This window comes from Arthrobacter sp. OV608 (assembly GCA_900110595.1).
GTDB lineage: Bacteria > Actinomycetota > Actinomycetes > Actinomycetales > Micrococcaceae > Arthrobacter.
Genome location: FOEZ01000002.1, coordinates 113,539 through 169,785, shown reverse-complemented (window position 1 = coordinate 169,785; position 56,247 = coordinate 113,539). Strand labels below are relative to the sequence as shown.

At 64.9% G+C, this 56,247-nt stretch carries 54 protein-coding genes (2 of these 54 cut by a window edge); 27 read left to right on the top strand and 27 right to left on the bottom strand.

Annotated features, from left to right (window positions below; translation table 11 throughout):
• Positions 1–854, top strand: the 3' portion of a protein-coding gene (locus tag BMX78_RS03555; protein WP_285249828.1) for an acyltransferase family protein. It extends 346 nt beyond the left edge of the window; 854 of the gene's 1,200 nt are visible here — the last part of the coding sequence; the start codon falls outside the window, past its left edge; the stop codon is at positions 852–854.
• Positions 855–1,114: 260 nt separating this feature from the next.
• Here BMX78_RS03555 and BMX78_RS03550 read toward each other — a convergent pair whose 3' ends face one another.
• The 3 genes from BMX78_RS03550 to BMX78_RS03540 all read right to left on the bottom strand — a co-directional run bounded on the left by BMX78_RS03550 (position 1,115) and on the right by BMX78_RS03540 (position 3,421).
• Entirely contained in the window at positions 1,115–1,921 is an 807-nt protein-coding gene (locus BMX78_RS03550; protein ID WP_091416467.1) for a GAF and ANTAR domain-containing protein, read from the bottom strand.
• 211 nt (positions 1,922–2,132) lie between these two features.
• Positions 2,133–2,882 (bottom strand): SDR family oxidoreductase, encoded by a 750-nt coding sequence (locus BMX78_RS03545; RefSeq protein ID WP_091416464.1) that lies wholly within the window; start codon positions 2,880–2,882, stop codon positions 2,133–2,135.
• Positions 2,883–2,995: 113 nt separating this feature from the next.
• Entirely contained in the window at positions 2,996–3,421 is a 426-nt protein-coding gene (locus BMX78_RS03540) for an Hpt domain-containing protein (protein WP_091416462.1), read from the bottom strand.
• Positions 3,422–3,464: 43 nt separating this feature from the next.
• On the opposite strand from BMX78_RS03540, the gene BMX78_RS22680 reads away from it, so the two are divergent.
• The 3 genes from BMX78_RS22680 to BMX78_RS22995 all read left to right on the top strand — a co-directional run bounded on the left by BMX78_RS22680 (position 3,465) and on the right by BMX78_RS22995 (position 5,195).
• Positions 3,465–3,713: a hypothetical protein gene (locus BMX78_RS22680; protein ID WP_139204863.1), complete on the top strand. Its 249-nt coding sequence runs from the start codon at positions 3,465–3,467 to the stop codon at positions 3,711–3,713.
• 139 nt (positions 3,714–3,852) lie between these two features.
• A complete protein-coding gene (locus BMX78_RS03535; RefSeq protein WP_091416459.1) occupies positions 3,853–5,037 on the top strand; it encodes a glycosyltransferase family 2 protein in 1,185 nt (394 codons plus the stop codon).
• Between the two features lie 11 nt (positions 5,038–5,048).
• Positions 5,049–5,195 (top strand): hypothetical protein, encoded by a 147-nt coding sequence (locus BMX78_RS22995; RefSeq protein WP_170850671.1) that lies wholly within the window; start codon positions 5,049–5,051, stop codon positions 5,193–5,195.
• A gap of 13 nt (positions 5,196–5,208) precedes the next feature.
• Here the strand turns inward: BMX78_RS22995 and BMX78_RS03530 are convergent, their stop codons facing one another.
• Together BMX78_RS03530 and BMX78_RS03525 are read right to left on the bottom strand one after the other, a co-directional pair.
• On the bottom strand, positions 5,209–6,438 hold the full coding sequence (locus tag BMX78_RS03530) for a glycosyl hydrolase (RefSeq protein ID WP_502686269.1): 1,230 nt from the start codon (positions 6,436–6,438) through the stop codon (positions 5,209–5,211).
• Positions 6,439–6,624: 186 nt separating this feature from the next.
• Positions 6,625–7,023, bottom strand: coding sequence for an Hpt domain-containing protein (locus BMX78_RS03525; RefSeq protein ID WP_091416454.1), 399 nt, complete (start codon positions 7,021–7,023; stop codon positions 6,625–6,627).
• Positions 7,024–7,483: 460 nt separating this feature from the next.
• Here BMX78_RS03525 and BMX78_RS03520 point away from each other — a divergent pair, with 460 nt between their 5' ends.
• The 3 genes from BMX78_RS03520 to lepB all read left to right on the top strand — a co-directional run bounded on the left by BMX78_RS03520 (position 7,484) and on the right by lepB (position 10,290).
• Positions 7,484–7,996: a hypothetical protein gene (locus tag BMX78_RS03520; protein WP_139204862.1), complete on the top strand. Its 513-nt coding sequence runs from the start codon at positions 7,484–7,486 to the stop codon at positions 7,994–7,996.
• 126 nt (positions 7,997–8,122) lie between these two features.
• Complete coding sequence (locus BMX78_RS03515) at positions 8,123–9,733, top strand: multicopper oxidase family protein (protein ID WP_091416449.1); 1,611 nt, start codon at positions 8,123–8,125, stop codon at positions 9,731–9,733.
• A 50-nt stretch (positions 9,734–9,783) separates the two neighbouring features.
• Positions 9,784–10,290: a signal peptidase I gene (gene lepB / locus BMX78_RS03510; RefSeq protein ID WP_353615422.1), complete on the top strand. Its 507-nt coding sequence runs from the start codon at positions 9,784–9,786 to the stop codon at positions 10,288–10,290.
• A 44-nt stretch (positions 10,291–10,334) separates the two neighbouring features.
• On the opposite strand, the gene BMX78_RS03505 is transcribed toward lepB, so the two are convergent.
• Positions 10,335–11,363: a LacI family DNA-binding transcriptional regulator gene (locus tag BMX78_RS03505; protein WP_091416445.1), complete on the bottom strand. Its 1,029-nt coding sequence runs from the start codon at positions 11,361–11,363 to the stop codon at positions 10,335–10,337.
• A 166-nt stretch (positions 11,364–11,529) separates the two neighbouring features.
• Here BMX78_RS03505 and BMX78_RS03500 point away from each other — a divergent pair, with 166 nt between their 5' ends.
• On the top strand, positions 11,530–12,465 hold the full coding sequence (locus BMX78_RS03500) for a dihydrodipicolinate synthase family protein (protein WP_091416442.1): 936 nt from the start codon (positions 11,530–11,532) through the stop codon (positions 12,463–12,465).
• Positions 12,466–12,584: 119 nt separating this feature from the next.
• A complete protein-coding gene (locus tag BMX78_RS03495) occupies positions 12,585–13,883 on the top strand; it encodes an Nramp family divalent metal transporter (RefSeq protein ID WP_170850670.1) in 1,299 nt (432 codons plus the stop codon).
• Between the two features lie 100 nt (positions 13,884–13,983).
• Here BMX78_RS03495 and BMX78_RS03490 read toward each other — a convergent pair whose 3' ends face one another.
• The 6 genes from BMX78_RS03490 to BMX78_RS03465 all read right to left on the bottom strand — a co-directional run bounded on the left by BMX78_RS03490 (position 13,984) and on the right by BMX78_RS03465 (position 24,671).
• A complete protein-coding gene (locus BMX78_RS03490) occupies positions 13,984–15,966 on the bottom strand; it encodes a hypothetical protein (protein WP_091416440.1) in 1,983 nt (660 codons plus the stop codon).
• A 142-nt stretch (positions 15,967–16,108) separates the two neighbouring features.
• The gene (locus BMX78_RS03485; RefSeq protein WP_091416437.1) at positions 16,109–16,396 is read right to left on the bottom strand and encodes a hypothetical protein; all 288 of its coding nucleotides are present in this window, start codon (positions 16,394–16,396) and stop codon (positions 16,109–16,111) included.
• 192 nt (positions 16,397–16,588) lie between these two features.
• Positions 16,589–21,694 carry a peroxidase family protein gene (locus tag BMX78_RS03480; RefSeq protein ID WP_091416434.1) on the bottom strand — a complete coding sequence of 1,702 codons (5,106 nt, stop codon included), beginning with the start codon at positions 21,692–21,694 and terminating at the stop codon, positions 16,589–16,591.
• A gap of 150 nt (positions 21,695–21,844) precedes the next feature.
• Entirely contained in the window at positions 21,845–22,351 is a 507-nt protein-coding gene (locus tag BMX78_RS03475; protein WP_091416433.1) for a hypothetical protein, read from the bottom strand.
• Positions 22,352–22,446: 95 nt separating this feature from the next.
• A complete protein-coding gene (locus BMX78_RS03470) occupies positions 22,447–23,145 on the bottom strand; it encodes a response regulator transcription factor (RefSeq protein ID WP_091416430.1) in 699 nt (232 codons plus the stop codon).
• Positions 23,130–24,671: a sensor histidine kinase gene (locus BMX78_RS03465; protein ID WP_091416427.1), complete on the bottom strand. Its 1,542-nt coding sequence runs from the start codon at positions 24,669–24,671 to the stop codon at positions 23,130–23,132. The genes BMX78_RS03470 and BMX78_RS03465 overlap by 16 nt, the downstream gene beginning before the upstream one ends.
• 454 nt (positions 24,672–25,125) lie before the next feature.
• Here BMX78_RS03465 and BMX78_RS03460 point away from each other — a divergent pair, with 454 nt between their 5' ends.
• The gene (locus tag BMX78_RS03460) at positions 25,126–26,406 is read left to right on the top strand and encodes a BTAD domain-containing putative transcriptional regulator (RefSeq protein WP_091416424.1); all 1,281 of its coding nucleotides are present in this window, start codon (positions 25,126–25,128) and stop codon (positions 26,404–26,406) included.
• 15 nt (positions 26,407–26,421) lie between these two features.
• Positions 26,422–27,867, top strand: coding sequence for a sensor histidine kinase (locus BMX78_RS03455; RefSeq protein WP_091416422.1), 1,446 nt, complete (start codon positions 26,422–26,424; stop codon positions 27,865–27,867).
• Positions 27,868–27,908: 41 nt separating this feature from the next.
• On the opposite strand, the gene BMX78_RS03450 is transcribed toward BMX78_RS03455, so the two are convergent.
• Both BMX78_RS03450 and BMX78_RS03445 read right to left on the bottom strand, forming a co-directional pair.
• Positions 27,909–28,715: a GAF and ANTAR domain-containing protein gene (locus BMX78_RS03450; protein WP_091416420.1), complete on the bottom strand. Its 807-nt coding sequence runs from the start codon at positions 28,713–28,715 to the stop codon at positions 27,909–27,911.
• 145 nt (positions 28,716–28,860) lie between these two features.
• Entirely contained in the window at positions 28,861–30,111 is a 1,251-nt protein-coding gene (locus BMX78_RS03445; protein WP_091416417.1) for an Nramp family divalent metal transporter, read from the bottom strand.
• 157 nt (positions 30,112–30,268) lie between these two features.
• On the opposite strand from BMX78_RS03445, the gene BMX78_RS03440 reads away from it, so the two are divergent.
• From BMX78_RS03440 to BMX78_RS03425, 4 genes are read left to right on the top strand one after another with little or no spacing between them, the layout of a single operon-like run.
• Positions 30,269–30,595: an ArsR/SmtB family transcription factor gene (locus tag BMX78_RS03440; RefSeq protein ID WP_091417072.1), complete on the top strand. Its 327-nt coding sequence runs from the start codon at positions 30,269–30,271 to the stop codon at positions 30,593–30,595.
• A complete protein-coding gene (locus BMX78_RS03435; RefSeq protein ID WP_091416414.1) occupies positions 30,592–31,410 on the top strand; it encodes a cation diffusion facilitator family transporter in 819 nt (272 codons plus the stop codon). Before BMX78_RS03440 ends, BMX78_RS03435 begins: the two co-directional genes overlap by 4 nt.
• Positions 31,407–32,072, top strand: coding sequence for a DsbA family protein (locus BMX78_RS03430; protein WP_091416411.1), 666 nt, complete (start codon positions 31,407–31,409; stop codon positions 32,070–32,072). The genes BMX78_RS03435 and BMX78_RS03430 overlap by 4 nt, the downstream gene beginning before the upstream one ends.
• Positions 32,073–32,126: 54 nt before the next feature.
• Positions 32,127–32,465 (top strand): YnfA family protein, encoded by a 339-nt coding sequence (locus BMX78_RS03425; RefSeq protein ID WP_091416408.1) that lies wholly within the window; start codon positions 32,127–32,129, stop codon positions 32,463–32,465.
• Positions 32,466–32,499: 34 nt separating this feature from the next.
• Here the strand turns inward: BMX78_RS03425 and BMX78_RS03420 are convergent, their stop codons facing one another.
• Genes BMX78_RS03420 through BMX78_RS03410 form a run of 3 tightly spaced genes read right to left on the bottom strand, consistent with a single transcriptional unit; the run spans position 32,500 to position 34,163 of the window.
• On the bottom strand, positions 32,500–32,985 hold the full coding sequence (locus BMX78_RS03420) for a GNAT family N-acetyltransferase (protein WP_091417070.1): 486 nt from the start codon (positions 32,983–32,985) through the stop codon (positions 32,500–32,502).
• 32 nt (positions 32,986–33,017) lie between these two features.
• Positions 33,018–33,365 (bottom strand): ArsR/SmtB family transcription factor, encoded by a 348-nt coding sequence (locus BMX78_RS03415; RefSeq protein WP_091416405.1) that lies wholly within the window; start codon positions 33,363–33,365, stop codon positions 33,018–33,020.
• A 51-nt stretch (positions 33,366–33,416) separates the two neighbouring features.
• On the bottom strand, positions 33,417–34,163 hold the full coding sequence (locus BMX78_RS03410) for an aquaporin (RefSeq protein ID WP_091416401.1): 747 nt from the start codon (positions 34,161–34,163) through the stop codon (positions 33,417–33,419).
• 45 nt (positions 34,164–34,208) lie between these two features.
• Between BMX78_RS03410 and BMX78_RS03405 the strand changes: the two genes are divergently transcribed.
• The 4 genes from BMX78_RS03405 (at position 34,209) to BMX78_RS03390 (ending at position 37,527) form a co-directional block, all read left to right on the top strand.
• Positions 34,209–34,883: an arsenate reductase/protein-tyrosine-phosphatase family protein gene (locus tag BMX78_RS03405; RefSeq protein WP_091416397.1), complete on the top strand. Its 675-nt coding sequence runs from the start codon at positions 34,209–34,211 to the stop codon at positions 34,881–34,883.
• Between the two features lie 138 nt (positions 34,884–35,021).
• Complete coding sequence (locus BMX78_RS03400; protein ID WP_091416394.1) at positions 35,022–35,444, top strand: arsenate reductase ArsC; 423 nt, start codon at positions 35,022–35,024, stop codon at positions 35,442–35,444.
• Between the two features lie 243 nt (positions 35,445–35,687).
• Positions 35,688–37,073 (top strand): NAD(P)-binding domain-containing protein, encoded by a 1,386-nt coding sequence (locus BMX78_RS03395; RefSeq protein ID WP_091416391.1) that lies wholly within the window; start codon positions 35,688–35,690, stop codon positions 37,071–37,073.
• 34 nt (positions 37,074–37,107) lie between these two features.
• On the top strand, positions 37,108–37,527 hold the full coding sequence (locus BMX78_RS03390; protein WP_091416387.1) for an arsenate-mycothiol transferase ArsC: 420 nt from the start codon (positions 37,108–37,110) through the stop codon (positions 37,525–37,527).
• 297 nt (positions 37,528–37,824) lie between these two features.
• Here the strand turns inward: BMX78_RS03390 and BMX78_RS03385 are convergent, their stop codons facing one another.
• Positions 37,825–39,423, bottom strand: coding sequence for a sensor histidine kinase (locus BMX78_RS03385; RefSeq protein WP_286138787.1), 1,599 nt, complete (start codon positions 39,421–39,423; stop codon positions 37,825–37,827).
• Between the two features lie 322 nt (positions 39,424–39,745).
• On the opposite strand from BMX78_RS03385, the gene BMX78_RS03380 reads away from it, so the two are divergent.
• From BMX78_RS03380 to BMX78_RS03360, 5 genes are all read left to right on the top strand, one after another.
• Positions 39,746–42,235: a molybdopterin oxidoreductase family protein gene (locus BMX78_RS03380; RefSeq protein WP_091416381.1), complete on the top strand. Its 2,490-nt coding sequence runs from the start codon at positions 39,746–39,748 to the stop codon at positions 42,233–42,235.
• Positions 42,232–42,693, top strand: a complete 462-nt coding sequence (locus BMX78_RS03375) for a hypothetical protein (RefSeq protein ID WP_091416379.1) — start codon at positions 42,232–42,234, stop codon at positions 42,691–42,693. Before BMX78_RS03380 ends, BMX78_RS03375 begins: the two co-directional genes overlap by 4 nt.
• A gap of 43 nt (positions 42,694–42,736) precedes the next feature.
• Positions 42,737–43,261, top strand: coding sequence for an HPP family protein (locus BMX78_RS03370; protein WP_091416376.1), 525 nt, complete (start codon positions 42,737–42,739; stop codon positions 43,259–43,261).
• A 1-nt stretch (position 43,262) separates the two neighbouring features.
• The gene (locus BMX78_RS03365; RefSeq protein WP_091416375.1) at positions 43,263–43,682 is read left to right on the top strand and encodes a hypothetical protein; all 420 of its coding nucleotides are present in this window, start codon (positions 43,263–43,265) and stop codon (positions 43,680–43,682) included.
• Positions 43,683–43,777: 95 nt separating this feature from the next.
• The gene (locus BMX78_RS03360) at positions 43,778–44,452 is read left to right on the top strand and encodes a DUF6766 family protein (RefSeq protein WP_091416372.1); all 675 of its coding nucleotides are present in this window, start codon (positions 43,778–43,780) and stop codon (positions 44,450–44,452) included.
• A gap of 32 nt (positions 44,453–44,484) precedes the next feature.
• Here BMX78_RS03360 and BMX78_RS03355 read toward each other — a convergent pair whose 3' ends face one another.
• From BMX78_RS03355 to BMX78_RS03315, 9 genes are all read right to left on the bottom strand, one after another.
• Complete coding sequence (locus BMX78_RS03355; protein WP_091416369.1) at positions 44,485–45,342, bottom strand: aldo/keto reductase; 858 nt, start codon at positions 45,340–45,342, stop codon at positions 44,485–44,487.
• A gap of 25 nt (positions 45,343–45,367) precedes the next feature.
• Positions 45,368–46,198, bottom strand: a complete 831-nt coding sequence (locus BMX78_RS03350; RefSeq protein WP_091416366.1) for an oxidoreductase — start codon at positions 46,196–46,198, stop codon at positions 45,368–45,370.
• Positions 46,199–46,320: 122 nt separating this feature from the next.
• Positions 46,321–47,253, bottom strand: coding sequence for a carbohydrate kinase family protein (locus BMX78_RS03345; RefSeq protein WP_091416363.1), 933 nt, complete (start codon positions 47,251–47,253; stop codon positions 46,321–46,323).
• Between the two features lie 20 nt (positions 47,254–47,273).
• Positions 47,274–48,614, bottom strand: a complete 1,341-nt coding sequence (locus BMX78_RS03340) for a right-handed parallel beta-helix repeat-containing protein (RefSeq protein ID WP_091416361.1) — start codon at positions 48,612–48,614, stop codon at positions 47,274–47,276.
• Positions 48,615–48,636: 22 nt separating this feature from the next.
• Positions 48,637–50,220: a glycoside hydrolase family 32 protein gene (locus BMX78_RS03335; RefSeq protein WP_091416358.1), complete on the bottom strand. Its 1,584-nt coding sequence runs from the start codon at positions 50,218–50,220 to the stop codon at positions 48,637–48,639.
• Positions 50,221–50,284: 64 nt separating this feature from the next.
• On the bottom strand, positions 50,285–51,328 hold the full coding sequence (locus tag BMX78_RS03330; RefSeq protein ID WP_091416355.1) for a LacI family DNA-binding transcriptional regulator: 1,044 nt from the start codon (positions 51,326–51,328) through the stop codon (positions 50,285–50,287).
• A 69-nt stretch (positions 51,329–51,397) separates the two neighbouring features.
• A complete protein-coding gene (locus BMX78_RS03325; protein WP_091416351.1) occupies positions 51,398–52,351 on the bottom strand; it encodes a carbohydrate ABC transporter permease in 954 nt (317 codons plus the stop codon).
• Complete coding sequence (locus BMX78_RS03320; protein WP_091416348.1) at positions 52,351–53,238, bottom strand: carbohydrate ABC transporter permease; 888 nt, start codon at positions 53,236–53,238, stop codon at positions 52,351–52,353. Before BMX78_RS03320 ends, BMX78_RS03325 begins: the two co-directional genes overlap by 1 nt.
• A gap of 67 nt (positions 53,239–53,305) precedes the next feature.
• Positions 53,306–54,583, bottom strand: coding sequence for an ABC transporter substrate-binding protein (locus tag BMX78_RS03315; RefSeq protein ID WP_091416346.1), 1,278 nt, complete (start codon positions 54,581–54,583; stop codon positions 53,306–53,308).
• A 242-nt stretch (positions 54,584–54,825) separates the two neighbouring features.
• On the opposite strand from BMX78_RS03315, the gene BMX78_RS03310 reads away from it, so the two are divergent.
• The 3 genes from BMX78_RS03310 to BMX78_RS03300 form a co-directional block, all read left to right on the top strand.
• Positions 54,826–55,305 (top strand): DUF2975 domain-containing protein, encoded by a 480-nt coding sequence (locus BMX78_RS03310; RefSeq protein ID WP_091416343.1) that lies wholly within the window; start codon positions 54,826–54,828, stop codon positions 55,303–55,305.
• Positions 55,305–55,511: a helix-turn-helix domain-containing protein gene (locus BMX78_RS03305; protein ID WP_091416340.1), complete on the top strand. Its 207-nt coding sequence runs from the start codon at positions 55,305–55,307 to the stop codon at positions 55,509–55,511. The genes BMX78_RS03310 and BMX78_RS03305 overlap by 1 nt, the downstream gene beginning before the upstream one ends.
• A 162-nt stretch (positions 55,512–55,673) precedes the next feature.
• Positions 55,674–56,247 carry the 5' portion of an APC family permease gene (locus BMX78_RS03300; RefSeq protein WP_091416338.1) on the top strand. 1,409 nt of this gene lie beyond the right edge of the window, so 574 of the gene's 1,983 nt are visible here — the first part of the coding sequence; its start codon is at positions 55,674–55,676; its stop codon lies off the right edge, out of view.

Sequence of the window (56,247 nt, the reverse complement as noted above, 5' to 3'; positions counted from 1 at the left end):
GCTTCGTCCTGCCCGCCGCCGGATACGTGATGAACCTGGCGCATTTTGGGACGTTCGGCGGCTCCATCACCGGTGAAACCCTGGGCCCCACCTGGACTCTCGCCGTGGAGGAACAGTTCTACCTGGTATGGCCGTTGCTCCTTCTGGTCCTGCTGCGGTTCTGGAAGGTGCGGACGGTAGCCTGGATCACCGCCGGCCTGGCCGCGGCGTTCCTGCTGGAGCGGTTCTTTTTGGTCCTGGCCGGGGCGCCGCTGAACCGGCTCTACAACGGGCCGGACACCAGGGCCGATGAGCTGCTGATTGGCTGCACCCTGGCGCTGGTCCTCACGGTTGTCCGGCAGGGATCCCGGTCCCACGCGTCGCTGCTTGCCGCAGCGAGATGGGCCGGGCCGCCCGCATCCCTTGTCCTGCTGGCCGCCGTCTTCCTGCTGAAGGAACCGGAAACCCCCGGCCTCTGGTTCAGCATTTTTTGGACTGCCGGGCCCACCGCGCTGGCACTGCTGGCGGCACTGGCCACCGGCTGGCTGGTGCTGTCCCCGGCCGGCTTCACCGCACGGATATTGAGCCATCCCTGGCTTGCTGGCCCCGGGCGGGACCTCTCCTACGCCCTGTACCTCTGGCACATGCCCGTCTACCTGCTGCTGATGCCGCTGGTCCCGTCACTCTGGCTTCGCGTACCGCTGGCTGCAGCCGTCACGGTACTGCTCGCCTACGCATCCTTCCGCGTGGTGGAAACGCCCGTGCGCCGCTGGGCCAACAAAAGGCTCGATGCCGCCGTCGGCCGTTCCACTGCTGCACCCGAGCCGGAACGGAAGGTGGAACGGGAACTGGCAGCCGCGGCCGGACGGTCCTAGGCGGCCACCTCTGAGGACTCAGGGCACTCAGTGCACCGGGCATCGGCGATCAGGGCGCCGGTGGCTTCCTTCTGGAAATGTGTGACGTGTTTGGTGCTTCTGCCGCAGGCATTGCAGAACGACTGATGCTGTTTAGTCCACATGGATGAATAATACGGATGCCGGGCCAAAAGGGAACCTGGGAAGAGTAACTATGTGGTTTTCCGCAGATTCCGGGCCCAAAAAACAGAAACCCCTTGCGCTGCCGGGCAAAATCGGACTCAGAGTTCGAAGCGTGTCCCGGGGGTCCCGTTGGGGAGGTTCTTCAGGAGTCCCTCGGCCACTTCGCGGACCTGCTTGTTCCGGTGGCTGGACGCACTTGCCAGCATGCCGAAGGCGTCCGAATAGGAGCAGCGGTTGCGGCCCATAATCACGCCGCAGGCCACGTCGATGGACGTCCGGCTCTCCAGCAACGTTTTCAAATTATCTCCGGCCGAGCGGACGCTCCGGACCTCGAGGGCCAGTTTCAGGCTCTGTGACGCAACCCGGGCGAACCACCTGGCGTGGCTGACGGCATCGGCATCGAACCGCACGTCCAGCGGGGCGAAGAAGGCCAGGGCGGCGGTGGTGCCGGGGTCAATGCGCAAGGGAACGGCCACCACCTCACCGTAGCCGGCGTCAAGGAACCTGCGCTGGTAGGCCCGCCACCGCAGCGAGGCCGCGGCACCCTCCACCACCACCGGAGTGTCTGCCGCCGCAGCCTGGGCCAGGGGGCCGTCGTCGAGCTCCTGTTCCAGGTAGCCCAGGCCCGCGGCCCGGCCATTGTTCGCCGCGCGGATAGGAGCCCTGTGGCCCGCAACGAGCATTGCGGTGCAGTCCACCTGGACCCCCATGGCCTGTGTGAGCGCCACGGACGCTGCCACCGCCAGGCGCCTGAGGGATGCCGCTTCGGAATCGGTATCCGTGACCAGGTCCAAGAGGAAGCCGTACGGCTCAAAGGCCGGGCCGTTGGGGAAGCCAGCGGCTTCCTGGTTGCCATCGCCGGACTTGATCACTCTTCTGCTGGTGCCCTGCACCGGTGCTGTCATTGACGTTCCCCCTCATGAACGGCGCCCGCGCGGGTTCATCCGCGCGTTGCCCCTCGAACGTAACGGGGGAGCGGGGGCAGGGGCACGAGTAGCGTGTACTCGAATTTGGGCGCGTGGGAAACCAAGTAGTTGTGCCTTGGGCGGCCAGGGGCGCGGGTGATATGCCCTGATTGGCGGTGCCGGCCGGACGTTCCCCCTGGCTTTTCGCAGGCTACAGGCCTTCGCCGGCTTCCAGCCACTCCAGGAACGTCTGGCGTCCGACGGCGGCACCCGCCACCGGGATCAACGCACCCTTGCGCATCGCCCTCCCCATGGTGCCGGGAATGCGCAGCGGGACGATCCGCTTCTTTTGACTGGTTTTGGCGAGGTACGCCTCCACCATGGCTTTCAGCACTTCCGCCCGTGGGCCGCCCAGGTCCGGAAGGCGGCCCTTCGGCCCGGCTTCGGCCGCATCCACCAGGGCGACAGCTACTTCCCTTGCGGCCACCGGCTGGGTAAACATCCTGGGAACGAAAACCAGCGGGCCTGCAGAAGCGGCATTGACGGTCATGGGCACAAACTCGTGGAACTGGGTGGACCGCAGGAGGGTCCAGGGAATGCCACCGTGCCTGACTTCGTCCTCCTGCACCAGTTTTCCGGCGTAGAGGCCGGAATCGGCTTTGTCGATGCCCACGATGGACAGGGCAACATGGTGTTTGACGCCCGCCAGCTTCTCCGCCGCCAGCAGGTTCTGGGTGGCGTTGGTAAAGAAATCGACGGCCTTTTTGGTGGATATTGTCTGGAGGCCGGAAACGTCAATGACGGTGTCCACACCCTGCAGCGCCTGGACCAGGCCGCGGCCGTTGACCAGGTCCACCCCTTCTGAACGGCTGAGGCTGACCACGTCGTGGCCGCGCTCCCTCGCGACGGCCACGACGTGGCGCCCTGCAATTCCGGTTCCCCCTGCAACGGCAATCCTCATGGGGAAATCCTATGCCTGCCGGTAACTAGGATGGGATAGAACTGCAGGTCATTGGGGGAAGCCACACATTGGGAGGACTCTGGCGGCGTCAACAGCCACGGGTGGCCCGGGAGCTAACTTGTTGGCGCCAAGGAGTCCTCGGCGCCTGCGAGCAGCGCCGGAGTCCTGTTGACCAGGCAGAGGACGTTGATGGCGAGGGCCAGGGCGTTCTCGCGGGCCATAGGGAACTGTTCCCGGCGGATCAGCGCTTCAATGCCATGGCAGCAGTCCTCGACGTCGAATGCCCCGGCCATGGCGGAAGCGATTTTCAGGCTCAGGATGGCGTCCATGGATGTTTCCACGTCGCTTGCCTGCAGGCCCAGCAGTATCCGTTGCAACCGGGCGGGAAGCATGTCGAGGTAGTCGCTGAGGAACTGCAAGGCGATGCGGGAGCTGCCGGTCTCATCCGCGAGGTTCCGCGCAGCCTGCAGGATCAGGGCAGCCGGCGGCCATCCGTTATGGGAATCTGTACCCGGGGTGGTGGCCATGCTGGTGCCCAAAGCTGTCCTTTGCGTTACTGGCGTGCCCCGTTTGAGGACTGCCTTGAAAATGCAGGCAGTGCTGCCGGCCCGACTATCTCTACGTTTAGCGGAAATACATCAAGGGCAGCCGCCGGTCACGCTCAAGAATCAGGAAAGGTCTATGTTCATAGTGCGGGATGATGTGACACAAATTACCGGCGATACCGTTTTGAGGACGGTGGTGAACGAAGAAAGGGCTGGTCAGGGGCGCTTTCTGAAAGTAATGACTATTCTTCGAGTGCGATTTCGCAAAACCGTCCTATTGGTGTAGGTGCCTTAATTTGTCTGTTGATGAAGAATTGAGAGTAATTGACTGAACCTTGATGCGGCCCGGGGGCTAATTCTGCGGCGGGGGCTATTAGCTGGATTTTGCGTCCCGTTGGGAGGCGTGAAATTCAGAAGGAGATTCCGTGTCCGTTGCCCTGCCCCTGGCAGCTGACGAAGTGGTGCGTTCCGGCGCGCCTGCCCTGCGGGAGCGGGTGCGCACGGCCGACCGCCCCACCGCTGAGGCGGCCGGCCCCGGCCTGCGTGTAGTGGTGCTGGTACCTGCCTATAACGAGGCCGGTTCCATCGGGGCTACTCTGGATGGGCTGATGGGCCAGGAACGGCCTGCGGACCTGGTGGTGGTGGTCCCCAATGGCTGCACGGATGCCACGGCATGGGAGGCCCGCAAATACCCGGTCACGGTGATGGAACTGCCCCGGCTGGAGCACCGCAAGTCCGAGGCACTGAACCGTGCCTGGGCAGAATACGCCTCCAATGCTGACGTGGTGGTCTGCCTGGACGCGGACACCGTGCTGCCGCCGAACGCGCTGGCAGCCTGGGAGCGCGAATTCGCCGACGAAACGGGGCCACTCCTGGGCGGGTCGTCGTCGAAATTCACCATGCAGGATCCCGGACTGCTGAGCCGGCTGCAAAAGGCCGAGTTCGCCACCTGGACCGATACAGCCTTGCGGCGGGGGCGAACGAGCGTGCTGGCCGGAACCGGCTGCGCCATCAACAATGCCGTCCTGCGGCAGATCGCTGGCCGGGATGACAGGGAAGGGCCGTGGGTTTACACCTCCCAGGTCGAGGACTTCGAACTGACCTACCGCATCCGCGAGCTCGGTTACATCTGCCAGGTCTCGCCCGACGTGAGGGCCTACACCGATTCCATGAAGTCCATCAAAGCCCTCTGGGGCCAGCGGATGAAGTGGCAGGTGGGCACGGTGGAGGACCTGCTGGACCTGGGAGTCAACCGGCTGACGCTCCGGGACTGGGTCCAGCAAGCCATGGGCCTGCTGGGCGTCTTCCTCAAGCTCCTGTGGATCGCCGTGATCGTCCTGGCCGTGGCCCTGAACGTGTTCCACGTGGTCCTGTTCTGGTGGCTGGTGCCCATCCTGTTTGTGGCGCTGGACATCAAACGGGCACTGCGGATCCCCCATAGGGACTGGAAGGACATCCTGATCGCGGCCACCTTCTTCCCGCAGGAATTGTTCATGTGGCTGCGCTCCGGATGGTTCCTGGCTTCCTGGGGCGCCGTCCTGAAAACCAAGATCACCCGGCGGCGCATCGACCGCTGGGAAGCGCAATACACAGCAGAGGAAATCAACTAACAATGTACGGAATGAACGCCTCCATCCCCGCGTCCGGCGCCGCTTTGGCTTACACCGGACTCAACGTTGGAGCCGGCATACTCACCGCACTCGGCATCATGCTCATTGGTGTGGCACTGATCGCCCTGGTACGCCGGAACCCCGCCGCCCGGCCGTAACCGGCCCCAAGCCCTACGACGCCCGGCGGGCCGCCAACGCTGACTTAAAGGCGGCCGCCGAGGCGTCACTGCTGTTAATGCGCCAGTCCGCTTCCTTTTGCATGTGGAACCAGACGAAACCCATCACGTCCGGCTGGGCCGCGAGGTAGGACACCAGGTCCGTGTTCCAGGCGGCTTTGGACCCGCCGGCCTCGCTGGAGGCGGTCTCAGCGATCAGGACCGGCAGGCCCGGGGCCAGCGCCCTCAGTTCGGCAATACCCGGAGCAAAAAGATCCTGCGGCGAGACCCAGCCGCTCCACGAGGCTGACGTGCCCCAGTTGTATCCGTCCAAGGCTACGACGTCGACATATCCGGCGCCGGGAAACAAGCCGGCCAAGTCAGTGGAACCCCAATAGGGAACGTTCGGACTCCATACCCATGAGACATTGGATGCGCCCGTGGCAGCCACCACATCATGCACGTGCCGCCATGCCTGGACGTAGTCCCCGGCCCCATTGCCGTTGACGCCCTCTGCCCAGGGATACCAGTTGCCGTTCATCTCATGGGCGAACCTCAGCTGCACCGGGTAACCCCAAGCAGCCAGTGCCTGCCCCCACTCAACGATCCGGGCATCAAAATCGCCTGCAGCGATCCTGTCCAGGGCGTAAGCGGGCTGATCCAGCCCGCCTCCCCATGCCCACGGCTCCCACGTCACCAACGGCACTGCGCCACGTGCCCGTGCCGCGTTCATTTCGCTGATCGGCGGAGCCTGCAGGAAGTCCTTGTAGAAGAGGACACTGGACGGGCTTTCCCCTGCCAGCCGTGCCACCTCGTCCAGCTCAGCGCTGGCCAGGGGCCCACTTGGGGTTGCCGCCCCGAACCGCAGGCGGGCAGTGCTGACCGGCGGGAGCTCCTGCACCGGGGGAGCCACGGTGAATACTGAGGACCCCTGGATGGAGGAGGTTTTGGCGGTGATGGTCAGTTTTCCCGTTGCGGCCGCCGGTATGGTGATCGCCGTGCTGAACGCTCCGTTGGAGGCCGTCCGGAAAGGGAACGTCGCCGAACCGACTATGACCGTTCCGGACGTGGAAACCTTAAAACCGGCCCCGCTGACAGTGACGGAAGATCCCGCCGGCCCCGTGGCCGGGCTGAGCGTAACCTGGGCCGCTGGTGCTGCCTGGACCGGCTGAACCCCTGCCAGTGCCAGGCCTGCGCTGACGGCAAGGGCAGCGGTAAGTACTTTTACAAACTTGAACACAGCGATCGGTCCCCGCAATCGTCGGGGCTGCCAGTCCGGCAGCCGTCAGTCCGGTGCCAGCGGCACTGACCCGATCCTAAGGTCCCGCCGGAGCAAAAGTCTCAAGGTCCGCTCAAGTTTCTTGATGTCATTTTTGGTCCGGACTGCAAAACCGTTCCACCCGGGAACGGACACCATGGGAACGCCTGGCCGCTAAAGGTGCCGCTGCAGGAAATACCTGGTCTGTTGCGCGCACTCCTTGATCTGCACCAGGCGCCCTGCCGCGAGCCGGGGCAGGACAACAGCAGGGTCCCGGCCGGAGCATTCGACGCGGAGCAGGTTCTCCAGCTCAAGCACAAGGTCCGCAAGCCGTTCGGCCCCCACCATCTGGCTCGAAGTCTTCAGGCTCAGCACTGCCACCATGGCGCCCACGCTGTCTCCTGTGGTCAGCGCCAGGCGCAGCTTCTCCGTCCTGGCCGGCAGCTGGGCAACGAAGTCCTGGATAAATACCTTCCACACACCTTCGTCGTCATCCAGCTCCTCACGCAACCTGTCCAGTACTGAACCGTCCAGCAGCGGTGCGCTCTCGTCGTCGTACTCCGCGACGGTCATTGCTGGTCCCACCGGGCGCTGCCAACGGCGCGGTCAGGGGATGAAGCCGCGTAGCCCGGGCGCGGCCGGGAGGGTGCAGGGGCCGATGGCTCTTTGCGGAACAACGCTGTTCCGCCGCCTCCGCCATCGGCCCCGGTCCTGGGATGCCCTGTCCGCACCCGGAAATTTATCCGCATAACCTGCCCGCCTGACAGTTTCGAAACCCTGAGCGAGTGACCACAACGGCACTCTGTGCTGCACGTTACGGGGCGGGATATTTGGAGCGCACGAGTAATGAGTACTCAACTATTCAGGACACACCTACTGCGCTCGCTGGGACTACTGTGCACCTCCTTGATCAAGGACCGGTGAGCAGATGATCAAGGACGGCGCAGGACTTGCTCAAGTTCTTCACTTGATGGGGGAAGGTCCCTTTTCCCGCTCCTAGGGATTCCCTAGGAGCCGTGGGGACACTGCCGGTATGGCACCAACAGCATTGCGCACGCGCACCAAATATCTTGTTCCGGCAATATTGCTCACGATCGTCGGGGCCCTGCTGGCCAGCATCCTGCTGGCCACCCCGCGGACGCCTCCTGCCATGCTGGGGGCATCAGGAAGCCTTGATGGCGGGCTGGCACGCATCCACGGCGTGATACCCCTCGAAGTGGATGGATGGATGCCCCCCACGCCGTCGGCTGCGCTCGCCAAGCCGCCGGGCAACGAAGTGCACCGGGTACGCATCCTGGTGGAGCTGACTGCGATGGAGCAGGACGGCCTGTCCTTCGACCCGTCCAGGTACACCGTCTCGGCCCTTGGCACCGGGACCTGGAAGCCGGTCTGGTTTTCTCCCGGACCAGCCAAGGCCCGCCAAGGGGAAAGCATCAACGCCACGCTCGTGTACGAGCTCCCGGATAAAGCAATCGACCTGGCGCTGGAACTGCCAGGAGGACCAGGGCTGTCACTGGGCGCCGGACACCACCGGGGAGGGAAGTAGCGTGTCCGCCGGATTTCCGGGATGCGCGCCGGCCTTCATGGTTTCTCCAAGGGCACGCAAATCCTGCGCAGGAAATCTCCAAGCTGGTTCCGGCACAGTCGGACACAACAACGAAGGAGGCCGGCCATGACCATTTCACGCCGACAGGTTCTAATATTCGGAGGACTCGGAGTCCTGGGAGCAGGGGCTGCCATGTTGCCCACAGGATCGGTGGAGGCCAAGTCGGCCAGCCGGCTCAGCGACAGGGATATGCCCCGGCCGTTCCAGTCATCCTTTGTCCAGTCCCCGATCCTCGAACCCTATTCCACCGGCATCGACCCTGCAGACGGGTTGCCGGTCAACTACTACCGGGTGACGGAGAAGGCCGCCACGGCCAACATCCTTCCGCGGCTCACCACGCCAATCCTCGGCTACAACGGATTGTTCCCCGGTCCCACCATCAGCCTTGACCAGGGCACAAAAGCCGTCTTGAGGGTGCGCAACCAGCTTCCGGCCCAGCACGCGCTCGACGGGCACTCCCTCTCCACGTCCACCCACTTGCACGGTTCAGCGTCCCTGCCGCAGTACGACGGCTACGCCAGCGACATCACGCTTCCGGGTTTCTACAAGGACTACCATTACCCCAACTTCCAGCCGGCCCGCACCCTCTGGTACCACGACCATGGTGTCCACTTCACGGCCCTCAACGCCTATTCCGGCCTTGCCGCGCAGTACCACATGCACGATCCGATCGAACGCCAGCTGCTCCCGCAGGGCCGGTACGATGTGGCGCTGACGGTCAGTGATGCGATGTTCGCCGCCGACGGCTCCCTGGGGTACGACGACAACACCCACTCGGGCCTGTGGGGCGACGTGATCCTGGTCAACGGGAAGCCGTGGCCGGTCATGAAGGTGCAGAAACGCGTATACCGCTTCCGGATCCTTAACTGTTCCATCTCCCGCTCGCTGCGGCCGACGCTCAGCACGGGGGATCCCCTGGTGATGGTGGGGACCGACGGCGGCCTGATGCCGGCGGCGCAAAGCGTGGCGAATTACCGCCATGGCGGTGCGGAGCGCTACGAGGTCCTGATCGACTTCCGGAAGTACAAGACCGGGCAGCGGATCGAACTCCGGAACCTGTCCAACAAAAACAATGTGGATTACGACTTCACCAACAAAATCATGGCGTTTGACGTCACGGACGAGCCGGTGGACACCTCGGACCCCACCTGGAACCGGATCCCCACCACCCTTGTGAAGAGCGAGGCCATGTCGCTGTCAGCGGGGCAGGCAGTGAAAACCCGCAAGTTCAGGGTCAAGCGGAACGACAGCTCCAACCTGTGGACCATCAACGATGACAGCTGGCAGGACGTCATTGCCAGCGGCTACAAGAAGGTGGTTGCCGATCCTGCGCTGAACGACGTGGAGATCTGGGAAATCGAGAACTCCTCCGGCGGCTGGTTCCATCCCGTCCACATCCACCTGGTGGACTTCCAGATCCTCAGCCGCAACGGAGGGGCGCCCTTTGCCCACGAACGCGGTCCGAAGGACGTGGTGTACGTCGGTGAAGGCGAGACCGTCCGGGTCCTGATGAAGTTCACCCCGCAGCAGGGCATTTACATGATGCACTGCCATAACCTCCCGCACGAGGACCACGACATGATGGTCCAATTCCGGGTAGGACTGAAGGACGGCGACTGGGACCCGAATGATCCCATGACGGCGGCCAAGGCCACCTGGGACAACGAGAAGGACTGACCACGGCGCGCATCATTGGCCGCGGCAGGCGGCGGGCTCCACGCCGCCGCCTGCTGCGGCCAAAAGTCCATGTCCTGAAGGGACAGCACTCCCGCCTCCTGGCCAGGGCGCTGATTCCCGCCCTGGCCATATTCGCCGCCCGCGCCTGGCTGGTGGAACCCTTCACCGTTTCCTCGGACAGTATGGAGCCCACCATTGCCGAGGGCACGGTGGTGCTCCTGTACAAGCCGGCCGCCGCGGCAGGCTGGATCCGGAACGGCGTGGTGGTTGCCTTTACCAGCCCTGTTGACGGCCACACGGCCATCAAGCGGATCATCGCAGTGGAGGGCCAGACCGTGGCCATCCGGGATTCCGAACTGTACGTCGACGACGTCCCCGTACCAGAACCCTTCATCGACCACAGCCGCATCGACGCCACCTACTTCGGCCCGGAGGAAGTGCCGGCCGGCAGCGTTTTTGTGTTGGGGGACAACCGAGGCGTGTCCATCGATTCCAGGGACTACGGGGCAGTACCGTTGACGGCGATCCAGGGAACACTGCTGACGGGCCAGAAGTAGGCCCTTCCCCAATTGATCAAGTTTTGGTGGTGGCATTCCAGCCTTTAGTGCCTCTGCTGCGCCTGGGGCCCGCCGCTGGACTGCCGGGGTATGAGGGTGGGAATGGAAGTCCGGATTCTAGGTTCCTTACCCGGGTTCACGATGAGGTCGATCGCGTTGGCGGCAATCTGGTCCAGGGGCACCCGCACAGAGGAAAGGGGAGTTGAAAGGCGGGATGCGAGGGGTATGTCGTTGTAGCCAACCAATGCCAGGTCTTCTCCCACGGTGATACCGCGGCGGTGGGCGGCCGCGATGACTCCCAGGGCCAGGTTGTCGTTGGCGGCGAATACGGCGCTGGGACGTGGTCCGGGATCGCTGGACAGGAGTTTTTCTGCGGCCGAGAACCCGCTTTCGATGCCATAGCCTGCGGCGATCAGCCAGTCTTCCCGGGCTTCGATGCCTGCTCCTTCCAAGGCTCTGCGGGCGCCGGCGAGACGGCCCCGCCCGGTGGAGGTGAATGACGGGCCTGTCACTATCCCGATGTCACGGTGCCCGAGATCGATCAGATGCCGGACCGCCAGGTATCCGCCTACCTCGTCATCGCCAAGGGCCGACGGGCTGATCCCGTCAGTACGCAGCACCAGCGCGTGCGCCATGCCCCGTTCCCGCAGATGCCTGGGCAGTTCGTCGTCGATCCGGGCAGTCGCGAGGATCAGGCCGTCCACATTCCGGTCAAGGAGCGTTTCGGCTGCCCGGCGTTCATCGTCGGGATCATCGCCGCTGGTGGCGACCATGGCAAAGTAGCCGCGGTCCGACGCCGCCCGCTCCAGCTCTTCGAACATCAGGGCCATGACGGTGTCGCTGAGCCGGGGCACCAGCACTCCGAGGGTCCGTGTCTCACCCCGTCGGAGGTTGGAGGCGAACGAGTTCCGGCGGTAGCCCAGGTCCTCGGCAATTTTCCTGACCCGGGCAGCAGAAGCGGAACGCGACGTGGTGCGTTCATCCAGGGCACGGCTGGCCGTTGAGATGCTCACGCCACTGGCCGCAGCAACGTCCTTAAGCGTGACGATCGTCCCGGGGGCGGCCGGTTCCATGGCGGTTCTCCTCTTTCAAAAGGGGCGTACGAGACACTCTATTCCACCTTTTTGCAAACGTTCTCTTGACAGTGAGGTGGGACACGTTGCAATATTGAAAACGTTCCCGCAAACGTTCCCAGAATCGGAACTACCGATCCTCAAAGAAGACAAGAAGGTAGCTGTAATGACACTCGACCTCCGCGGACTCAGCCCCGCACCTGTCACCCCGTTCACCGAAGATGGCGCTGTCGACTTCGCTGCCATCCAGCGCCTGGGTTCATGGCTTGGATCGATTGATGGCGTGAAAAGCCTCGTCGTCCTGGGGCACGCCGGCGAAGGCACGTTCCTTACCGAAGAGGAGCAGCTGGACGTTATCCGCGCATTCGTGGCGTCCACCGACGGCCGCGTACCGGTCGTGGCGGGCATCACGAAGGAAGGCAACAAGACCGCGGCTCTCGAGGCCAAGAAGGCCGTCGAGGCCGGCGCGTCAGCTGGTCTCGTCTACCCCTCGCACGGGTGGCTGCGCTTCGGATACCAGAAGGGCGCCCCGCAGTCGCGTTACCAGGAGATCTACGAAGAGTCAGGTCTGCCGCTGATCCTCTTCCAGTACCCCGACAACACCAAGGCGACCTACGACCTCGAAACCCAGTTGGAGATCGCCGGCCAGGAAGGCGTCTTTGCCACGAAGAACGGTGTCCGGAACATGCGCCGTTGGTACACCGAAATCCCCGCGCTGCGCGCCGCGTACCCCGAACTGCAGGTGCTGTCCTGCCATGACGAGTACCTGCTGCCGACAATGTTCGATGTGGACGGCCTGCTCGTCGGCTACGGCAACATCGCCCCCGAACTGCTCGTCGAACTGATCGAGGCCGGGAAGGCGCAGGACTACCCGCGTGCCCACGCAATTCATGAGCGGCTGCTGCCGGTGACCAAGAACGTTTACCACCGCGGCTCCCACATGGAGGGCACCGTCGCCTTGAAGTGGGGACTCGTGAACCGCGGCATCCTGGACCACGCCACAGTGCGCACCCCGCTCCTGCCCCTGCCCGAGGGCGCCGAAACCGAAATCGCCAAAGCCTTCGCCGCCGCAAACATCGGCAAAGTCACCGTCAGCGCCTGATCCTTTCCCGGATCCTTCCGGGTGGCGGGCTGAAGGCCCGCCACCCGTTCCAAGCTCCTACTCTCCATCCCGGTCGATGACGACCCCCAGCAAAGTCGCTGTATAAGGAGGACTCGCCGATGCGCGAGCAGAATAAGACCATCACCCGCCCCGGAACTACGGAAGAACAGATGGCAACCCAGCAAGGAAACCCGGCACAAGGCACCACGAAGAAGCACCGCACCTTCCTGGGCTACCTTGCCCTGATGGGCCCGGCCTTCGTGGTGGGAGCCTGGCAATTCGGCCCCGGAAACCTCACCACCGCCGTCCAGGCCGGCAGCCGGTTCGACTACAGCCTCGTCTGGGTCATCGCCGTCTCCACCATCCTGATGATCTTCTTCACCGACATGAGCGTCCGGCTTGGCATCGCCACTCCCACCTCCCTGATCACCTCCATCAAGGAACACCTCGGCAAACCGGTCGGCATCCTCGCCGGTTTCGGGGTCTTCGGCATCACGCTCATGTTCTCCGTGGGCAATGCCGTCGGATCCGGGCTGGGACTTTCGCTTATTTTCGGCGGCTCACCGGTGCTGTGGACGGTAGTCTGCACCGCCGCCGTCGGGTTCGTCCTGGCCTTCAAGAACGTCTACGGAATCGTCGAGAAGGCCCTCCTGGTCATCGTCGTCCTCATGGGTATCGCCTTCATCGCCAGCACCGTCGTCGCCCAGCCGGACTGGTACCGGTCCATGGAAGGCATGGTGCCGCAACTGCCCGCCGGAAGCGAAATCCTCATCGTGGCGCTCGTAGGTACGAACTTCTCCATCAATGCCGCCTTCTACACCTCCTACGGCGTCAAGGAACACCGCCGCACCCGCGATGACTACCGCGACATCACCCTCGTCGACACCATCCCGGGCATCGTGGCCCCCGGCATCATGACCGCCCTCGTCATCATGGTCGCGGCCGCCGTCCTCGGCAAAACCGGGGCCGAAGCCGGCACCATCAACGCCCTCGCGTCCATCTTCACGCCGCTGGCAGGCCCCGTCGGGGCCATGGTCTTTGCCCTCGGCCTCTCCGGCGCTGCCTTCTCCTCCATGATTGCCAATGCCACGGCAGGCGGCACGATGCTCTCCGATGCTCTTGGACGTGGGGCCAAAGCCGGGTCACCAGCAGCCCGCATCGTCACCGGCATGATCCTGGCGTTCGGACTGATCATCACCCTGTCCTTCCAATCCTCACCTGTGGGACTGATCGTCATCGCCCAGTCCCTGACGGTCCTTATCGCACCCTTGCTGGGCGTCCTGATCGTCATCATGGCCAACAAGTCCAAAGTCATGGGAGACCTCCGCAACAAGTGGTGGCACAACCTGTTCGCCGCCATCGGACTTATCGCCATCATCGCCTCCTCCTTCAGGCTCATCACCACCCTGCTCGGCTAAGCACCGTCGCCGCGGCCCCGGATCAGCCCCTCTCAGCCCAAAGTCCAGGACCCTGCCCGCATCAGCGGACAGGGTCCTGGACTTTTAGCATCCAGAGCGGCTAGCGGGTGGCGACAGCTCCCGTTGCAGTGCCGCCGCGGCTGGTCTGGACCAGCACGCTGGTGATCTGCCGGTTGGGTCCGGGCTTGGCCCTCAGGGACCAGGCGCCCAGGGTGTCAACCTGCGCTGTACCCAGTTTGGTCACCGGCCGGCCGGGAGTGGTGTCGTAGACCACCACGGTGGTGGCCGGAATCAACAGGGTGGTGGTGCCCAGTGTGGAGGTGCCTTCAATGCGCATCTCCGTCCCGAGGCGGTGGCGGGATCCGGGGTCAACGGCCACGGTGTCCGTTTGGATGGCCAGGTCAACGAAGGCCGGGGCGCTGCTGACACCGGCCTTATCGGTGACCACCAGCTCGATCCGCACCGCACCCTCTGTTACGGCCGGCAGGGGTGCCGTGTCCGTGGTCTTGGCGTAGAAGGGGATGGATACCACCGGTTTTGCTGCCGTGTCGCTGGAAAGGGTTACAGCGGGACCGCCCACCTGGCGCCACTTGTAGGTGGCGGCCCCGGTGGAGGCGCTGCCATCCAGCTGGACGCTGCCGCCACGGGTCAACGTGGGAGAGGCTGCGGTGGCAGTTGCGGTGGTGGCGGGGGTGGGGTCAGGAGCCGGGGTGACGGTTCCTGAACCGCCGCCCGTCTCCACCACCGGACCCGGGTCCGGCTGCGGAGTGACAGGATCCAGTCCCGCCGGGGTTGCCGTGCCGCCGCTGACTGTGACCTGCAGGGACGCTGAACTTCCGGAAGCAGACTTCACGGTGACATTTGCGGGAGGTGCTTTGACAGGGAAGGACTTCTCGGTGGGTGTGCCCGGAGCGGGATTATCCAGGGTACCTACATCTGTCACGGTCAAAGCTCCGTCTTCGCCGGATACGGCGCCGACTGTCAGGGATGTCCCGTCAAACGTTGCTTTAGTGACGGAAATGGTGCTTGGCTTGGCCAGCTTGACGATGCTGCTGCTGGCGGGTTTGTCGCCAATATTGGTGACCTTGATGCTCTCCGGGGCAGTGCCGTTGAGCTTGATCCGGGCGTAGTACCGCCCGCTGCCCGGATCGCTGATCATGGGGGTGGTCGCGAAGGCGGAGCCCTGTCCGTCCACCTGGAGCTGGGAGTCCGGACCACTGGTGGCGAAGACGTCGATCATGTCCCCGTTGTGGACCGCGCCATCGGCACTGACTCCACGGTTGGTGGAAATCTTGCCCTGAAGGCCGAACTGGTCCGTTTCAAGGGAAAGCCCGCCGCCGGTGACCGAGAACTTGTTGTAGTTCATGGGGCTGCCCGTCACCGCATGTTCCTGGTTCGGGTCTCCGAGGTAGCCCTCGGGGGCCGCCGGAGCGACCGCCGGATCCCACTTCAGGAAGGGCCCCACGTTGCTCTTCAGGGCGGTGGTGAAGTTACCGGCTGCCGGTGAGATGTCTTCCACCAGTTTGCCGTCCCCGGCAGCGTCGGTGTCGATGGTGATGGTCCCGTATGGGTGCTTGAACTCCAGGGCGGCGTTCGCCGGTCCGCCCTTGACCACAATGCGTTGGCGGCCAAACACCACCTGGTCGCCGGCGGTAACCGTATTCGCAAATGCGGCTTCCAAACCGAGGACCAGCACTGCCCGTCCACCGCCGGGCAGGTCCAGCTCCGAGCCGGCGAGCATATAGAAGGCTTCGTCCGGGAAGTTGTCCGGGAACGAGATGGGTGCGGTTTCGTCCGGTACGTCGCCGGGAAGGAATCCGCATAAGGGGTTTTCCGCGTCAAGGCACAACTCCACGCGGGTTTTGGTGCTGTCCTCGTACCAGGACGGGAAGCCGTGTTCGGTGTTGACGGGGCCGACGGCGGTCAGCTGGCCCGGGTTCTTAACTGTTACTTGGGTGGCTGCTACGGCCGAGCTGAGCCCAGCAGCTGTCATGATGACGGCGGCAGCAGCGGCGACGCCGCGGCGGGTAGCAACTCTTGGGTTCAGGCGGGTGCCTGTGGATTCAGCTGGTGTGGGTACCATTTTTTCTCCTCAGAAAGGGGTGCTGATGGCCTCCAATATTCGGCATGGGGCTTGGAGATACGTTGTGCCCGCCTTGGAGTGTGCAGCAGCCGAAATGCTCGAAGATTGCCGCCCCGGTTGGCCTTGGAAAAAGCTTGGAGCGCTAAGCGCACACGCCGCCGTCGCTGTTTGCCGCATCGATGAAGCTGGACAGCGTCCTGGCCTCGCTGGGCATCAGGAAAACTTCCACCGGCTTTATCTGGCCGGCGATTTCAAGGGTGAGGGTGAAGCCCTCAGACCCAACGCTGGGGCGGGCACGCCAATTCGCGAGGATGGGCGCCAGGTCCGTGCCCATCAGGACCAGGTTCCCTTCCATATCCCAAGGGGCGCCGGCTTCGATCAACGCCTTGTGCTCCGCACAGACGTAAGCCTCGTGATAGCCGGGAACCAAGCGTTGGCTGCCTACTGTAAAGGCGGAGCCGGGATTGGTGCATCGGAGGACTGAGCAAGTAACCATGAAGTGAAGTTACTGCTGACATGTTGTGGGAACCATGTGCAGCCAGCCTTAGTGTTTCCCTCTTTCCCAAGGTGGCAGTTTCTTTAGCCAACCGGGGAGCACTCCGGGCGGCGTGCTCCCCGTCAGTCAGGCTTTGGTGGGCTCCTTGGTGGCGGCTTTCCGGGCGCCGGCCCGGAAGCGGTACAGCTTGTAGGCCAGCAAAGCGCAGGCTGCCAGCAGGCCCCCTGTGGTGAGGGCCAGCGCCGCGGTTCCGGGGCTGGAGGACAGGTAGTGGGCCAGCGCCGCCAGGGTGACCACCGGTGCCGTTCCGAACACTCCGCCGAACGGTGCAGCTCCTGCCGCCGGCAGCTGGTCCGTCCCGGCCTCCAGAGGCAATGCGTCCTGGTTGAAGGTGCGGCGGTCCTCCTCGGTGGCCCCGGGCACAACGGCATCACTCAATTCGGAGAATTCGGGAACACCGCCGTCGGCCGGTGCAACCTGGAACCTGTAGGGGGTACCGTTCTCCAGGCCGGGAACCACCACCCTGGTGGCACCGGGTTCGGCAGCCAGGATCTCGCCCACCTGGGTTCCCATCGAATCAACGGTTCGGACGAAGAAGCCGGCGGGTGCGGGATCGGCGGGTGCCGGATCCGCGGGCACCTGGTCTGCCGGTGCAGGAACGGTGGGTGCCTGGATAACGGGGGCCGGGTCCGCTGGCGCCGGGTCCACGGGTGCAGGACCGGGCGCAGGGTTGGCTGGTGCGGGGTCCACGGGCGCAGGACCGGGTGCGGGTTCCGTGTCCGGCGTCGGCGTAATGATTACCACCACCTCGCCGTCGCCCGGAATGACCTCGTCGATTCCGTCATCGACTTCTTCCTCGACGCCTGCATCCACACCGTCCTCAACTTCGTCCACCTCATCCTCGGCCTCCTCGCCGGGGTCGTCGCCTGCTGCAACGGTTCCGTCGCCAAAGACGAGCTGTTCGATGTTGGACAAGGTGTCCGTGCCATCCCCGCCGGTGATGTGCTGGACGGTGGTGACGGAGCCCGGGGAGCCCAGGGTGCCGTCGCCGCCGGTGGTGGTGACGGTGTAGTTGGCCTCGAAGTCCGAGAACACCGCGGCGTCGGTTCCTTCGCTGGAGCTGAGGATTTCCCGGACAACGATGATGTTGGCGGGGTCCACGGTGCCCGCGAACACGGCCTGCTGGAGCGTCGGTCCGGTTAGCGCGCCGTCGGAGGTGTGCTGGTACTGCGCGTTCATTCCCGTGGCGCTGCCGATTTCACTGGCTGCGTTGCTGGCATCCGCGCGGACGCTGAGCCGGACGCTGAGGTACCGGTCGCCGTCGATGATGTCATCGCCGCCGCGGCCCTCAAGGAGGTCGCTGCCGGCGCCGCCCAGGAGGATGTTGCCCTCACCCCAGACCGAGGGGCCGGCCAGCACGGGGCATTCCTTCGAGGCGGAGGCATTGACGACGTCGGCCAGGGGAGTGGGCAGCGACGGGATCAGCTCGCTGAGTCCCTTGATGCGGTCCACGCCGGCCTGGTCCAGCACGTCACAGCCGATGAAGCCTGCGCCACCCCTGGTTTTGGGAATGATGTCATCGCCCCTGAGCTTGTCGTCGAAAGGACCGCCGGAGAGCGCTTCCACCTCGTTGTACCTGTCCCGGACCCCCACCTGGAGGATGTCCAGCGGCGCTATGGGCAGGTCAAGGTCCGCGTCCTGCGGCTGGGGATCATGTTCGCCGCTCTCCCAGTCGTAGCCGGACGCACCAGCCACCTTTTCCACGCCGGGCCCGGCAATTCCGACGTCGTCCCCGCCTTCCATGTCGTAGTCGTCGTCGCCGCCCTGGCCCACCAGGATGTCGTTGCCGGGCTTCTCGGAATCGTCCAGGAAGAACAGGTTGCTGGAGTCGCCGATGAGTAGGTCGGGGCCGTCGCCGCCTTCCGCCCAGTCGTTGCCGCCGCCGCCGAACACGGCGTCCAGGCCTTCACCGGCGATCACGAAGTCGTCGTCTTCGCCGGCGAACGTTTCGTTCGAGTTCGCGCCGCCATTGATAAAGTCCCGCCCGTCTCCGCCCAGGAGCAGGTCCAGGCCGGGGCCGCCGTCGATTGCGTCATTGTCCGGGCCGCCCTTGAGGATGTCGTCGCCGTTCGAGTCGGTGATGACGTCATTGCCATCGCCGCCCAACACGGTGTCGGCGCCGTCGCCGCCTTCGATGACGTCGTTGCCCGCGCCGCCCCACATGGTGTCGTTGTCCACGCCGGCGTGGATGCGGTCTGCGTTGACCGATCCGTTGTAGACGGCCTGGCCGTTGATGCCGGCCGGGTCCACCGCGTTGGATGCGCGGTATTTGATGGTGCCGTCGGGCATGCGGATCAGCAGCGCGGACTCGTTGCACTCGGACTGGGGATCGTCCGCGACGGCGTTGCCGGCGGCCGCGAAGCCCGCGGGCGTTCCATTGAGGTTCTTCAGCTCAAACTTGCAGTCGGCAGTGGCGAAGGCATCGGCTTTCAGCGCCTGCGCGTTGGTGTTGCGCATCATCATTTCGGCGAAGGAGTTTCCTTCGAGCTGTGCCATCAGGTTCATGCCGGGCGTGCGCGCCAGGTAGTACAGCCGGTCACCGTTTTGCAGATCGGTCATCTGGCTCTCGAAGACATAGTTGAAGGTGCTGCCGAGCAGACCGCCGAACAGGTTGGTCCGTTCGGCCAGGCCGCCGATCCACAAATCCACGTCGTCGAGCCCGGTGATGGATGTAGTCCCCTTGTTGGCCCAGGCACCGGTGCTGTTCATGAAGTCCACCGCATCCTCGGGGGACACCTCGCCGGCCAGGGCGTCCGGGCTGACGATCAGCCGGGCTGCCGTGCGCCTGGCTTCCAGCGTGGTGGCTGCCAGGATGGAGGGGTGCTGGCCATAGGCGGCCACGAAGTTGACCAGGGACGCCGGGTGTTTGATGTTTTCGCCAAAATCGATCCAGTTGGCATACGGCTTGAGCTGGCTGTCGTTGGTGGCGCCGTGAAGTTCCCGGCGCAGCGCGTTCAGCGTGGGCAGCCCCTCTGACCGGGCACGCGTGAGGTTGATCGCGGCCAGGTCCATGGGCAGGCCCAGCAGTTTGTTGCGGAGCGTATCGGTGACGAACTCATCCAGTTCGCTGCCCACCTGGTCGGACATGCCCATGATGATGCTGCCTGCGGCCTCCTCGGAGGTGAGCGTCCCGGCTGGGCCGCCGTCGGTGTAGGCGGGCGGATTCAAGAACCCCTCGAGAAGGGAAATGTCATTCCGGGAGCCCCGGACGTCGTCGGACGTTCCAAACACCTTGTCAGCCCCCGGGCTGTCCTCGTTGCGGCGGGAAATGGTCTCCGTGAGCATTGAATGGCCAAAGCGGTACACCGCGTGGGCGAATTCGGCGCTGACGGCCGGGTTGATGTCCGTCTGCGCGAAGGCAAAGGGCTCAAAGGGGTTGATGCCGGGCTGGATCTTCCGTGCGAACTCCTCGAACACCAGGTGCTGGTACTCCATCTCCGTGATGAACCGTGCGGCCTGGAACAGCCGCTCGCCGTTCCAGCCCCCGGCGCCCGCCGCCAGCTTCCACTCGGCAAGGGCTGCGGTGCCCCTGGCCGAGGTGTCCTTGGCGAGGACCCGCTTGATGTCCCCCACCAGGCGGTCATGCTCGGAGTGGAACACCTGGTGGATGGCGGTCAGGCCGATGTTCTCGTTCACCCTGCCGTCGCCGGCGATGTAGTGCGCGTCCAGCATTTCGTCGTCATAGGTGCCCGGCGCCTGGCTGGCGAAGTCCGCGGAGGCGGCCTTGTCGCCGTCGGGGGTGGGCGCCGCCGGCGGGGTGGCCGGGTTGTGGTCGGAGTCCTGCGGGGACGGGTCCGCATTGTGGGCGATGTCCGTCAGGAACGGGGTGTTGAAGTACAGCACGTCCTGCGGGACCAGCGTTCCGCGGCCGTCATTCGCGGTGCGGTCCGCCTCCACCAGGCCCGACTTCGTGACGAACTGCGGGAGACCGTTTTTAGGGCCGGGGATGAACTTGCCGTAGGGATCGGCGGCGAGCATGGGGACGCTAAGGACGTCCTTGTCCAGCAGCTGTATTCCGAGCAGCTCCTGGGCCTGCCGTTTGGTATCGGCCCAGGTGGCCATGCCGCCTTCCGTGGGCGTGCCCGCCGGGCCGCCCAGCATCCTGCCTGTAGCCACCGGCCGGCCCGCGGAGTTGTTGACGTACTCGCGCAGGAATACGTGGTGGGAGGAGTGCGAGGCGTAGGTCTGGCTCTGGTCCACCCACGGCGAGTTGGTGTTCAGCGCGTCCTGTACATCGTCAGCGGTTCCCACGACGCCGTCCTGGCCCGGTTGGTTCTGGCCCCGGGTCAGCACCATAAAACGCATGTGCGGGTTGAGGTCATCGGCGTTGCCGAAGACGTGGTCCGGGCCTGCGATCAGCGGGTCATCGGCCTTGAGCGGAACGTAGACGGTGCCTCCGCCTTTGACTGTCTGGTCGATGCCGTGGTCGAAGAACTGCCCGAACAGGGTGAAGAGGGAGTTGTAGGGCGGGGAGAGGCCGACGTCGGTGGTGACGTTGGGGATGAACAGCGTGTTGTGCGAGGGGACGCAGCCGTCCGGTGCGGCTTTCACCGGGGGATCGGCGTCCGGATCGGGGTCCGTGGTGCAGGGCACCACGCCCTCGTTGCCCTGGCTTCGCGCGGGGAACCCGGCGGCCGTCACAGCTGCGGGGTTGGTGGAGGTCTGGTCCGCGATGAGGTTGCTGATGGTGCGTGGCCGCGAATCGAAGACACTGCCGGATTTCTGGGTGTAGCCCGTTGCCATGGGTGGTCCGCCGAAGGAGCCACTTTCTGCGGCGCCGAAGGACTTGGAGCCCAGGCGCGGGAACACCTGGTCCGAGGCGCCAAAGTTTTCCTGGCCGGGCTGGAGATTGTTGCAGCTGCCATCCACCGTGCGGAGGCCGTGGGACAGCAGGGGGCTGGCCAGCTGGTTGGGGCCGGTTCCCACCAGGGCACCGCAAGGCCCTGTTGCGGAGGTGGTGTTGGCAACGTGGGCTTCAGCGATCTTGATCTGCTTCAGGATGAAGGACAAGTCGGCAGGTGTGATGGTGAAGCCCGCGCCCGGTGGGGCTTGCACGGCGTTGGCAGGGAGGGGCGGCAGGCCCGTGGAGGCCGCCAAAGCCAGCGCTCCGGAAGCCGCCAGGAACCGCAGGCGTGCGGTCGCGGTCCTGTGGTTTGGCCTGTGGTGTGGCATGGACGGTGACTGGCGCGTTAAAGCCTTCATCCTCAATCGGTTCCCCCCGTAGGGCCGGCTCCCCAGTAGAGCCGGCGAAACAAGGCCATGGTGTTATGGCCTTCTAGGGAAAACCTTGTGCCGGGAGGTCAGGTGCTGGCAGTCGCTGCCCTAATCGTCATCCCCTTCCCGAAGACCACCCTTGTCGTCGCCGGCGTCATGGTTGGGGCCGTCGTCCGAAACGCCTGCGTCCCTGAGCCCGCCTTTATCGTCGCCGAGGTCGTGGGTGACGGGGTCGTCGGTGACGCCAGGTGCCCTGAGCCCGCCCTTGTCGTCGCCGAGGTCGTGGGTGACGGGGTCGTCCGAGACGCCGGGTGCCCGGAGGCCGCCTTTGTCATCGACGACGACGGGTGGAACAGTCTGCGGTTCGGCCGGCACGAGCTGCGTTTGACCGGCCACAGGCTCGGGAACCGCTGTGATGCTGGCGCTGGGGGTTGGGGCTGGCAACTGCGCCGGCCGGTCCTCGGGTTTGGGCTTGTCGTCGCCGGACTTCAGGTCCGCGACCACCACGCCCGGCGACACAGCCGGGGGCGGGCCTGCGTTGGCCTGGGTCCAGACCGTGAGACTCGCCGCGCCCATAACAGCTGCAGCAACGGGAAGATACCAGAACTTCTTCATCAGTTCGCCTTTCTTGGTGGTGTATCCGCTTTTGGTTGTGCATCCACTGTGCCCGGGGCCCGTGAGAGGTGGATGAGACGTTTATGAGAGACTTCTCATCCAGCCGAAGATGCCTGCGAAGGGGAAGCAGGGACAGCTACAAAGCGGTATCCCGCACCGCGGACGGACAGGAATTTTTCCGGGCCAAGCTTGTTGCGCAGGTACCCCACGTAGACGTCCACCACGTTGGAGGACCCGTCAAAGTCGTATCCCCATACCCGGCTGAGCAGCTGTTCCCGGGTGAGCAGTTTGCCCTCGTTCTCCACAAATGCCCGGGCCATGGCGAATTCCCTGGCGGACAGCGGCACTGTCCGGCCCCGCACGGTTGCGCAGCGGAGGTCGACATCGAGGCTGATGTCCCCGCGTACCGGGACCGGCGGCGCCTGCACGCCCGCGCCGTCACGCAGCCTCAGGCGGATCCGCGAAAGAAGCTCCTCGAAGCGGAAGGGTTTGGTCATGTAGTCGTCCGCACCGCCGTCGAGCGCCCCAAGGGTGTCCTGGAGTGAGTCCTTGGCCGTCAGCACTATCACTGGAACCTCGCAGCGCATTGACCGCAATGCCGCAAGCACAGCCAGCCCGTCCATCCTGGGCATGCCGATATCCAAAATGAGCAGGTCGAACTCCCCGGAGCTGCCGTAGTCCAGCGCCCGGATGCCGTCCTCCACGGAAGTGGTGGTGAAACCTGCGGCCGTGAGGCCCTTGGTGATGAAGCTCGCGATCCGCGGTTCGTCGTCGGCGATCAGGATCCTTGGCATGTCATTCCTCCTGGCAGTGAAAGGACAAACCGGCTGCCCTCGTTGATCCGTGAAGTAACCCGCAGTGCGCCGCTGTGTGCTTCGGCGATGGCCTTGACGATGGGCAGGCCCAGCCCCGATCCTTCCGTGCCGCGGGAAACTCCCGCCCTGGCGAAGCGGTCGAAGATCCGTTCCTGGTCCGCTGCGCTGATGCCGCACCCTGTGTCTGCCACCCAGATGTCCAGACCCGCTCCGGAAGATCCGGGTTGTCCCGGCAGTGCCGTGCCGTCCCGCGTTCCGGTCCATGCTGCACCAAGGGAAATCACATCGTGCGGCCGCGTTGACTGCACAGCATTCGCTGCCAGCTGTTCCACCGCCTGGGTGAGGCGGTGTCGGTCTGCGCGGATGCGGCCCCCGGGCATGGCGTCGATCCGCCACTGCCGGTCAGCCAGCACCTTGATCCTGTTCATCGCAGCCTGCAGGAAGGAATCGACGTCGATAAAGTCCGGCCGGAGGAAATCCGGACGCCCGCTGCGCGCGAGCAGGAGGAGCTCATCCACCAGGGATTGCATTCTGTCCAGTTCTTCCAGGAGCAGGACCTGGGTTTCGGCGACGTCCTGCGGGTCTGCCGCCGAAAGCAGCTGGAGGTGGCCGCCGATGATGGTCAGGGGTGTACGAAGTTCATGGCTGGCATCATCCACAAACCGGCGCTGGTCGGCGATGCCGGTTTCCAGCCTGTCGAGCATGCGGTTGAAGTCGGTGGCCAGTTGCGAGACGTCGTCGTCTCCGGGCGGTACCTGGACCCTGCTGCTCAGATCGTCAAAGGTGATGGATCCAGTGGCTTGGCGCAGGCGCCGGACGGGAACAAACAACCGTCCCGTGACGATGTAGCCCACGGCGCCGGCCAGCAGCAGCGTGGCCAGCGAGACCAGCGCGAAAGTCCCGAAGGACCCGATGGCCTTCTCCCGCTGCCGCCCAATCTCATTCGCTGCCACCAAAAGCCCGCCGGCCGTTCCGTCACCGAGCGATACTGAGGTGATGGCCAGGCGTACCTGCCGGCCGTCCAGGGTCATGTCATGGAACACGGTGCGGCCTTCCCGCTGCTCCGCGCGGACAGTCTTCAGCACTGCGGAAGCCGCGAGGTCTGTTGGCTGGCCTCCCGCAGGCAGGAATGTATTGCCGCCGTTGATGGTGGCCATCACGGAGTCATACCGGCCCGGGGTGTCACCCTGGAGGAAAACGGTAAACAGTACTTCCAGGGAGCTGAAGGGGCCTCCGCCCGGAACACCCTGTTCCGCGATGTTCTGGAGCCGCTCAGACTGGAGCAGGAGATCCTCGCTGACCCGGCTGTTGAGGCTGCGCAGGTCAAGGGCAAGCGTGGTGATGCCGGCAACCAGCAGGCCCGCCGCCAGGAAAGCCAAGACAGTGGCAAGAACGCGAAAGCGGACAGTACGCAGTCCTGCGCGCAGCCGCTGCCAACCGCCGGCCAGTGACAGATTGCCCATCATCGAAGGGAGATTGAGGAAAGCCCTGGTGGATACGTTCATCTGGATTCCCCTCCCATCGGCGCCGGCACCAGAGCTGTCGTCACAAACCGCCAGTGTGCCCATACAAGGAAAAATAGGGTAGGCCGGTTGGGGAAAGCTTTGGCTCTGCCCATCGCGCTCCCAAGAGGCTACCTAGGTTTTTCCCAACATCCCCACGAGCATCAAATCGTTGGTCTAACCAGCGGAAACGCTTCCCCGCCGGTTTCTTCCTTCAGGTCACGCCGTGGGGTGGCAAAACCGGCTGTGCGTAGGGGCCTCAAAACCCAAGTATGGGTACTCCAAGAACTGAGTACTCAACACTGTTGTCCGGGTGTTGCCCACCCTTTTCAATGGGACTCACGCATTGACCTATTTGTATTTGGGGGAGACCTTCGTGATTACTCTGGAACTGGCGAAGAGAGCGGCCGATGCCCGTACCCTTTCTATAGCCCCGCTTTCTGCAGTGTCGCCGCAGATGCCGGCGCTTCAGATTTCGGTTTTCGGCCCGCTGACGATCCGCTGTGGGGGCAAGGAACTCACTGCCAAGGACCTCGGCGGACCCAAGCCCCGTCAGGTGCTCGAAATCCTCTTGTTGAGCTTTGGCACGGCCGTGTCCAAGACCCGCATTATGGATTTGCTCTGGGACGGCAATCATCCCGCTGTTGCACTGCCAACCCTCGAAAGCTACGTCAGCGTGCTTCGACGCCACCTGCAGCCCGGCGCCGGCCGGACGGGCCCCCTGCGGACAGTCACAGGCGGCTACGCCATCGACCGCTCGCTCGTGGAACTGGATCTGGACCGCTTTGAGACTCTGACAAAAATGGCCAGCCAGGCCGAACCGCGCGAGGCGCTCGCCTTGCTCACCAATGCACTTGAGCTGGCTTCGGCTCCGCTGCTCGGGGACGAACTGCTGCCGGCCTGGGCCGAGCAAGAGCGGGCCTTGCATGCGGACCAGGTTAACGTTGCCCGCGTGCTGGCTGCAGAAGCGGCTCTTACTGTCGGTGACGTTGCCAAGGCGATGACCTTCAGCAACGCGGCGGTGAAGGAAGATCCCCTCAACGAGCGGGCATGGACGGCCCTGGTTCTTGGACTGGAACGCAATGGGGAGAACACCGAAGCCCTGCGGACGTACGACCGCTGCCGGAGGGTCATGGATGAGGAACTGGGCTGCGCTCCCGGTCCGCTGCTGAGGGATGCACAAGCCAGGCTCCTGTCAAACACCGCGGCAGCGTCAGGACCGGCGGAAGTCCCCGGCCCCATTCATGTGGTCAAGGAAAGCCGCCACCCTGCCCCCGCATCCGCCCGGCAGGAAACGGAACGCATGCGGATCCTGATCGCTGACGATCACACCACGTTTTCGGACCTGCTGGCCGGAGCGCTGGACCGGGAGCCGGACCTCGCGAGTGTGGGAGCGGCCAAGTCAGTGGCATCAGCGGTGAGCATGTTCCATGAACTGCAGCCCGACGTCGTCATTATGGACCTGCACCTGGCTGACGGTTCGGGGCTTACGGCGTCCGAACGCATTCTCGCTGAAGCCCCCGACGCCAGGATCGTCATGCTGACAGGCAACCCGTCACAGGAAGCCCTGCGTGAGGCCGCCGGCATGGGGGTGTGTGCATTCCTTCCGAAGGACGGCGCCCTGGCAATCATGCTGGACACCTTGAGGCACGCCCGTCCCGGCAACCTGATTGTGCACCCGTCCCTCCTTGCCGGCTTGGGCAGCATGGGGGCGCAGGCACCGGGACTTTCGGCGTAGCCCAGCAGGCCCGCCATGCCAGGACAAAACTCCGGGGAGGCCTCTCCGGCCCGCATTGGTGCTGGAAGCGCCGAGCGGCGTGAGGTCAGGGCTGCTGTTGCGCGTTTTCTTACCGCAGGCTTCATAGCACTTGTCCTCGTAGCCACCCCCGTTGCCTTCTGGATCCGGGCCGCTGCCGAAAGGCACGCTTTGGACAACGCCAGGGACGTCACCCAGCGTTTGGCCGACCGGGTGGTGGGGCCCTTGATAACGGACCAGCTCATTGCCCATGATCCTGCCGCACTGCAACTGCTGGATCAGCGGCTCGAGCCGTGGCTGGCGGAGAGCGGCGTAACGAGGATCAAGGTGTGGGACGAGCACGGCAGAGTGGTCTATTCGGATGCTGAGTCCCTCATAGGGCAGCAGTTTGAACACGAGGAATGGGCCCGCTTGCTCCTGGATGGAGGCCCGGCGACGGCTACCCTGGAACCCCAGACGGCGGACGAGAACGAGTTCGAGGCAGGTGCCGGCGAGTTGGTGGAAGTCTACGCGCGGTCCGCATCGCTGAGCGGCGCCCCGATGATCTTCGAAACCTACTCCTCCGGTGCCGGTGTTCGGCGTGAACAGCAGGCCGTCCTGATGGGGATGATCCCACCGATGCTCTTGTCATTGGCCATCCTCCAGGTGGCGCAGCTGATCCCGGCAGTGCGGCTGGCCCGCAGGATTCAGGTCCACCAGGCCGCACGCAACTCCATGCTGCATCTTGCGATCGAAGCATCGGACCACGAGCGCCGGCAGATCGCCAGCGAACTTCATGACGAGGTGATCCAGGACTTGTCCGGGCTCGCGTATGCATTGGAATCGGTGGAGGGACGCGGCCCGGCTGAGCAAGGTCCCGTGTTCTCAAAAGCGCGCACCATGCTGCAGGAGAACATCCGCACCCTCCGTGCCATGACCAGTGAGCTCTATCCTCCGGACCTCGATGAGCTCGGGCTGAAGGCATCCCTCACGAGGCTGGAGGCGCCCCTCGTGGAGCGCGGCATCAGGCTGACCGTTGATATCCCGGACAAGCTTGTCCTGGACCGGGACCGAGCCGTGCTTGTGTACCGGGTGGCGCGTGAGGCCCTGGTTAACGCGGCCAAACATTCTTCGGCGAAGTCCGTGACGATCCGGATCCGGCAGGCCGGCCAGATCACCCAGATCACGGTTTCGGACAACGGCTGTGGCTTCAACCCGAGCGTGCCCCGGCCCGAAGGCCACTTTGGCTTGCGGATCTTGGGGGACACCATCCAGCAGGCCGGAGGCGCCCTCGAAGTCCGCTCCACACCAGGGGTGGGAACCATCCTTACGGCCACCTTCGGCGTCGCCTCGCCCGCCCCCCGTTTCGCTGGCCTGCGAAGCCCTGCTGCGGTTCCTGGATGCGAACCCACGCGGATTCGATCAGGTGGAGCTGACCAGCAGCGGCGCGTGCCGTCGTCGTAATGTGCCGGCTAGAGCCCGCGCGACAGCAAAACGGCCGCGCTTCATTCCTTGAAATGCGTTGAGGGCAGGCCGCCCGGCAGTTCCCGCAGCATGGTTTCCGCTACGACGCGGGCTTTGACGTTCCGGTGGCTGGAGGCTTGGGCAAGGATGTGGAAAGCGTCGTCGTAGGAGCACCGGTTTTGTCCCATGATCACCCCGCAGGCGACGTCGATGGAGGTACGGCCCTGCAGGGCCGCCTCGAGTTGTTCGGCCCTGGCCAGTGCTGCCCGCAACTCAGCTGCCGAAAGGTAGCTGCCTGCTGCCAGTTTGCTGAAGGCGCCGGCCGCGACAATAACGCCGGGAGTGAAGGCATTGTCCTGCGGGGCCAGGAGCGTCAGGGTTGCCAGGCTGTCCGCGTGAAGCTGCAGCGGCACGGACAAGAGCGACCTGTAGCCGGCCTCGCCCAGAGGGCGCCAAAACGAAGGCCACCGGGGATCGGCCGAGTAGCTATTGGCCATGAGCGCCAGATGCCCGGCGAGGGCGTGGGATACCGGTCCGTCCCCGCGGCTTTGATCGGATTGTGCCAGGAAGGTGGCGCCGCTGCTGGTGCCTGCCGTCAAGGCCGGGTGGCGTGGGCGTACCAGTGTCACGGCACAGTCCAGGGTGCATCCGGCCAGCTCCGACAGGGCGGATGTTGCGGCCAGGCCGAGGAGTTGCAGGAGGGCCTCGTCAGTGTTGGCACGCAGGTCCAAAAGAACGCCGAGCCTGGGCGGGGCCGCTGACCGGCTGTGGAACCGCGCCGTTCCGTTGCTGCCGTCACCGGCCCCCGCTAAGTGGGGCGCCCGCTTCAGGCGCAGCTCAATTCCCACAACCTGCTCCCGTCAGCAGCGGTCCCCGAGGATATCTCTTGCTGCACGATACGGGGTGGGGGAGAGGGAACGCCCGAGTAACCGGTACTCGACTTTTCAGCAGGGCATTACTGCGGTGGCCTGGGGCCGGTACATGTGCGCCGGCTCAGGACTGGCCGGCGAGCGTGAGGGTAATGAGGACAATGTTCAGGCCCACGATCAGCGTGGCGCTGGTCCACCCGGCGATCTTCAGGGCTTTGGAGTCCGTATGGATGCCCATGACCTCCCGTTTGCCGGTCAAACGGATCAGCGGGATCAAGGCAAACGGGATACCGAAGCTGAGCAGCACCTGGCTGAGCACCAAAGCAAGGGTGGGCTCAATCCCGGCCCCCAGGATGATCAAGGCCGGAATCAGCGTGATGATACGGCGGGTGAGCAGGGGGATGCGGACCTTCAGCAGCCCGCCCATGATGGTGGCACCCGCGTAGCAGCCCACGGACGTCGAGGCCAGGCCCGAGGCCAGGAGGCCGATGGCGAAAATGATACCGACGGCGGGGCCAAGCGCGGACGTGACAGCAGCGTGGGCGCCGGCGATGGTGTCGGTTCCCTCGATGCCGCGCAGGCTGGACGCGGCCAGCAGCAGCATCGAAATGTTCACCACCCCCGCCAGCAGCAGGGCACCGACCACGTCGAACCGGGTGGCACGGATCAGCCGTGTCCGGACGGCGGCGTCTTCTGAGAAACCGTGCCGGTCCCGGGCCAGGGCGGAGTGCAGGTAGATCGCGTGCGGCATAACGGTGGCGCCGAGCATGCTGGCCGCGAGCAGGACGGTGTCAGTACCTTCAAAACGGGGCAGCAGACCGCCCAAAGCACTTCCGCCGTCGGGCGGGTTGACGAACAGTCCGGTCATGAATCCGACGGCGATGACGCCCAACAGCACCAGGATTGCGTACTCGAAGGACCGCTGGCCCCGCTGGGACTGGAGCGCCAGCAGCAGCATCGATGCCACGCCGATGATCACCCCGCCGGCCAGCAGGGGCAGTCCGAACAACAGGTTCAAAGCTACGGCGCCGCCGATGACCTCGGCCATGTCGGTAGCACCGGCAACGATTTCGGCCTGCACCCAGTACAGGCGCCGACGCTTGGTGCCCAGCCGCTTGCCCATGATTTCCGGAAGGCTCATGCCCGTGGCCAGGCCCAGCTTGGCCGACTGGTATTGGACGAGGACTGCCATGGCGTTGGCCACCACCAGGACCCACACCAGCAGGTAACCGTAGTTGGCTCCAGCGGTGAGGTTCGCAGCGACGTTTCCGGGATCCACGTATGCGATCGCGGCGACGAAGGCAGGGCCAAGCAGCAGGAGCCGGGACCACACCTTGCGGGGTGCGGGGCGGAGTTCAAGAGTGGGTGCGGCCATGGGCAATCCTCATCATCGGGGCGTTCTGATACGAGGATAACCGAAAGTTAGGCATACCGAAAAGTAGTTTTTAGGAGGTCCGACTTGGCGGGCTGCGATGTCCGGGCTGTCTCGATACAGCATTGCGTGAATACAGCCGTTGCTGTACTTTGGCGGCATGGAAGCACTCACGCAGGCGCCCGTATTGGCCCGCTTCGGGTATGCGGTCTCGGACCCTACCCGCGCGCGGGTTCTCTTGGCACTCTCCGGTGCCCCGGCTTACCCCTCCGATTTGGCTGATTCCCTGGGCGTCTCCCGGCAGAGCATGTCCAATCACCTGACCTGCCTGCGCGGCTGCGGCCTGGTGGTGGCCGTTCCTGACGGGCGTCGGACCCGGTATGAGCTTGCCGACCCGCGGTTGGGTCACGCGATCAGCGACCTGATCGGTGTTGTCCTGGCCGTCGATCCTGCCTGCTGCGCCCCGGACGGGAAGTGCTTCGCATGACCGCGCTGCCGGCAGCCCCCACCGTGGAACGCCGCACCGTCCTGAACCGCCGGATCCGGCTGTTCGCCGCCGCAACCATCACCTACAACGTCATTGAAGCGGTGGTGGCACTCTGGGCCGGCAACGTGGCTGATTCTTCCGCGTTGATCGGGTTCGGGCTGGACTCGATCATTGAGGTCAGTTCCGCACTGGCTCTGTCGTGGCAGTTCTCGTCCAAGGATCCGGAACGCCGTGAGCACCTGACGCTGCGCATCATCGCCATCTCGTTCTTCGCCCTGGCCGCTTTCGTGGCCACGGACGCCGTACGCGCCCTGACCGGAGGGGAAGAGGCCCAGCACTCCACTCCCGGTATTGTCATCGCCGCGTTGAGCCTGGCCATCATGCCCCTGCTGTCCTGGGCGCAGCGCCGCGCGGGCCGTGAACTGGGCTCAAGGACAGCCGTGGCCGATTCCAAACAGACCCTGTTGTGCACCTACCTTTCCGCCGTCCTGCTGATCGGCCTGGTCCTGAACGGCACCCTGGGGTGGTGGTGGGCCGATGCCGGCGCCGCCTTGGTTATTGCCGGAATCGCGGTCCGTGAAGGTATCAGCGCGTGGCGGGGTGAGGCGTGTTGTGCAGTTCCCCACGCCAGCGACGCGAGCGGTCACGGCGAAGCCGGCGATGACTGCTGTGCACCAGCAGCCCCACAGGCCCCCGCCGCGGCGGAAACTCCGGTTGTTGGAGAACAGGAAGATGCCTGCTGCCCCGGCTGCCGGGCCGCTGCCGGGCCGGCGCCGGTGAGCCTGACCCTCGGGACGAAGCCGGCTGATCGATGAGCGCTGTTTCCACCGCACGGAACGTCCGCATTGCCATCTGGACCATCCTCGCGGCGCTCGTCGCTGCTGGCCTGGTCTGGTACGCCGTCTCCGCTGCCAACAAACCGTCTCCCGCTGCGCTGCCGGCCGCCGACGCGCAACTGGTCCGGGAGGACAGCCACCGCGTCACGAATCCCGTCACTGAAAAAGCCCAACTGGTGGAGTTCCTGGACTTCGAATGCGAATCCTGCCGTGCCGCCGAGCCGCTCGTCCAGGAGCTCAAGGCGGAGTACGGAGACAGGATTACGTTCATTCACCGGTACTTCCCGCTGCTCGGCCACGCGAACTCCGGAGTAGCCGCACTCGCCGTCGAGGCGGCCGCCCAGCAGGGCAGGTACGACGCCATGGCAGCCAGGCTTTTCGAGACCCAGCCGCAGTGGGGCGACAAGCAGGACTCCCAGGCCGCCCTGTTCAGGACATTCGCCGAAGAGATCGGCCTGGACATGGGGAAATTTGACGCCGCCGTAGCTGCCGAGGAATCCAAGGAGCGGATCCGCAGGGACATCGCCGACGGAAAAAGCCTGGGCGTAAGCGGGACCCCCACCTTCTTCCTTGACGGACAGAAGCTCACGCTGAACAGCGAGGCCCAGTTCCGCCAACTGCTCGACGACGCCGCACGCTAGTCTTTGCCTGGCCCCGGCGGAAGCGGGATCTTCAGGCCCTGCCAAGATTGGTCCGTGAGTATTTCAAAATCTGTCCTCTTGTTCATCCTGGCTGCGGCGGCCGAAATCGGCGGTGCCTGGCTCGTGTGGCAGTCCGTCCGCGAGGGCAGGCAATGGTGGTGGGCAGGCCTTGGCGTGGTGGCCCTGGGCATCTACGGCTTCGTGGCCACGCTCCAACCGGACGCTCACTTCGGCCGGATCCTGGCAGCCTACGGAGGCGTGTTTGTCGCCGGATCCCTGGCCTGGGGCATGGTTTTCGACGGCTTCCGCCCGGACCGCTGGGATATCGCGGGATCAGTGATCTGCCTGCTGGGAGTCGCGGTCATCATGTTCGCGCCCCGCAGCGCAGGCTGAACTGACACCCGCCCCGTCAGCCTGTCCGGCAGGTTCAGGCAGTGGGGGAGCGGCGTTCAATCAGGATTGTGTCCCGCCATTGCCCGCTCAGGGGCCCGTGTCCCATGTGCGCAATACGTTGACGGCGTCCCACAATGACGTAGCCGTTGGCGAGATGGAGTTTGAGGCTTGCTTCATTCTCGGGGAAAACGCTGGCCTGGATGGTCCAGATCCCATCCGCTTCGGTTGATGCGGCCAGAGCCTGCAGCAGGGCTGTGCCCACGCCGAGGCCACGTGCTTCGCCTGCAACATACACGGAGTGTTCGACGACTCCGGAGTAAACGGGACGTGCCGACACGGGGGAGACGGCCGCCCAGCCAACGATCCAGCCAGCCGCAGTTTCCGCGACGAGCCGGTGGCCGGGAAGCCGGGAAACGTTGAACCTGTCCCAGTCGGGCGCCTCGGATTCGAATGTGGCGTGGCCGGTATCGATCCCTTCCTGGTAAATGCTTCGGACCGCCGGCCAATCCTCCGGGCGCATGGAGCGGATCGTCGTCGCCGGCTCCGCTGGTGTCACAGGCTCTCCAGCAGTTCCCCGATACGCTCGAGGGCGCCGGGGACGAGCGAGTAGTAAGCCCAGGTGCCACGTTTTTCGCGGTGCAACAGCCCGGCGTCGACCAGGATTTTCAGGTGATGGGACACGGTGGGCTGGCCAAGGTCCAGCGGTTGGGTGAGGTCGCAGACGCAGGACTCACCGCTCTCCGCAGCCTTGACGATGGACAGGAGCCGCAGCCGGTTGGGGTCGGCCAGGGCTTTGAACACGGCGGCGGTGCTTTGTGCTTCGGCGGCACCCAGCGCTGGCGCTGCCGGCGGGCAACACGTGGTGTCGACGACCGGTTCAAGCACGGGCAGTGAGCTCATTAACCCATTATGCCGCAACATTGACATTCATCAATATAGTGGCGTGTGGCCCTACGCCTGGGGCTTGCCGGCCTGGCTGCCGTGTGGAATGACGACGTCGTCAGCGGCGTGCGCGGCGGTGGGGAACAGCAGGAGCAGCAGGCCCAGGCCAATGGCGGCGCCCACCAGCTGGGCGATCACGAACGGGGGAACTGAGCCCGGGGCTATGCCGGCGAAGGTGTCGCTGAAGATGCGGCCCACCGTCACCGCGGGGTTGGCGAACGAGGTTGACGAGGTGAACCAGTAGGCGGCTCCGATGTAGGCGCCGACTGCGGGTGCGGCGAGGGCGCCCCGGTTGGTGGCCGCGAGGGCAAAGATCAGCAGGATGAGGCCCGCGGTGGCCACCACCTCACCTAAAAGATGCCCTGCAGTTGCCCGGTCCTTGACGGAAATGGAGGTCCCGACGTCGAACATTGCGTTCGCGAGCATGCTGCCGCCGACGGCCCCGGCAGCCTGGGCTGCTGCGTAGACGCCAACCTCCGGCAGGGTCAGGCCCGAGCGCGTGCGCCGGCCCAGGAACCAGTCGGCCAAGGACACCACGGGGTTGAAATGTGCGCCGCTGACCGGGCCGAACACCAGGATCAGCACCGTCAAACCAAGAACCGTGGCCGTGCTGTTCTGGAGCAACTGCAGGCCGATGTCATTGGGCGAGAGCTGCTGGGCGGCGATTCCGGAGCCGACGACGATGGCAACGAGCAAGGCGGTGCCTAGCAGCTCTGCGACGGCACGGCGCCACAGGGCTGGTTGGTGTGAAGTCATGATCTAAGCTTGACGCACGAAATTACCTCAGTCAAAATTGAATCAATGAATATTGAGTCAGCTTCCAGCTTTGAAGCACGCGTCGCGAGACATGCTGCCCTTGCGGATCCGGCGCGCCTGCGCATTGTGGATCTGCTGACCCTGGGCGACTTTTCCCCTACGGAGCTGCAGGCGGAGCTGGGCATGTCCTCCAACCTGCTCGCGCACCACCTGCGGACACTTGAGGATGCCGGACTGGCCACCAGGCACCGCTCCGAGGCGGATAAGCGCCGCAGCTACCTCCGGCTGGCTGCCGGCGCACTGGATGGACTGGTACCCGGTGCGGTGCAGGGTGCCGAGCGCATCCTGTTCGTCTGCACCCGCAACAGTGCCCGCTCCCAACTGGCTGCCGCGCTGTGGCGCCAGGCCAGCAGTATCCCGTCAGCCTCTGCAGGGACGCACCCGGCCGACCATATCGCTCCCGGAGCTGTCGAGGCTGCCCGCCGCCACGGACTCGACCTCCCTAACCGGGCCCCGCGCTCCCTCGATCAGGTCTCTGAAGCCGCGGACTTCGTGGTCACAGTTTGTGACAGCGCACATGAGGAACTGGCCGGGCTGGGCGGGATCCACTGGTCCATCCCGGATCCCCTGCGCTTGGGCACCCGGGAAGCGTTTGATAGAGCTTTCGAGGACATCGCCCGCCGCGTCACCGACCTTGCTCCGCGCGTCACCGCCGCCTGAAGCCTTCAAGCGACCTTCAAAAACATATATTGACATCCATCAATGTATCGCCAGATACTTGCTATATCGATCATCAATGTTCGGTTTTGCGAGCTGTCCGGATACAGTCCACCGCCAACCGATACCAGGAGACACTCCGTGAGCACCGAAACCGCCAAGAAGCCCTCCGTATTGTTCGTCTGCGTCCACAACGCAGGCCGTTCCCAGATGGCCGCCGCGTTCCTCACTAGCCTCGGCAAGGGCCGGATCGAGGTCCGCTCCGCCGGGTCCCAGCCTGCCGACAAGATCAACCCCGCCGCCGTGGAAGCCATGGCAGAGCTGGGTATCGACATGTCCGCGGAGGTTCCGAAGGTCCTCACCACCGAAGCCGTCAAGGAATCCGACGTGGTGATCACCATGGGCTGCGGCGACGAGTGCACCTACTTCCCGGGCAAGCGCTACGAGGACTGGGTGCTGGAGGATCCGGCCGGCAAGGGCGTCGAGTCCGTCCGCCCCATCCGTGACGAGATCAAGACCCGCATCGAGGGCCTCATTGACTCCCTCATCCCGGCCGCCAAGTAACCGTGCTGTTGTCGAGAGTGACCCGCGCCTAAACCGAAACAGGGGAGGGGGTGAGCCTCATGACCAACGGATGCTGCGGCGACTCAGGTTGCCGCGACGACGAGGACTGCTGCTAACCCCTCCCACCCAACTAGGTAGCAGTAACTGTCGTTTTGGGGCCTCAAAACGACACCTACTGCTACCTAGTTGGGCAACCCCGCCGCTAACTGGACCGCACCGCCACTACGGATGAAAGAGGACACCATGGAGTCAGCGAAGAACCTCCCGGTCGCCGTGATCGGCGCCGGCCCAGTGGGCCTGGCCGCCGCGGCCCACCTGCTCGAACGGGGCCTGGAACCGCTGATCTTTGAAGCCGGCACGACGGCGGGCGCGGCCATCGAGCACTGGCGTCACATCCGCCTTTTCTCACCGTGGCGGTTCAACACCGACGCCGCTGCCGTCCGCCTCCTCGAAGCCGCCGGCTGGGAAGCACCGCGGCCCACGGCCCTGCCCTACGGCGGGGAGCTGATCGACAACTACTTGGCACCCCTGGCCGCGCTTTCCCGGATCGCGTCCCGCCTGCAGACCCGCGCCCGCGTCACGGCCGTCGCCCGGGAGGGCCTGGACAAGACCCACATCAAGGGCCGCGACACCACCCCCTTCCTGGTGCGGGTGGAGCACGCGGACGGCGAAACCCGGGACCACACCGTGGCAGCAGTCATCGACGCGTCGGGCACCTGGTCCACCCGCAATCCGCTGGGCAGCTCGGGCCTGCCTGCCATCGGCGAACAGGCAGCAGGGGACCGGATCTCGGCGCCGCTGCCCGACGTCACCCGCCGCGACCGCGCCTCCTTTGCCAGCCGCCGCGTCCTCGTAGTTGGTGCCGGGCACTCCGCCGCCAACACCCTGATCAACCTGGCGGACCTCGCCAGGGAAGAGCCGGAGACCCGCGTCCTCTGGGCCGTCCGGGGAGACTCGGCCTCGAAAGTCTACGGCGGCGGCGACCTCGACGGGCTGCCCGCCCGCGGCCAGCTCGGCGGCCGGGTCCGCCGGCTGGTCGAGGCCGGAAAGATCGAGCTGCACACCGGATTCGGTATCAGCTCGATCAAATCCGTGGACTCATCCGTCACTATCGGTGCGGTTGACGGCCGCACTATTGTGGCCGACGTCGTGGTTCCCTGCACCGGATTCCGGCCGGACCTGGACATCCTGCGCGAGCTCCGCCTGAACCTGGACCCAGCCGTCGAAGCACCGATGGAGCTCGGCCCGCTGATTGACCCGGAGTTCCACTCCTGCGGTACCGTCCCGCCGCATGGCGCCAAGCTCCTCGCCCACCCGGAAAAGGACTTCTTCATTGTCGGGATGAAGTCCTACGGCAGGGCCCCCACCTTCCTGCTGGCCACCGGCTACGAACAGGTCCGCTCCGTCGCCGCCGCCCTCGCGGGCGACCAGGAATCCGCCGACACCGTCCACCTCGAACTCCCCGAAACCGGAGTCTGCTCCACCGCCGCCGGCACCAGCTGCGCCGTCCCCGCCACTACATCGGTGGTCGCCTCGGATGCGGAGTCAGGATGCTGCGCCGCACCAGAACCGGTGCTGGTCGGCTTCCCCACAGGCGTGGCCCACGGCCGCTCCGGCACCAACAACTAACCCGCCGCCTCACCCGAAAAGGAATCAGCCACCCATGACCCAGAAAAAGACTCCGTCCGTGCTGTTCGTCTGCAGCAAAAACGGCGGCAAATCCCAGCTCGCCGCCGGCCTCATGCGAGACCTCGCCGGTAACGCCATCGCTGTCTATTCCGCCGGTACCAAGCCGGCCAAGGACCTGAACCCGCAGGCAGTGGAGTCCCTGACCGAGCTGGGCATCCACCTCACCGGCGAATACCCTAAACCGGTCACTGACGAAGTCCTGGACACTGTGGACGCTGTCATCGTGCTGGGCACCGAGGCCAAGCTTGAACCGGTCGAAGGCAAGCGCTTCGAAGTCTGGGAAACGGACGAGCCCTCCGAGCGCGGGATCGAGGGAATGGAGCGCATGCGCCTGGTCCGGGACGACATCAAAGCCCGTGTGCAGAAACTCCACGCGGAGCTCACCGGGGACTAAACATGGTTTGCACCAGCCGGGCCTCCGCATGATCCCGTTGGATGACTGCAGCTGATTGAGGCCGCTGCGGAGCCCGTGGGTGGAAGATCCGCTTGGCGGTGCCAGCTTCTAGACACCGCCAAGCGCTAAGACCTTCGGTTGTTCCCGAATCAAGGCCCTGGCGCTACCGGGCCCAGATCCCAGTTGCAGTTGCGCCGCGCTTCAGGCCTTACACGGAATACTGTGCCCGGCATTCCTCAAGGGCGGGCGCGCATACGATCAAGACTCGCTCAAGAATGCCTCAAACCTGCGCCGTGTTTAGGCGGAAACCAAAGGCCGGGCCACCGCATCCGCATCCGGGAGGGTAATCGTTGCGGTGGTTCCTTTTCCGTGAGTGCTGTTGAGGGTGATGCTTCCCCGGTGGTTTTCGATGATGGCCCTGGTGATCGCGAGTCCCAGGCCGGCACCGGGAATGGCGGAAGAGTGGGCTTTGGCCGTGCGGAAGAAGCGGGTGAAGGCCTGGGCCAGGTCTTCTTCTGTCATCCCGACTCCAGTATCGGCAACCTCGCACATGAGGTTCTCTCCGCTGGTGCTGACGCGGACTGTGACAGTACCGCCGGCCGGGGTGTATTTGATGGCATTGGACACCAGGTTGTCGATGGCCTGCCCCATCCGGTCTGGATCGAAGAGCCCCGTAGCCGGACCGTCCGTCTGCAGATTCAACGTCACGCCGCCGGATTTGGCCCGCGACTGTGCGGCTTCAACCCTCCGGGCGGCAACCTCGGCCAAGTCAGCGGGGCGGGGAGTGACGGTCACGGTGCCGGAGGCGGTGGTGAGCAGGTCGCCCACCAGGGTCAGCAGGCGTTCGGCGTTGCGTTTGGCAACTCCCAGGGAATGTTCGACGTCGGGATCGAGGCCTTCATCCAGCGCCAGGGCCAGGTAGCCCAGGATCGACGTCAGCGGCGTACGAAGTTCATGGGAAACATTTGCGACAAATTGGTCCTTGGCAGAGAGGGCCTCCACCAGTGCAGTGACGTCGGTTAAGGCCATGACGGCACCGGAATGCCGACCATCCATAGTGGTGATTAGCCTGCAGGTGGCCGAGTAGGCACGCTGGCCGTTCCCACTGCCGATCCACACCAGTTCGTCGGTGAAGGGCTCGCCCCGGGCTGCGCGGACGCGCGGATGCCGCTCCGCGGGAAGGGGCTGCTTGCGGTCGATGCCGTAGACCGGAAGGCCCGCGCCCCCGTCTGCTGGCGTATCCACGAAGATCGTGCCGGCGGGGCCGCTTCCCGGATGCTGGTTGGTGAGGATGGTCCTGCCTTTGTCGTCGAGGGCGCAGACAGCCACGCTGACGGTATCCATAACAGTGTCCAGGAGCTGCTCGCGGTCTTCGCTGGCCGCCAGCAGCCGCCGGACCTCGGCTTCCTGGTTCTCAAGCCGGAGCCGCTGCTGGCGGAGGGCCTTGGCCACTCCGTAGGTGGTGAGTGCCATCGCTCCCAGGACCACAGGAAGGAGCACGATGCGGATAAAGGAAGCGCTTGTGTAGCCTGTGCCGAGGACCGCCGGCGGCAGTGCGACGCTCACGAAGGCAGCCAGTACGGCGATGAGTACCCCGCTGCGCTGCGGCCCGTAGGACAGCCAGACCACCGGAAAGACCAGGAGGAAGCCCAGGACCGACAAGTATTGGTCGCCGGCTTCGCGGGACAGGCCGATGGCGAGGCAGTCCAGCACCGGGATGCTGAGCGTTGCCCGCTCCGGAAGCCGTTCCCACGGCACCAGGGCGCAGGCGGCCAGCAATACGAGATGGCCCAGCAGGGTGTACGGGAAGGGCCCGGTCCACCCGAAAGCGGGATGCAGAATCGCGGCCAGGACCACCACCAGCAGCATGGTGATGGACAGCGGAAGCTGGAACATCACCGTCCGGCCCCTCGGCCCCAGCGTCCGAAAATAGCGCGCTATCCACTCAAACAACATCGTCTTCCCCCAGCCCCGCCCCAACAGGTCAGTATTCGTGAAGCCTACTGCTTGCCCTGCGCGCATGAACAGAACGCCCACGTAACCTTCCGCCGCCGCCAGTCACGCGGGACATGGCGGCGCTTTACTCGCCGGAATAGTAAGGCTACTGTCGATCTAAGGATGACCTCACGGCTGACCTGCATAAACAGTACTTTCAACCCGTCATCCAGCAGTACGGCGGAACTTGGACAAAGCTGTCCCGGACGAAAGGAAAACGGCCATGGTGGACCGGATTGCTGACATTTGGGGGACTCGAACACCATTCGCGCAGGGGGACCGGTGGCCGGTCCGGGTGGACCAGGTCCTTGCGAAGGGGTTGAGCGAGCAGGACGTGGACCGCTGGGTGCAGTCGGCTTGCGTGCTGTGCAGCAACGGCTGCGGAATCGACATCGCGGTCAAGGACGGCGCGATGGTGGGCGTCCGGGGCCGGGCGATGGACATCGTCAACCACGGCCGCCTGGGTCCCAAGGGGCTTTTCGCCTCTTGGCAGGGGGTGAGCAACAAGGACCGGCTGACCCAGCCCCTGATCCGCGAAAACGGCGAGCTGGTGGAGACTGACTGGGATACCGCCATGGATCGGATTGTCTCGCGCAGCAAGGCATTGCTGGAAGAGAAGGGGCCGCTGAGCCACGGCTTCTACACCTCCGGCCAGCTGTTCCTGGAGGAGTACTACGCCCTGGGCATCATCGGCAAAGCCGGGCTCGGCACCCCCCACATGGACGGCAACACCAGGCTGTGCACGGCCACTGCAGCGGCGGCAATGAAGGAGTCCTTCGGTTCGGACGGCCAGCCCGGCAGCTACACCGACATCGACGAATGCGACGCGATCTTCCTTTACGGCCACAACATGGCCGAGACCCAGACCGTGTTGTGGGCCCGGGTCCTGGACCGGATTGGCGGGCCCAATAAGCCGATGGTGGTGTGTGTGGACCCGCGCTCCACGGAAGTTGCCCGGCATGCAGACGTTCACCTGCCAGTGCGGCCGGGCACCAACCTGGCGTTGATGCACGGCCTGATCCGTGAGGTGATCCGGAACGGGTGGATCGATGAGGAGTACATCGCCGCCCACACCCTCCGCTTCGAGGATCTGGCGGACAAGATTGAGCCGTGGACGCCGGAGGCGGTGGCCGCCGAGTGCGGGGTGGACGCAGCCGCGGTGGTGGAGGCGGCCCGGATTTTCGGGACCTCGCAGCGGGTGCTCTCCACGGTGCTGCAGGGCTTCTACCAGTCCGCGCAGGCCACGGCCTCGTCCTGCCAGGTCAACAACCTGCACCTGCTGCGCGGCATGATCGGCAAGCCGGGCTGCGGGATCCTGCAGATGAACGGGCAGCCCACCGCACAAAACACCCGCGAGGCAGGGGCCGACGGCGATCTGCCGGGCTTCCGCAATTGGGAGAACCCACAGCACATCAAACAGCTTGCCGAACTGTGGGACGTGGACGAACTGGTCATCCCGCACTGGGCCCCGCCCACCCACGCAGCACAGATCTTCCGTTATGCCGAACAGGGTTCCATCAAGTTCCTGTGGATTTCGGCCACCAACCCGGCGGTGTCCATGCCCCAGCTGCCCCGGATCCGCGAGATTCTGGCCAAGCCCGAGCTGTTCCTGGTGGTGCAGGACCTCTACCTGACCGAGACAACGCAGTATGCGGACGTAGTCCTGCCGGCCGCCGCCTGGGGTGAAAAGACCGGGACGTTCACCAACGTCAACCGCACTGTCCACCTGTCCGAGCAAGCGGTGGAGCCGCCCGGCCAGGCCCGGAGCGACCTCCGGATCTTCCTGGATTATTCACGGCGCATGGACTTCCGCACCAAGTCTGGCCGTCCGCTGCTGGACTGGGAGGGCCCGGAGGACGGCTTCAACGCCTGGCGCGAATGCAGCAAAGGCCGCCTGTGCGACTACACAGGCCTCAGCTACGAGCGGCTGCGCGGCGGAAGCGGCATCCCCTGGCCCGTCAACGAGGAACACCCGGACGGGACGGACCGCTTGTACGGGGACGGGGTCTTTCCCACCCATGCTGATGCCGCCGAAGATTACGGGCACGACCTGGCCACCGGAGCCACCGTGGGGGATCAGGCCTACAAGGCAATGGCGCCGAACGGGCGTGCCATCTTCAAAACGGCGCTGTACCAGGGGGCGCACGAAACCCCCGACGGCGAATACCCCTTCCGCTACACCACGGGCAGGACGGCCTACCATTTCCACACCCGCACCAAGACCGGCCGCTCCCCGCAGCTGCATGATGCTGCCCCGGCCATGTGGGTGGAAATGGCGGAGAGCGACGCCGAGGCGCTGGGCCTGGGCGAGGGGGACGTGGTCCGCGTCGAGTCCCGCCGCGGGCACCTCTTCGCCCCCGTGCGGACAGCCAACATCCGCACCGGAACCGTCTTTGCTCCCTTCCACTACGGGTACTGGGACGCTGCGGATCCAGCCGAGGCCGATCCGCAACAACGCCCGCGGGCGGCCAACGAGCTGACCCTGACGGAGTGGGACCCGGTGTCCAAGCAGCCCGTCTACAAGACCGCCGCGGTGCGTGTCACCAAAGTCGCCGATGCCACCGGTCCGGCGCCCGCCCCCACCACCACGGCGTCCCGTCCCGCCCGGGCCGGCCGCGTCCTGGCGACGGTGGGCGGCGCAGCCGGTGAGGTGAGCGAGACAATCGCCCCCACAGAACCGCCGGCGGCGCCCCGGGACGAGGTGAGGTCATGAAGCTCCCCATCTACCTCGGCCTGCTGCACCGCTCCGAACACACCCTGGCAGAGTCCTTCCGGCAGGTGGCCGACGGCCATGGCGATGAACCGGACGTGTACTTCCTCTGCCGATCACTGGCCGATCAGTGCGAAAAACATGAGCAGGCCCTGCTGCCCATCGTGGAACGCTACGGCGAGGTTGAAAAAGACGACGAACCGGAGCGGCTGCATGCCGATGGGCTGTCCAAAACCCGTTCCGGGGCGGTGGGACTGCTGCGCGATCTGCAGGACCTCTATCTGCTGGGATCCCTGGTGGACATCACCTGGACCGCCGTCAAGCAGGCCGCCCAGGGGCTCCGTGACGCGGAGCTGCTCGAGGTGGTCACCCGCTGCGAGGGCGAGACCAAAACCCAGCTCGAGTGGCTGTCCACCCGCATGAAGCAAGCCGCACCCCAGGCCCTGATCGTCGCCGAATGACCATGCAGAACCTGCCCCGGACCCGCAACAGAGGAGGCGCCCAGTGCCCGACGCGTCACGGCTGACCCAAAGCCGCCCCGCAGCCGCACTGTATGCGGCCGCGCTGTCCCTGGTGGTGCTGGCTGCCGCCGGCGCAGCAGGACTGGTGCTCCACCAGCCCTGGCTTTTCCCCAGCCTCGGACCTACGGTGATGCTGTTTTTCGAGTCCCCGTCCCAGCAGGCCTCGCGGCCGGCCAACGCGCTGATTGGCCACGCCGTTGGCCTGCTGGCCGGCGTCGCTATGCTCTACGCCTTCCAATTACAAGACAGCCCGCCGGCCCCGGTGGGCGGACTCACCCCGGCTTACCTGCTGGCCGGCGCACTATCGGTGGCGCTGACCACACTGGTGCTGACACTGCTCAAGACCCCGCACCCACCGGCAGGGGCAACCACCCTGATCGTGAGCCTGGGCATCCTGACCGCTCCGGCGGAACTGGCGTCCATGGCCGGAGCCATCGTGCTCATCACCGTAGTGGGCTGGGGGCTGAACCTCCTTTTTGGAGTGCGTCCCGGGAAGGAAGAAGGCTGACATGGTCCCGCTGACGAAGAGAAAGCGCCGCCTGTGCGTTATGGCCCTGGTGGGGATCGCGGCCCTGCTGGCCCTGACAGGCTGTGCCCCGGAAGGAACGGCTGCTGCTGATGCCGCCCGGGAGTTCCACCAGGCCCTGTCGGGCTCCGAATGGTCCGCAGCCTGCTCCATGCTGGCGTCCGATACACGCGAGAAGACTGCCCGGGAGCAGGAGAGCAGCTGCGAGGACCACCTGAGGAACCTGCATGTCCAGGAACCCGGAACAGTGACGCGCACCGAAGTATACGGACGGGGCGCTTTCGTGGAATTCGAGAACGACGCAGTCTTCCTGGCTGCCGCTGAGGGCGGCTGGAAGATTACGGCAGCCGGGTGCACGCCGAACGGTGACGCGCCCTATACCTGCGAAGTGGGAGGCAAGTAGTCATGCGGTGGAGCTTTGCCCTGTACCTGATCCTGATTTTCGGCGGACTGGCCTACATGGCTGTCGTCGGACTAGTCCACGGATAGGAGGAAGCAGTGAAAAAAGCACTCAGGAACAACGGACTGAGCCTCTTCTTCGGGCTGATCTTCCTCCTGGCCCTGCTGGGACAAGGGCTGACCGGCCATGCCCTGTTCAACCAGGAACAGGTTGCGAACGGGCTTGAGGAAATAAGCCTGGGCCAGTACCTGACCTCATCCAATTTCGCCGTGGACGTCTCGGAAAACTGGCAGTCCGAGTACCTGCAGTTCCTGCTCTACATCCTTGCCACCATCTGGCTGGTGCAAAAAGGATCACCCGAATCAAAGGAAGTGGACCAGACCGGAATCGAATCCGACAAGGACCAGCTGGTGGGGGAGTACAGCAACCCGAAATCGCCGGCCTGGGCCAGGGCCAGCGGCTGGCGCCGCACGGTCTTTTCGAATTCGCTGGGGACAACGATGGGGCTGATCTTTGTCCTGTGCTGGCTGGTCCAGTCCCTTGCCGGCACCAGCGCCTACAACGAAGAGCAGATCAGCAACTTCCAGCAGCCCGTGACCTGGACCGAGTATGTGACGTCTGCAGAGTTCTGGAACCGCACCTTGCAGAACTGGCAGTCGGAATTCCTCGCCGTCGGCTCCATGGTGGTCCTGTCCATCTACCTCCGCCAGCGCGGCTCACCCGAGTCCAAGCCCGTGGGCGCTGCCCACGACGACACCGCCTCAACGGGCTAGGCGGGCCTCTCACGCCGGCGGAGGGCGTGCGATCAGTCCACCCTGTGTCCGCCCAGCCGGCTCACCATTGCGGGGTCGCGGTGGTCGAAGAAGAGGCTTTCGTCGGTGTCCAGGCTGGCGATCTTGCCCATTTGCTCGTCGCTCAGGGCGAAGTCGAATACCTCGAAGTTCTCTGCCATGCGCTCGGGGCGCACGGACTTGGGAATGACCACGACGCTGCGCTGGATGAGCCAGCGGAGCACCACCTGCGCCACGGATTTTCCGTGTGCCTGGGCGATTTCGCTGAGCAGGGGGTCGGTGAAGAGGTTGTTGCGGCCTTCGGCGAACGGGCCCCAGGACTCGATCTGGACGCCGCGTTCCCGCATGAGGTCCTGCTCGGCGCTGCGCTGGTGGAAGGGGTGGGTCTCGATCTGGTTGACGGCGGGCACGATTTCGTTGTGGTCGATGAGGTCCACCAGCCGGTCAGAGTGGAAGTTCGAGACCCCGATCGCCCGGGCCAGGCCTTCCTTGTTGAGGTTCTGCATGGCCCGCCATTCGCTGTAGTAGTCTCCGAGCGGCTGGTGGATCAGATACAGGTCCACGTAGTCCAGTCCAAGCCGGGTGAGGGAGTTCTCGAAAGCCCGGCGGCTGTCCTCCTCCACGCTGCCGGCGGGCGCGTGCTGGACCCAGAGCTTGGTGGTGATGAAGAGTTCGTCCCGCGCGATGCCGCTTGCCCTGACAGCGGCACCCAACGCCTCCTCGTTGCCGTAGGCTGCGGCGGTGTCCAGGTGCCGGTAACCGGCTTCGAGGGCGGCTTCGACGGCGGCCTGGGTTTCCTCCGGCGGAATCTGATAGACGCCAAAGCCCAGGATGGGCATTTCGACGCCGTTGTTGAGGGTTACGTTGTCCATGGTTTCCTTCGTCGGTTCTTGGTTCTCAGTGGTCCAGGCCGGTGCTGAGGCTGAGGTCCCGCCACTGGTCAAGTTCCGCGCGCTGAGCCTCGGCTACTGCGGCAAAGGCGCCGAAGGCGTCCTCGCCAAGCACCGCGAGAGACGGCGGGCTGGGGCTCTGAACGATGGCCAGGATTGCTTCGGCGGCCTTGGCCGGGTCGCCCGGCTGGTTTCCGTCCATGGTGTCGTTCTCCTTGCGCCGCTTCCCGGCCGTTTCCGCGTAGTCACCGATGGGCGAGGCGGACTGGGTCAGTGAGCGCCCGGCGAAGTCGGTGCGGAAGGCGCCAGGTTCAATGACGGTGACGTTGATGCCCAGCGGTTCCACCTCCCTGCGGAGCGAGCCGGAGATGCCCTCCAATGCAGCTTTCGTTGCCGAGTAGTAGCCGGACCCGGCGGGGGTGATGCGGGCTCCGATCGAGGAGATGTTCACAATGGACCCGGACCTGCGCCCGCGCATGTCCGGAAGGACCGCTTTGATCATGTCAACAGCGCCGAAAACGTTTGTGTCGAACAATTGCCGCACATCGGCGTCGTCCGCTTCTTCCACGGCGGCCCGGTACCCGTAGCCGGCGTTGTTGACCAGGACGTCCACGCCGCCGAAGCGCTGCTTCGCCTCTTCCACCACCGAGCTGATTCCGGGGCGGTCCGTGACGTCGAGGGGCAGGGCAAGTGCGGTGTCCGGGAAGGCGTCGGCCAGGTCCTGCACGGTGGCAGGGTTCCGGGCTGTGACGACGGCGTTGTGCCCGTGGGCGAGCACCGCTTGGGCCAGTGCCCGGCCGAGTCCTGTGGAGCAGCCGGTAATGAGCCAGGTAGCCATCGGTGGTTCCTCTTCGTTGTGTGGATGGGACTTTGGGCCTGCATCCAGGTCCAACCACTAGGTAACCCCAATTTGCGCGTCCTGGACAGGTACTGCCGGTACACCCTTCACACCGCATGGATTTATGGGACGGGCTGGAACTCGGGTAGCTCCCCCTGCAGTTCCGCCAGCGTGGGCGGGTTGGCCCCTGGGCGGCGGACCGTGATAGCGGCGGCTTTCGAGGCGAGGCGGCCCAGCGACTCCAGCACTGCCGGGGTGAGCCCGTCGGTTCCGCGCATCAGGAGGCCGTAGATCAGGGCCGCCATATAGGAATCGCCGGCGCCGATGGTGTCGGCGACGGCCGAGCTGACCGGCTGAATGGCCAGCCGCGTTCCTGACGCTGCCAGCAGGGATCCGTCTGCTCCCAGGGTGACGGCCACGAGTCCGGTGCCGAGTTCAAGGATGCGCTGGGCGGCGTCTTCCACCGGCAGCCCGGGGTAGAGCCACCGCGCGTCCTCATCGCTGAGTTTGACCACGTCGGTGAGGGGGACCAGGTCCTCGAAAATGCGCTGTGCCTCCGCCTGGCTGCCGAGCAAGGCGGGGCGGATGTTCGGATCGTACGTCACCAGGCATCGCTCGTGTGCTTGTTCCAGGAGGTCCCGTACTGCAGCCGCTCCCGGTGCCAGGAACGTTGCGATGGAGCCTGTGTGGAGGATTTTGGGCAGCGCCGCGGGAACGGTGCGTGGCAGCTCCCAGCGGACGTCGAAGTCATAGCTGGCCGAGCCATCGGAGGCGAGCACGGCCGTTGCCGTCGCCGTCCGGCCGCCGCCCCGGGAGCCGGGCAGGAGGTCGACGCCGGCACTCGAGAGGTGCTGCTCGATCGCCTGGCCGTGGGGGTCGTCGCCGAGGGAAGTCAGCAATGCGGTGCCGACGCCGAGTCGTCCCAGTCCGTAGGCCACGTTCGCGGGTGATCCGCCCGGGTGCTCCACGGTGCCGGCGGGGGAGACGACGATGTCCACCAAGGCTTCGCCGACCACCACCACATCTATGGATTTGGGCTGCTGCGTTGTGGGCATGGTGTACCTTTCGTTGTTGGTCAGGAGCCGATGGCGGGTGTGGCCCTGATGGCGTTCACGGCCCTGTCCGCAACGATCTGGGCCTCGCTTCCGGAATCCAGGATGGTATTCCGCGCGGATGCGGGATCCACCGCGACCGCCGTAACGGCAAGGACTTTCGAAGCCTCGGTGGTCAGCAGGGCGTCCACTTGCGCGGAGAAGCAGGAGTCGCTTGATGTGGCGTGGACGTCCATCGCCACCGCGTGGTTGTTGGAGACGAAGTTTCCGGCCCCCGCCACCAGCCGGACAATTACCGGCGTGGCACCGGCCGGTTGGATGGTCTCTGCATCAATGATGTGGGAAAAGTGGTTGCCGATCACTGAGTTGTTGCTGCCGGTGACGCTGAGGAGCCCGTAAAGGTCATCCAGTCCGTTGCCCACTCCCACGAAGGGCGTCCAGGGTTCATGGTCACGCAGGAAGTGGTTTGTGGCCACGAGATTCTCCGAACTGTCCGCTGCGAGAATCAGCATCCCGGGGTAGAACGAGTGCAGGCGGTTGTTGGTGATGCTTGACCGCGTGACGCCGGCCAGGTGGATGCTGCTCGCCCCGCGGGGGAAGACGTTGTTCGCGGTGATCAGGAGCCCGCCATGGTTCTCGGCGTAGATCGAATGGCCTTTGAAGCCCGCTCCCACCAGGTTGTCGGTGATCTTTGATGCCTGCCCCCACCCGCGCAGCTCGATGCAGCTGCCGCATTCGGCGATGAAGTTGTCGTGCACGGAAAGTGCATCCGCGTTGTAGATGGTGAGGGCGTTTTCAAGGTAGACGAAGCCCATGCCGTTGACGCGGAATGAGTCATTCTCGTTGGCGACAAAGATGCCTGTCTTGCCGTTGACGTAGGTGTTCTCCGGATGCATCCCTGAGCCATCGGCCTCGAAGTGCAGCCCGTCGATGCAGAAGTTGGAGAACTCCACCGAGCTGATCCGAGGGCTACCGGTGCGCTCAACGTAGAAGGCCGCTCCCTTGGCTTCCTCGGTGTCCGCGCCCCTGGGAAGGTCGACGATAACGCGGCTGCCGCCCGGCCACAGCTCATGAAGGCCGGGCCATTCGTCCTCGGGAACGTTGAACCGGATGCTCGAGGACGTAAAGCCGTGTCCCGAGCCCTGGATCTGAAGAAAGCTGATGTCGATCACCACCTGGGTTCGGAGGTGGTAGTCGCCGGGCGGAAGGTAGATCACCGCGCCCGGCTTTCCTCCGTTGTTCTCATCGGTGGCGGACTGCCGGTCCTTGATGTCAGCGATGATGCTGTTGATGACTTCACCGACGTCTTTGGATGCATTGCCGACCGGCCACGTGGTCACGTCGTAGTAGTTGTTGCTTGACATGGTTTTTCCCCTTGGGTTGCGGTTAGGCGAGTGATGAGACCGCGAGTTTCAGTATTGCCGCTGCGCCTCCCTCAGCCGATAGCCAGTTTTCCTGGCTGCCGGTTGGGGGGAAGACGAGATCAGTCAGGACCACCTTGCCGCCTTGGGCAAAGACCTCCACCGAGCAATGGTCGACGACGATCTGCAGCTTGAGCACGCCGTCCTCAAGGACCAGCGGGGCCGACTCCACGGAAGGAAACTTCTCGTGGAAGCCCGTGTTGCCGGACTGCCTGCGGTCCAGGGCGAGTTGGGCGGTGGCGGCGTTGTAACTGAGCACGGTCCCCGTGCTTCCGTCATCAGTTGCGAAGAGATGGAAGGCCACCTGCCCGGTGCTTCCCGGCAGGATTTCCGCCTCGATGATGTGCGCGCTGCCCGGTACGGCCGCTGGCAATCGGAGGTCCGAATCCCGCAGGTCAAAGGCATCCGGGGCCAGTTGGTCCCTGGCAGCAGGAACCTCGTTTCCGGTGCCGGGGCCGGCCAGCAACGGTTGCTGGATCAGGCGGGCTGCACCGTTGACGGTGGTGAGGCGCAATTCCCGGGCAATGGTCATTGAGGACCGCCAGGGCGCGGTGGGCAGCTGGTTGGCGTAGTCCCAGTTGTTCATCCAGCCGATGATGATGCGCCGGTCATCCGGGGCGTTGCTGAAAGATACGGAGGCGTAGCAGTCGCGTCCCCAGTCCAGCCAGAGGCATTCCTGCAAGGCTGCACCGGCCGCCGTGGCGTCGCCGATGGCCGCCAGTCCTGCCGGCGCCACCACGGAACCGGGATCCGGGGTGAAGTGGACGCCGTCGAAATCGCCCACAAAGTACTGGCCGCCGGACCCGCCGGCCACCGCGCCGGGGTTGACGTTCACGATCAGGACCCACTTGATGTTGTCCGGGTCGCCGTCCACTGCCAGGGGAAAGAGGTCAGGGCATTCCCATTCGCCTTGGTCGGCGTTGGCCGGGCCGAAGTCGCTGAGGAACTCCCAGGACTTGAGGTCTTCCGACCGGTAGAAGACCACCGTTTGGTGCTGTGCTTCGACGGCGACCATCACCCAGAACCCGCCATCGCGCCCTTGATAGCGGAACACTTTGGGATCGCGGAAGTGCGCTGAGTTGCGGGTGAGGACTGGGTTGGCGGCGTACTTCTGCCACGTCATTCCCGCGTCTGTGCTGTAAGCCAGGGACTGGGCCTGGGTGCCACTGTATTCCGAGGCGGCTTTGAAGGCACTGGTGTAGATGGCTACGAGGGCAGGTGCGTCCGCCGTGCCGAAACCGGACGTGTTGCCGTGGTCCACCACAACGCTTCCGGAAAAGATGTCCTCTGTCTCGTCGCAGGCAATGGCCACAGGATGCTCGGTCCAGTGCAGCAAATCATGGGAAGTGGCGTGGCCCCAGGACATGTTGCCCCAAACGTTGCCGAATGGGTTGTTCTGGAAGAAGAGGTGGTACACGCCGTCGTGGTAAACGAGGCCGTTGGGATCGTTCAGCCAGGTATCCCTTGCCGTGAAGTGGATGGCAGGCCGGTACCCGGCGGTCCCGGCCGGGGCTGTGTCCGGGCGTGCGGCATGAAGGTAACTGGTCATGTCTGGCGTTCCTCTTGCGGAAGTGGGAAGTTGTGGGAAGTGGTAAACGGAAGGGGCTGGCTGCCTATTGCCGGGGAGCCGTGATGGAATCGCGGCCCACCAGCGGGCAGCTGAGAATGGTCGGGTGAAGTGCCATGAGGGAAAGGTCGGTCTTGCCTTCAACGGCGTCAATCAGGTGCTCGGTGGCCCAGGCACCCATCTCGTAGTGCGGGAGGGCCACAGTGGTGAGGCCGGGGTGGAGGTTGGCGGCGATCAGCTCCTGGTCATCGAAGCCCACCACCGAGAGATCGCCGGGGATGGAGAGACCCAGTTCCGCAGCCGCGCGGTAGGCGCCCATGGCCATCCGGTCGTTGTAGCAGAACAATGCGGTAGGCCGGTCATCCCGGGACAGCATCCGGCGGGCCGCCGCATAGCCGCCGTGCACCTCGGACACCTCCGACTCCACGGGTGCCGCTTCGCCGTCGAGCCCTGCTTCCTTCAGCGTGGTCCGGAAGGCATGGAGCCGCTGGCGGGTGGCGGGGACATCGTCGGTGTTGTTGAGGAAGCCGATCCGCCGGTGCCCGGCAGCGAGCAATGCTTCCACGGCGGTGCGGGCACCGCCTTCCTCATCCGGGATGACGGCGGTGATGTTTCCGCCGGCGGCCACCGAGTCCACCAGGACGGAGGGAACGCTGCCGAGATTGGCCGGCAGCTCCACGATGCGGTGGTACATGGTGGCGTAGAGGATGCCGTCGACCCGCCGTTCCAGGAGGGCTTCCACATCGTCCCGCCGGGATTCGAGGCTGGCTGAGCCGGAGGTGTTGATGATCATGAGGTTGTATCCGCGTGCTTTGGCAGCCTCCTCGGCGCCCAGGATGATCCGGCCGGCGTGGGGGGTGGTGGCAATGTCTTCGCTCACCAGGCCCAGCATGCCTGTCCTCTGGGTGCGGAGAGCCTGGGCCAGGCGGTTTGGGCCGTATCCCAGTTGTTCCGCGGCGGACCGGACCTTGTCCCTGGTTTCGGGGCTGATCCGGGCATAGGCCACTTCATTGAGGACGTGGGAGACAGTTGTGACGGACACGCCGGCGGCGGTGGCCACGTCCTTGATCCCGATGTTCTTGTTGCTCATCTGTCTCCCACGTCCTTATGGTCGGTGATGCCCCTGGGCGTCATCAGTAGGCTACTGGTTATTGGTGGTCTAGCCCTTGACCGCGCCGAGCGTCATGCCTGCGACGATCTTGCGCTGCAAAAGCAGGGTCAGCAGGATGACCGGGATGGAGTACACGGCGGCCAGCGCGGTCATGGATCCCCAGTCCAGGCCGAACTGGGTCTGGAAGTTCGCAATCACCACCGGCGTTGTCTGGGAGCGGATCGCCGTCATCAGCAGTGCGAACAGGAACTCGTTCCAGGAGGCGAGGAAGGCAAAGATCGCGGTGACGGCAATGCCGCCGGACACCACCGGGATCACCACCCGCCACAGGGCTCCGAGCCTGCTGCAACCGTCCACGGTGGCCGATTCCTCCAGGTCCCTGGGCACCGCTTCGAAGAAGCTGGACATCAGCCAGATGGAGAGCGGCAGCGAGATTGTGGTGTGGGCGATGGACAGTGCGATGGGCGTATCGGCCAGGCCCATGGACGCCATCATCGAGGCCAGCGGAATGCCGATGGCCACCGGCGGCACCATGCGGGTAACCAGTGCGGCCATGATGAAGATCCGGCCGCTGAGGGTCTGGTACCTGGTGATGCCGTAAGCCGCGGGTACCGCCAGCACCAGTGACAGCAGGGTGCTGATGATGGCCGTCTGGATGCTGTTGATGAAGGAGGCCACTACACCGCTGCGGCCCAGGGCGTTGGCGTAGTTCTCCAGCGTCCATTCCTTCGGCAGGATGGTGGGCGGCACCGCGATGGTATCGATGGGGGTCTTGAAGGATGTGAAGAGCAGGTACAGGAACGGGAATCCGTAGAGCACCATGGCTGCTGCCAGAAGCACCCAGAGCAGGGTCCTGGTGCTCCGGCGGCCTGCTTCCAGGCCCTCACGGTTGACGCCCCGGCGCTTGCGGCCGCTGCCGCTTCCGGTGGTTGGGGCGGAAGGTCCCGCCACCGCTGCAGGTGACTTCCCGGCGTCGTTCTTAATTCGCTCGGCGACGCGCATCAGCTGTCCTTTCCTGGCCGCCAGATGGTGGACACCGCAACAAACGCGACGGCGAGCATGGCCAGCAGGTAGAGGGTGCCCATGGCACTGGCCAGCCCGGGATCGCCGAAGCGGATCATGGTCCGGTAGATCAGCAGGCTCATGGTTTCGGAGGCGGACTGCGGGCCGCCGTTGGTCTGGATGAGGATGGTGTCGAAGGCCCGGGCCGCATCAATGCCGCGGACCACCAGCGCGACGGCGATGACCGGGCGCAGGAGGGGCAGGATGATGCGGAACAGCAGGGCCGGTGCGCGGGCACCGTCGAGGCGGGCCGCCTCGATCAGGTCACCCGGGATGTTCTGCAGGCCGGCGAAGAGCACCAGGCACATAAAGGACGTGGTCAGCCAGATATCCGGAATGGCCACGGAGTAGAGCACGATGTTCGGGTCCGAGAGCCAGCCGATCTGGTTGGGGTTGGACAGGATGCCGGCCTGGTGCAGGAGGGTTCCGATGAGGCCGAAGTTATCGATCATCAGGAACTTCCAGAGGAGCCCTGCCACGATCGGGGCGATCATCAGCGGGTACATGAACACTGTCCGCCAGATTTGGGAGCTGCGCCCAAGGGTGGTGAACAGCAGGGCCATGCCCAGGCCGAGGGCGAATTCGAGGGTGACCACGATGACGGTGTAGCCCAGGGTCCGCCACCCCGCGCCGGTGAAGGCTTCGGAGGCGAAGGCCCGGAAGTAGTTGTCCAGGCCCACGAAGTCGCGGGGACCGCCGGCAATCGGTGAGATCTTGAAGAAGCTGTCCGCAACGAGGCGGAACAACGGGAACGCGACAAACACTGCCAGGAACAGCGCCGCTGGTGTCATCAGGAACAATGCGAAGCGGCGATCGGAGATGCGCACGGTTTTCTCTTCCGCTGGTTGGGGGCCGCGGCCGGCACCGGCTACCCAGGTGCCGGCCGCGGGGGTCTTACTTGACGAGGTCCTCGATCTGCTTCTTGGCATCTGCGAGGAGGGTGGCGGAGTCACCGCCGGCCACGGCCTTCTGCAGCATCGGAACCAGGACGGTATCCACGATCTGCTGCCACTTTTCGGTGGCCGGGCGGGTGGCCGTGGCCTTGCCGTTGAGGGTTTCAATCAGCGGACCAAAGCTCTCGTAGCCTGCTTTGTCCTGGTACTTCTCGAAGGCTGAGATGCGGGACGCCAGGCCGAGGCTGGACTCGATGCCCATGCTGTTGTTGTCATAGGCGCACTTGATGAACTTTTTGGCGGCGTCCGTGTTCTTGGTGGCCTTGGGGACAGTGAGGTACCAGGGCCCCGGGACTCCGCCAATGCCGGCGGACCCGGCGATCATCGGAGCGGTGCCCACCTTGCCGGCCACCGGTGAATCCTTGGGGATCTGCCGGTAGGCATGGGCCCAGAAGCGGGTCATCGCGGTCTTGCCCTGGTTGAACAGGTTCTGCGCGGCGGCCCAGTCCACCTGGGCGGCGCCGGATGGGGCGGACTTGACCAGGCTGACGTAGAAGTCCAGGGCTTCCTTGTGTGCGGCGTTGTCGATGACCACCTTGTCCCCGTCCAGGACCATGGGGGAGCCGGCCTGCAGGACGTGGGCGAGCCATTCGGTTTCTACGCCGCCCTTGACGTCGGTGCCGTACATACCGTCCTTGGTGAAGAATTCGGCGATGTCCTGGTACTGCTTCCAGGTGGTGGGCGCGGCGAGCTCATAGCCGTACTTGGCCTGGAAATCCGCCTTGTTCTTGGCGTCCTCGAAAAGGTCCTTGCGGTAAAGGATGATCTCGGCGTTGGTCCAGGCAGGCAGGCCGATAAAGTGCCCGTCCACATTCGCTTCCTTGACCAGGGCCGGGAAGATGTCCTTCTTGGCTTCATCGGTGAAGATCTCGTCGATGGGCTGGACGGCGTCCTTAAAGCTGGGCAGCCAGACCGAGTCCAGGGCTGCGACGTCGAAGGAGACGTTGCCGGAGGAGAACTCGCTGGAGAGGCGGTTGAACATGCCGTCGTAGGGCAGTTCGACGAAGTTGACGTTGACTCCGGCGTCCTTTTTGCACTGTTCGGCGACGCCGGTCAGTTCGGCGTGGCCGCCTGCCTCCACCAGGACGTTGACGGTGCTGGTGCCGGCGCTACCCGTGGTGGACGGGCCCCCCGCGCCGCACCCGGTGGCTGCCAGTGCCACGGCGGTGCAGACGCCGCCGATGGTGACGAACCTGTTGATGGTCTTTCGAGTGGACATCGCTGTCGACTCACTTTCTCTCGAACGGAAATGGCGAGACAATGCTTGGGGTGAAAAATCGTTTTGCTAAAACGACTTGGCAACACCATAAGACGCGTTTCGGGGACGTGTCAAGAGTCACCTTCGTTTAGGACAAATCGTTTTTTCAGAAAACCGGCAGAATGATGCCGAATTAACGCCCTCGCAACGGCCGGCGGCTGGGTTCGATTGACTTTCGATAGTTAATAGCTGAAACTCGATGCATGAAGATCAATCACCTGGCAGTCATTGCCCTCCGGATCGTCCTCGTGGGGGCTTTCCTCCTTCTGGTCCTGCTCCAAGTGATGTCCCTGCCGGGCCAGTTCGCCCACATGGCAGCGGAAAACCCGGAACGGGCCTACCTGCAGTGGCCGCTCACGATCTTCGCCATCCTTGAGGTGGCGTGCGTCCAGGTAGTGATCGTCAGCACCTGGAAGCTGCTCACCATGGTCAAGCGCGACCAGATCTTCAGTACGCGGGCGTCTGTCTGGGTGGATGCAATTATGTGGGCCATCGCGGCGGGCTGGACCATGCTGGCGGTGTTCTCCGCCATTGTGGTCCTCAATGCCGATGACCCGGGCGTGCCGCTCCTGCTGATCCTGATGCTGGCGGCCGGGGCCGCCGTCGGGCTGGTGGTGGTGGTGCTCCGCGCCCTGCTCCGGCAGGCCGCGGACCTCCGCTCGGATATGGAAGCGGTGATCTGATGCCCATCGTGGTGCGCATCGACGTCGAACTGGCCCGGCAGAAGATGAGCGTGGGGGAGTTCGCCGAGCGCGTGGGCCTGACGCCCGCCAACGTGGCGGTGCTCAAAAACGGACGCGCGAAGGCCGTCCGCTTCAGCACGCTGGAGGCCATGTGCCGCGTCCTGAACTGCCAACCGGGCGACCTGCTGGAGTTCGTGGAGGACTGACGGACGTCCGGCTACGGCAGGCGTTAAGAAAGCGTTAAGATCCCCGGAATTCCGGGCGGGAGGCGCGAGGCCCGGTGCTAGGCTCCGTTAGTTATCAGCACAGCGTCGCGCCTGGAACCGGGGAACTTGCGCCCGTAACGGGCACCAAAGAAAGACACGTCCTTGACGGCTTCCGCCCGGTCTTCCCTTCCCGCCATCGTTCCCAACCCGGAGCTTGAAACCGAACCGCGGAGCGCATTAGCCAAGTGGCTGCTGGAACACCGGGTCAGCCAGCCCGTCGGCCCCGAGGCCAATGAAGCCCACGCCGCACAGCAGAGCTGGTGGAAGGTCATGTGCCTCACCGGCGTGGACTACTTCTCCACCCTGTCCTACCTGCCGGGCATCGCAGCGCTCGCCGCCGGCGCCCTCTCGCCGCTGGCCACCATGCTCATCGTGGCCCTGACGCTCCTGGGTATGCTCCCCATGTACCGGCGGGTGGCCAAGGAAAGCCCGCACGGGCAGGGATCGGTGGCCATGCTCGAACGGCTCCTGCCCTTCTGGCGCGGCAAAGTTTTTGTGCTGGTCCTGCTGGGCTTCGTTGCCACCTCGTGGATCATCACCATCACCCTCTCGGCGGCCGACGCCACCGTGCACCTGCTCGAGAACCCGTACCTGCCGCCCTTCCTGGAAGGCCAGGCGGTAGGCATTACCGTCTTCTTCCTCCTGGTGCTCGGCGCCGTTTTCCTGATGGGCTTTT

Excerpts from the sequence above, each read along its gene's own strand:
- BMX78_RS03315 (WP_091416346.1), bottom strand. The coding sequence starts at position 54,583 with ATGTCCACTCGAAAGACCATCAACAGGTTCGTCACCATCGGCGGCGTC.
- BMX78_RS03375 (WP_091416379.1), top strand. The coding sequence starts at position 42,232 with ATGAAGCTCCCCATCTACCTCGGCCTGCTGCACCGCTCCGAACACACC.
- BMX78_RS22995 (WP_170850671.1), top strand. The coding sequence starts at position 5,049 with ATGAACGCCTCCATCCCCGCGTCCGGCGCCGCTTTGGCTTACACCGGA.
- BMX78_RS03445 (WP_091416417.1), bottom strand. The coding sequence starts at position 30,111 with ATGGCCGCACCCACTCTTGAACTCCGCCCCGCACCCCGCAAGGTGTGG.
- BMX78_RS03475 (WP_091416433.1), bottom strand. The coding sequence starts at position 22,351 with ATGAAGAAGTTCTGGTATCTTCCCGTTGCTGCAGCTGTTATGGGCGCG.
- BMX78_RS03435 (WP_091416414.1), top strand. The coding sequence starts at position 30,592 with ATGACCGCGCTGCCGGCAGCCCCCACCGTGGAACGCCGCACCGTCCTG.
- BMX78_RS03465 (WP_091416427.1), bottom strand. The coding sequence starts at position 24,671 with ATGAACGTATCCACCAGGGCTTTCCTCAATCTCCCTTCGATGATGGGC.
- BMX78_RS03415 (WP_091416405.1), bottom strand. The coding sequence starts at position 33,365 with ATGAGCTCACTGCCCGTGCTTGAACCGGTCGTCGACACCACGTGTTGC.
- BMX78_RS03330 (WP_091416355.1), bottom strand. The coding sequence starts at position 51,328 with ATGAGCAACAAGAACATCGGGATCAAGGACGTGGCCACCGCCGCCGGC.
- BMX78_RS03495 (WP_170850670.1), top strand. The coding sequence starts at position 12,585 with ATGCGCGAGCAGAATAAGACCATCACCCGCCCCGGAACTACGGAAGAA.
- BMX78_RS03325 (WP_091416351.1), bottom strand. The coding sequence starts at position 52,351 with ATGCGCGTCGCCGAGCGAATTAAGAACGACGCCGGGAAGTCACCTGCA.
- BMX78_RS03345 (WP_091416363.1), bottom strand. The coding sequence starts at position 47,253 with ATGCCCACAACGCAGCAGCCCAAATCCATAGATGTGGTGGTGGTCGGC.
- BMX78_RS03385 (WP_286138787.1), bottom strand. The coding sequence starts at position 39,423 with ATGTTCCAGCTTCCGCTGTCCATCACCATGCTGCTGGTGGTGGTCCTG.
- BMX78_RS03500 (WP_091416442.1), top strand. The coding sequence starts at position 11,530 with ATGACACTCGACCTCCGCGGACTCAGCCCCGCACCTGTCACCCCGTTC.
- BMX78_RS03525 (WP_091416454.1), bottom strand. The coding sequence starts at position 7,023 with ATGACCGTCGCGGAGTACGACGACGAGAGCGCACCGCTGCTGGACGGT.
- BMX78_RS03390 (WP_091416387.1), top strand. The coding sequence starts at position 37,108 with ATGACCCAGAAAAAGACTCCGTCCGTGCTGTTCGTCTGCAGCAAAAAC.
- BMX78_RS03355 (WP_091416369.1), bottom strand. The coding sequence starts at position 45,342 with ATGGACAACGTAACCCTCAACAACGGCGTCGAAATGCCCATCCTGGGC.
- BMX78_RS03550 (WP_091416467.1), bottom strand. The coding sequence starts at position 1,921 with ATGACAGCACCGGTGCAGGGCACCAGCAGAAGAGTGATCAAGTCCGGC.
- BMX78_RS03305 (WP_091416340.1), top strand. The coding sequence starts at position 55,305 with ATGCCCATCGTGGTGCGCATCGACGTCGAACTGGCCCGGCAGAAGATG.
- BMX78_RS03430 (WP_091416411.1), top strand. The coding sequence starts at position 31,407 with ATGAGCGCTGTTTCCACCGCACGGAACGTCCGCATTGCCATCTGGACC.
- BMX78_RS03440 (WP_091417072.1), top strand. The coding sequence starts at position 30,269 with ATGGAAGCACTCACGCAGGCGCCCGTATTGGCCCGCTTCGGGTATGCG.
- BMX78_RS03515 (WP_091416449.1), top strand. The coding sequence starts at position 8,123 with ATGACCATTTCACGCCGACAGGTTCTAATATTCGGAGGACTCGGAGTC.
- BMX78_RS03460 (WP_091416424.1), top strand. The coding sequence starts at position 25,126 with ATGCCGGCGCTTCAGATTTCGGTTTTCGGCCCGCTGACGATCCGCTGT.
- BMX78_RS03365 (WP_091416375.1), top strand. The coding sequence starts at position 43,263 with ATGGTCCCGCTGACGAAGAGAAAGCGCCGCCTGTGCGTTATGGCCCTG.
- BMX78_RS03405 (WP_091416397.1), top strand. The coding sequence starts at position 34,209 with ATGAATATTGAGTCAGCTTCCAGCTTTGAAGCACGCGTCGCGAGACAT.
- BMX78_RS03505 (WP_091416445.1), bottom strand. The coding sequence starts at position 11,363 with ATGGAACCGGCCGCCCCCGGGACGATCGTCACGCTTAAGGACGTTGCT.
- BMX78_RS03335 (WP_091416358.1), bottom strand. The coding sequence starts at position 50,220 with ATGACCAGTTACCTTCATGCCGCACGCCCGGACACAGCCCCGGCCGGG.
- BMX78_RS03455 (WP_091416422.1), top strand. The coding sequence starts at position 26,422 with ATGCCAGGACAAAACTCCGGGGAGGCCTCTCCGGCCCGCATTGGTGCT.
- BMX78_RS03350 (WP_091416366.1), bottom strand. The coding sequence starts at position 46,198 with ATGGCTACCTGGCTCATTACCGGCTGCTCCACAGGACTCGGCCGGGCA.
- BMX78_RS03380 (WP_091416381.1), top strand. The coding sequence starts at position 39,746 with ATGGTGGACCGGATTGCTGACATTTGGGGGACTCGAACACCATTCGCG.
- BMX78_RS03490 (WP_091416440.1), bottom strand. The coding sequence starts at position 15,966 with ATGGTACCCACACCAGCTGAATCCACAGGCACCCGCCTGAACCCAAGA.
- BMX78_RS03395 (WP_091416391.1), top strand. The coding sequence starts at position 35,688 with ATGGAGTCAGCGAAGAACCTCCCGGTCGCCGTGATCGGCGCCGGCCCA.
- BMX78_RS03420 (WP_091417070.1), bottom strand. The coding sequence starts at position 32,985 with ATGCGCCCGGAGGATTGGCCGGCGGTCCGAAGCATTTACCAGGAAGGG.
- BMX78_RS03520 (WP_139204862.1), top strand. The coding sequence starts at position 7,484 with ATGGCACCAACAGCATTGCGCACGCGCACCAAATATCTTGTTCCGGCA.
- BMX78_RS03340 (WP_091416361.1), bottom strand. The coding sequence starts at position 48,614 with ATGTCAAGCAACAACTACTACGACGTGACCACGTGGCCGGTCGGCAAT.
- BMX78_RS03410 (WP_091416401.1), bottom strand. The coding sequence starts at position 34,163 with ATGACTTCACACCAACCAGCCCTGTGGCGCCGTGCCGTCGCAGAGCTG.
- BMX78_RS03470 (WP_091416430.1), bottom strand. The coding sequence starts at position 23,145 with ATGCCAAGGATCCTGATCGCCGACGACGAACCGCGGATCGCGAGCTTC.
- BMX78_RS03310 (WP_091416343.1), top strand. The coding sequence starts at position 54,826 with ATGAAGATCAATCACCTGGCAGTCATTGCCCTCCGGATCGTCCTCGTG.
- BMX78_RS03545 (WP_091416464.1), bottom strand. The coding sequence starts at position 2,882 with ATGAGGATTGCCGTTGCAGGGGGAACCGGAATTGCAGGGCGCCACGTC.
- BMX78_RS03480 (WP_091416434.1), bottom strand. The coding sequence starts at position 21,694 with ATGCCACACCACAGGCCAAACCACAGGACCGCGACCGCACGCCTGCGG.